The sequence below is a fragment of the Klebsiella sp. C360 genome, assembly GCF_048822415.1.
In the GTDB taxonomy this organism is placed as follows: Bacteria; Pseudomonadota; Gammaproteobacteria; order Enterobacterales; family Enterobacteriaceae; genus Klebsiella; species Klebsiella quasipneumoniae.
The window spans coordinates 1-55,939 of sequence record NZ_JBMEZZ010000002.1; the positions used below are offsets into that span (position 1 = coordinate 1).

The window sequence follows — 55,939 nt, forward strand, 5'->3', positions numbered from 1 at the left end:
ACGCCGTAGCGCCGATGGTAGTGTGGGGTCTCCCCATGTGAGAGTAGGGAACTGCCAGGCATCAAATAAAGCAGAAAGCTCAGTCGAAAGACTGAGCTTTTTGTTTTTGCGTTTAAAAAGAACCCCGTCCCGAAAGGTGCGGGGTTTTTTGCTTTGTGGGGTATATCTCCCCGCTGGCGCTGCGCTTACCGGGGCTACGGATCCGTAGCCCGGACAAGGTGCGCAGCACCGCCTCCGGGGAAAATCCCCCCATACCCGCACCATTATCTTCATTCAAAGCAACATAAAACCCCGTCATGGCAAACCCTTCGCCATAATCCACTTTTTCCTTACCTCTGCGCTGGCGTTGATCGCGAAAACCGTGCTTGCGAAAAAAAATGTGAATGCAATCACATATAAAGATATAACAATTATATAACATTTAGTTTACTAACTAATTTGTCTGCGTGACGTGGTACGCCCGACAAGACAGACTGCAGTCTTTGCTGGAGCAATATAACAATGACAGAGAGTAGCATTACCGAACGGGCCGCGCCGGAGCAGGCCGATACCCGTCGTCGTATTTGGGCAATTGTTGGCGCTTCCTCGGGAAATCTGGTTGAGTGGTTTGATTTTTACGTCTACTCATTCTGCTCGCTCTATTTTGCTCATATCTTCTTTCCATCCGGAAATACCACCACTCAACTTTTACAAACGGCAGGCGTATTCGCCGCCGGATTTCTGATGCGTCCTATCGGTGGGTGGCTGTTTGGTCGGATCGCCGACCGCCGCGGACGTAAAGCTTCCATGCTTATTTCGGTCTGTATGATGTGCTTTGGTTCACTGGTGATTGCCTGCCTGCCGGGCTACGCGGTCATCGGCACCTGGGCTCCGGCGCTGCTGCTGTTGGCCCGTCTGTTTCAGGGGCTGTCGGTCGGTGGAGAATATGGCACCAGCGCGACCTATATGAGTGAAGTGGCGATTGAAGGAAAGAAAGGCTTCTATGCCTCTTTCCAGTACGTCACGTTAATTGGCGGTCAACTGCTGGCGGTATTAGTGGTCGTGGCGCTCCAGCAGGTGCTGAGCGACGAAGATTTGCATGCCTGGGGATGGCGTATTCCTTTTGCTCTCGGGGCAGTACTGGCTATCGTCGCGCTGTGGCTGCGTCGCCAGCTGGACGAAACCTCGAAGCAGGAGACCCGGGCGCTGAAAGAGGCTGGCTCATTTAAAGGGTTGTGGCGTAATCGCCGGGCTTTCGTGATGGTGTTGGGCTTTACTGCCGCCGGATCGCTGACCTTCTATACCTTTACTACCTATATGCAAAAGTATCTGGTCAACACGGCGGGCATGACGGCCAGCACCGCCAGCGTGATCATGACCGCGGCGCTGTTCGTTTATATGCTGGTTCAACCGCTGTTCGGCGCCTTTTCGGATAAAGTTGGCCGCCGTACCTCCATGCTGTGCTTTGGCGTGCTGGCGACATTATTTACCGTGCCTATCCTGAGCGCCTTGCAAAAAGTGAGCTCACCCTATGCTGCCTTCGGCCTGGTGATCTGCGCCTTGCTGATTGTCAGTTTCTATACCTCGATCAGCGGCATCCTGAAGGCCGAGATGTTCCCGGCGCAGGTTCGCGCGCTTGGGGTAGGGCTGTCCTATGCCGTCGCGAATGCCCTGTTTGGCGGCTCGGCGGAATATGTCGCGCTGTCGCTGAAATCGGCGGGGATAGAGCACGCGTTCTACTGGTACGTGACGGTGATGGCGGCCATCGCCTTCCTGGTCTCCCTGATGCTGCATCGCAAAGGCAAAGGCCTGCGTCTTTAGCCGTTACTGGTGCGCCAGTTGCCAAACAGCGTAGCCGGTGGTCGCGCCGGCTACATCCCAGGCGAAATCCTTCCAGCTCCAGCCGCTGCCTGCCGGGCGGCTGTCCCAAAGCTCTTTTGAGGCGCCGAGGCTGACGGAAAACATCAGGCCGATAGCAGCGCTGCGGTCCCGGCTGTAACCCTGATGTTGCGCATATTCATTGCCGGCGGCAGATAGCATCGCCGAGGCCAGAAAATGCTGGGCTTTGTCCTGACCGGACCATGCATCATTTGCCATGTGGCTGCAGCCCGTTAACATCAGCGAAGCAATCACGATTATCGTACGCATAGCGCTTCCAGAAAAAAGCCCCGTCGAGGCGGGGCTGATTGTCAGAGAATACGGCTGATCAGCCGGTCAATGCGGATCCGCCGCAGTCGGCGGATCAGTTTACGCACTTTCACCGGATAGTCGGCAATACTTTGCAGATCCCGATAATGTTTCACCACCGTGGTGTGGGTGCGGATGAGCTTCAGCTCTTTCTCCCGCATGGCTCCCAGCTGCTGCTTTGGATCGTGGATCAGAATGGCATTTTCCAGATCGAGTCGCCAGGCGCGCGGGTTAAGGTTGTTGCCGGTGAGCAGCATCCACTCATCGTCAACCCACATGCCTTTCAGGTGGTAGCTGTTATCGTCATCCTTCCACAGGCGGACGATCAGCTGATCGGTATTCACATAATACTGCAGCCGGCTGAGGAAACGCCGCAGGTTGATCTCATACAGATAAGGAAGCGCGCCGATGATTTTAAACGGCTGATCTTCCGGAATATAGAAATCGTTAGCGGTTTTATCGCCGACAATAATCTCCACCTGTTTACCGTCGCGCAGCAGCTGGATGATATTTCTTACCAGCACGGCAGGAAGGTTGAAGTAGGGGGTGCAGATCGTTAACTTGTGCTCGGCACAGGGCATCAGGTGAAAGATAGTTTTGTTCAGCAGGCTGGATTTCCCCAGGCCTACCAGCGGGGTGACGGAGAGTTCTTCGTCACCGGCGGTGCCGACAAAATGGTAGCTGCGGTCGCGCAGCTCCTGACGGTACTGGCGAATATCGTTTTTGATTTCCGGACTTTTTGGCCGATCCGGTCTGTCGAGACGATTCACGCCGCGTCCCTGAACCAGATTATTGTCGACCCAGTCGAACATGACGTCCGCCATTTTGCCGTTACGGATGCACTGATAGCGGTCATAGCGGTACTTATCATGCTGATGCAGATAAACATCGTTCAGGCTGGCGCCGCTGTAGAGGACGCAGTCATCGATAATAAAGCCTTTGAAATGGAGAACGCCGAGCGCCTCCCGGGTGTTAATCGGCACGCCGTAAACGGGGATCTCTACGCCCGGATTTTCATTGGCCATCCGACAATACCAGTCAGCATTGGTGTTGGAGGCGGCGGCGCCGATACGGCCACGTTGAGCGCGGTGCCAGTCAACGAGGACGCGAACATCCAGTTGCGGACGCTGACGTTTGGCGTCATAAAGGGCCTGCAAAATTCCTTTTCCGCCATCATCTTGCTCCAGGTAGAGCGCAATAATGCATATACGCTGAGTGGCGTTGGCAATCCGGGTCAGTAACGCTTCCCTGAAATCCGCAGGGGCGTAAAAGAACTCTACATCATCAACTGACTGAGAAAGCTTAGGGAGTTGGGCAAGGTGTTGTTGATGTTTATTACGCTTAAATTTTGACAACATCACAGTGCGTTTCTTCTCTGTTTATTGAAGGGTCTTCTGTACCATGCAGACGACGTAAGCGGGCAATAATACCATTACTACCCGCTAATGTGGTCAACAATTGCGGTCAGCGTCGCGCGATTATCCCTGATTCAGGGGCAGCGACAGACTGACAATCCCATCTTCCAGCTGAATATCAACGGTGAATCCCAGCTTTCTGGCGAGGCCGATCATGCCTCGGTTATTCGGCATCGTAATCCCATTCAGCCGTTGCAGGCCATGGCTTTGCGTATAGGCGATCAGCTTTTCCAGCAGCCTTCGCCCCAGGCCTAACCCTTTCAAATCTGAACGGACCAGCACAGCAAACTCGGCATCAATATTGTCAGGGTCGGAGATCGCCCGCGTCACGCCGAGGATCTCGCTCTGTTCCGCGGTGGTCCTGACGGCGACGAACGCCATTTCTCGATCGTAGTCGATCTGGGTCATATTGGCTAAGTCGTCATGGGTAAATTCGTTGATCTCACTAAAATAGCGATAATAGAGATCTTCTTTGGTGACCTGAGCGATAAACGCGAGCAACTGCGGTTCATCTTCCGGAAGGATCGGCCGGAACAGACAGCGATCGCCATTTTTCATCACCACCCACTCCTCCAGCTGGTGCGGATAGGGACGAATAGCGAGACGGCTTTCACTGTCGCCGCTAAAGGGAGCAAGCCCCAGGGTAACGTCCAGCGCCGTAAACTCGTTGCCGGAGGCGAGCAGGGGATGAATATCCAACCGCTGGATCTCCGGGCAGTCGACGATCAGGTTCGAGACCTGAACCAGCAGCTGGCTTAAGCCTGCGATATCCAGCGGTCGCAATGCGCTGCGGCCGCGGATCTTCTTATTTTTGATCGCCTGGATCACCAGATAACGCGCCAGGTTCATATTCAGCGGCGGCAGCGCCACAGCGGCCTGGTCCTCGGCCCGCCACTCCACGCCGCCTTCGCCCAACATAATCAACGGGCCGAAGAGGGGATCGTGCTCAACCACCACTCTCAGCTCCTGGGCGCCGGCGCGATTGGCCATACTCTGCACCAGCAGGCCATGAATGCGCGCCTGGGGCCAGGCCAGCCTGACGCGATCGATCATCGCATCCGCTGCCTGCTGTACTTCTGCCGCGGTACGCAGATACAACATGACCCCCTGTACTTCTGATTTGTGCGGAATATCCGGGGAACGCAGCTTCAACGCAACCGGATAGCCTATCTGCTCAGCGATATGCACCGCTTCCGCGCTGTCAGCGGCGATCCAGGTTGGCAGTGTGTGGATACCGTAGGCCCGGAGCACCGGGCTGACCTCGTGGGTATCCAGCGTAGTGGCGCCGTCATCTATCGCTTGCTGGAGCAGAGCATGCGCTTCGCTGGTATTGGCGGTTAACGAGTCCGGCAGCACTGGAGTCTCGCGCAGCTGTTTCTGGTTACGGCGGTACTCGACCATATGCATAAAGGCGGTGATGGTGCCCTCCGGCGTACGGTAGGTGGGAAGGCCGGCATCGCTGAACAGCCGTCGCGCCTCCTGGGAAGAGAATTCGCCGCACCAGTTGGTCAGCACGGTGACATATTTGCCACGCGGATGGTGCTTCAGGGCGTCTATCAGCGCCAGGGCGCTCTCGGTGCCCGGCGCGGCGGCGCTGGGCGAGTGGATCACCAGCAGCGCGTCGTAGTCCTGACTGTTAAGCAGAATGTTCACCGCCCGCTGATAGTGTTCGCTGCTGGCGTCATCGCGTAGATCCAGTGGGTTGGCGATCTCAACGCCGCCCGGCAGCGCCTGGCGCAGGGCGTCGCGCGTCTCCTCACTGAGGGTCGCCAGCTTACCGTTACGCAACCAAAGCTCATCCAGCGCCAGCGCCGCCGGCGCCGCGCCGTTGCTGACGATCATCAGTTTTTCACCGCGCAGCGGGCGCATATGGCTCAGGGTTTCTACGGCGGAGAACAGCTCATGGGTATCCTGGACCCGCAGCAGACCAGCACGCTGGATGGCCGCATCCCATGCCGGATCCATCCCTGAATTGACGTGCAACAGTTTCTGCGCCGCGGGACTACGGCCGCTTTTGATCACCAGGATTGGCTTGTTTCGCGAGGCGCTGCGCGCGGCGGAGACAAACCGGCGCGCGTCGCTGAGATGCTCAAGGTAAAGCAAAATGGCGCTGGTTTTGCTGTCGCGGGCCAGAAAGTCCAACAGGTCATCGACATCTATATCCAGGCTATCGCCCAGCGCGATGAAGTAGGAAAACCCCATCTCGCGCTGTTGCGCCCAGTCAAGGATGGTGTTGGAGACGGCGGCCGACTGCGAGATAAAGGCCAGTTTACCGCGGTGGATCGCGACCGGCGAAAAGCTGGCGTTCAGGCCTTGCCACGGCGCCAGCAGCCCCAGACTGTTTGGGCCGAGCAGGCGCATCTGATAGCGCGCAGCGCATTCGAGCAGCGCCGGATACTGTTCCGGCTGCGAAGAGAGGATGATGCAGGTCTTGCAGCCTTTCTGCCCCAGGGCTTCGAGCAACTCGAGATTACGTCGCGCGTTGGTACAAAGCACCGCCAGATCCGGCGTAAACGGCAGCTTCTCGATGGTGGGCCACGCCAGCACCCCAAGCACCGCCTTCCAGGCGGGGGTCACTGGCAGTACCGGGCCATTGAAGCCGCCGGCTAGCAGGTTGCGCATCATGAGATAGCCAGCGCGCTGCGGCTTCATTGATGCGCCAATAACGGCGATGGATTTTGGTCGCAGCAGCGCTTCCAGGCCTCGTTGGCTCATACCGGTCTCCTTTCATCCCAGTGACCGAATGATTTTAAACGTTTTCCGCCTGGCCCGCTGTGATACTGCCCTTATGCTGGGTTTTTCCCGCCAGGTAGCGGGTCCGGAAGCGGGTGAAGTGTTCGCCAAGCGCTGCGGCGGCCGGCGCATCGCCCGCCAGATCCAGCAGGGCGATGGCCACTTCCGCGGTACAATATTGTCCGTCGGCGTGCGCCTCGCGCAGATGGTAGGCTGAGATGCGCGACAGATCGACGGAGATGATCGGCAGCGCGTCCAGATAAGGGCTCTTACGGAACATTTTACGCGCTTCGGTCCAGGTGCCATCGAGCATGATAAACAGCGGCGGTTTGCCGGACGGCGGCGCGCTCAGGACCTGGCGCTCCGGTGCGGCGTAGGAGGCGGGGAACACCACCATCGGCTGGTAATCGGGATGGGCGACCAGATCGAGCAGCCCCTGCGGCGGCTCGGTTCTCGACCATTGATAAGCCTCGGTATTCGGCAGAATATCGGCGATGAGCCGGCCGGTGTTGCTGGGCTTCATCGGCTCCGTATCAAACATCACCAGGCAGAAACGGCTGGTAGCCTGCGCCGGCGTTAACGTGGCGCACAGGCACTGCTTGAGCGGCAGCAGACAGCGCTGGCAGCGGCGGATGCGGTTGCCGCGAGCAAGGAAAGGGCGGGTGGCTCGCGCGAGACGTTCGGCGCGCAGGCGAAGGACAGCGTTATCAGTCATGGGAGTCGCTAGTGAAAAACGCTATTGTCGCAGAGGCGAAAACGGGGCACAAGCGGTGCCCCGGAGGGATTACTGCTGTCCGGCTTCGTTCAGCCAGCTATCAAATGGCGCTTTTGGCACCGCGCCATTGAGCATGTCGATCACTTCGCCATTTTTGAACATCATAATGGTCGGGATGCTGCGGATACGAAACCGTGCGCTAAGCTCACGTTCCGCTTCGGTGTTAACTTTCACAAAACGCATCTTCCCGCTACGCTCTTCCGCGACGTCTTCAAAGATCGGCGCGAAGCTGCGGCAGGGACCGCACCATGGCGCCCAGAAATCGACAACGACCGGCAGATCGTCCTTTAAGAGTTTATCCAGCGTTGCCCCGGTCGCGTTGATGACGTCGCCATCAAAAAGATCGTGACCGCAGCGTCCGCACTTTGCGCCATCCGCGCTACGATCGTCCGGGAGGCGGTTCAGAGCCTGACAACTGGCACAAACGGTATTCATAACTAACCTCTGGTTATGGGTTGCAACGTGGCACGTGGCCGATATGTTTCTGTGATGTTACATATTATCGATTAAGTGTTATTTAAGGACAATGCGTTTTGTTCGATGAGTGCAATAGAGGCCGTCTTTTAAACGAAATCATGGCGAAGCGATGACACATCGGGTAATCTGCGCGCTTCGCGCAGCGCAGGTGGAGAAAATTGATGAGCGACGAACTGAAAAATAAAAGCGGCAAGGTCAAAGTGATGTATGTCCGCAGTGATGATGATTCTGACAAACGCACCCATAACCCACGTACCGGGAAAGGGGGAGGTCGTCCAGGAAAATCTCGTGTTGACGGCCGCAGCCGCCCTGCGCGTGACGAACGAAACAGCCGCGGTGACGATCGTAAACGCGATGACCGCAAGCGTGATGAGCGCAAGCGCGATGATTTTAATCGTGACGATGCGTCCCCGTGGCGTACCGTTTCTCGCGCTCCTGGCGACGAGACGCCGGTAAAAGAGGATCACGGCGGGATCAGCGGGAAGAGCTTTATCGATCCGGAAGTACTGCGTCGCCAGCGTGCGGAAGAGACCCGCGTGTATGGTGAAAACGCCTGTCAGGCCCTGTTCCAGAGCCGACCGGAAGCCATTGTCCGCGCCTGGTTTATCCAGAGCGTGACGCCGCGCTTTAAAGAGGCGCTGCGCTGGATGGCGGCTAACCGTAAAGCCTATCATGTGGTTGATGAAGCCGAGCTGGCGAAAGCCTCCGGGACCGATCACCACGGCGGCGTCTGCTTCCTGATCAAAAAACGCCACGGTACCTCTGTTGCCCAGTGGGTCGCGAAGGCCGCAGAAGAAGATTGCGTTCTGGCGCTGGAGGAGGTGGGTAACCCGCACAACCTCGGGGCGATCATGCGCAGCTGCGCGCACTTCGGCGTGAAGGGTGTTGTGGTTCAGGATGCCGGCGTGCTGGAGTCCGGCGCGGCGATCCGTACGGCGGAAGGCGGTGCGGAACATGTTGAACCGATCACCGGCGACAGCTTCATCGATACTCTGGATCAGTTCCGTCAGGCGGGCTACGCGATTGTTTCGACCTCCAGCCATAATGGTACCCCGCTGTTTAAAGCCGAGCTGCCGAAGAAAATGGTGCTGGTGTTAGGCCAGGAGCGCGATGGCCTGTCGGATGCAGCGATCTCCAGCGCGGACCTCAGCGTCGCCATCGATGGTACCGGCAATGTCGAAAGCCTGAACGTCTCTGTGGCGACCGGCGTCCTGCTGGCGGAATGGTGGCGTCAGAACAAGGCGTAATACCTGTCCCTGAATACAAAAGCCAGCTGATGCTGGCTTTTTTTATGGCTGTCGATCACTCGCTTTCGGCGGGAAGGACCGGCATCCAGTCAATCGGCGCTTCGCCGCGATCGGCCAGCCACTGATTGGTTTGCACGAAATGGTTGCTGCCAAAGAAGCCGCGATGCGCGGAGAGCGGTGAAGGGTGCGGCGCCTTCAGTACGCAGTGGCGCTGGCGATCGATAATCGCGCCTTTCTTCTGCGCATGGGAGCCCCACAGCAGAAAGACCACCCCCTCGCAGTGCTCATTGATTAAGGCGATTACCTTATCGGTAAACGTCTCCCAGCCGAGGCTGGCGTGCGAGTGCGCCTGCCCGGCGCGGACGGTCAGGACAGTATTAAGCAGGAGCACCCCCTGGCGCGCCCAGCTTTCCAGGTAACCATGGGTAGGGCGGGTAAAGCCAGGGATAGTGGCCTCCAGCTCTTTGTACATATTCAGCAGCGAGGGCGGGACAGCGACGCCGGGGCGAACCGAGAACGCCAGACCGTGGGCTTGCCCCGGGCCGTGATAGGGGTCCTGACCGAGAATGACGACTTTGACATCGCCCAGTTCGGTAAAGCGAAACGCATTAAAGACATCTTTTTGCGGTGGATAGATGGTGATCCCGGACTGGCGCTCTTCGGCGACGGTCTTCAGAGTATTGAGAAAATAGGGTTGTTGCTTTTCATCCGCCAGCACGTCATGCCAGGTTAAAGGGGTGGTCATCTTGCTCTCCTGCAAAGGGTCATTGCTATAGCTTAACGGCTTCTTTCTACAGAACAAAATCGGCACGGCTTGACGCGGGCCTTTATGCAAAAAAAATTGAAAATTTACAAAATTATTTATAGCGGCTAATGGCGTAACTTGATGTAAAACAATAAAATCCTTGCATACCCACTTAGAGTGAGTGGTTTTTGTTGATTTACATCAAAGAATGCCGAGGGTGCGGCTGATATATATACACTCATACAACAATGGTTTTACCAATTGGCCGCGAAGAGGCCAAAATCGAATAAACACTGCCTGGGAGGCATCAAATGATTACTGGTATCCAAATTACTAAAGCGGCAAACGACGACCTGCTGAACTCTTTCTGGCTGCTGGATAGCGAAAAAGGCGAAGCGCGTTGTCTGTGCGCCAAAGGTGGTTTTGCGGAAGATGACGTGGTGGCGGTCAGCAAACTGGGTGAAATCGAATACCGTGAAATCCCGGTAGACGTGAAACCAGAAGTTCGCGTGGAAGGCGGTCAGCACCTGAACGTTAACGTGCTGCGTCGCGAAACCCTGCTGGACGCGGTTGAGCATCCGGAAAAATACCCGCAGCTGACCATTCGTGTTTCCGGCTACGCGGTACGCTTCAACTCCCTGACTCCGGAACAGCAGCGCGACGTTATCGCTCGTACCTTTACTGAAAGCCTGTAAGGCTAACGCCAGATGTGAAAACGCCGGGATATCCCGGCGTTTTTTTTACTCTTCGCTCGACGCTGATGGCGTCCCGGTCGCGCTTGGCTTCCGGCGCTTACCGATATTTTTCGTATCGCGGTGGCGCTTCTTCACCCGCGGCTTCTCTTTTTCTTTCTCTTTTTTCTCGGCGCGTTTCGCCAGCACTTTCTTCGATGGTTTACCAGTCAACTTCTCGCTTGGCGCGCGGGTTTTGGGTCGCAATTCATCAATCACGCGAGCTTTCAGCGGTTCTTCAACGTAGCGGCCGATCTTGCCCAGCAGCAGGTGATCGTGCGCTTCAACCAGCGAAATCGCGGTGCCTTTCTTACCTGCACGGCCGGTACGACCGATACGGTGCAGATAGATGTCGGCGGTGCGCGGCATATCGAAGTTAAAGACGTGGCTGACGTCCGGAATATCGATACCGCGGGCGGCGACGTCGGTGGCGATCAGCACGTTTACGCGGCCGTCGGTCAGACGCTTAATGGCTTCGTTACGCTTGGCCTGCACCATCTCGCCTTCCAGCCAGCAGGTGTTAATCCCCGCTTCACGCAGCCAGTTGGCCAACTCATGCACGCGCTCGCGCTTGCGCACAAAGACGATAGCGCGGGTAGCTTCCGGCTGTTGCAGCAGATTCACCAGCAGCCTGGTCTTATGTTCGATATCGTCCGCGCGATAGTACCATTGATGGATTTTCTTACGCTCGCGAGTCGACGGGGTAGCGGAAACTTCAACCGGCTCTTCCAGCAGGCGCTCAGCGAAGTCTTTGATCGCATCGCCTTCCAGCGTCGCGGAGAACAGCATGGTCTGCTTGCGCCAGCGGGTTTCACCAGCGATGGTTTCGATATCCTGCGCAAAGCCCATGTCCAGCATGCGGTCGGCTTCATCGAGGATCAGGGTCTCGACGGCGCGGCAGTCGAAGTTCTCTTCTTTTATATACTGCAGCAGGCGACCAGTGGTGGCGACCACGATGTCCTGGTTTTCGCTGAACACTTCCGCGTGGTTCATGTAGGCTACGCCGCCGGTAATGGTGGCGATATCCAGATGGGTATGCTTCGCCAGCTCGCGGGCGTGGTCAGCCACCTGCATCGCCAGCTCACGGGTCGGCGTCAGGATAAGAATACGCGGCGGGCCGGATTTCTTACGCGGGAAATCGAGCAGGTGCTGCAACGCTGGCAGCAGATACGCCGCCGTTTTACCGGTGCCGGTCGGCGCTGAACCGAGAATGTCACGGCCATCGAGCGCAGGCGGAATAGCGGCGGCCTGAATGGCTGTCGGGCGAGTGAAACCTTTATCCTGGAGGGCTTCCAGCAGGTTTTCGTCGAGTTCAAGTTCGGAAAAAGTCGTTACAGTCATGTTCTACCTCTGAGTGGGCCGCCGATTATAGACGTTACTGACGTAATGTTCATCTGTTTGTAAGGCTATCTGTTCTCCGGTATTGTGCATAGCCTTACGTTCAGGAGTTTTTTGTCGGCAAGGTTATTGAGGATGTCTCAGTCGAAGTTTGCGCTGCCGCGCAATGGTTTTACCTTCAAACAGTTTTTTGTCGCCCACGATCGTTGCGCGATGAAGGTGGGTACCGACGGCATTTTGCTCGGCGCCTGGGCGCCGATTGCCGGGGTGAAACATGTGCTGGATATTGGCGCCGGCAGCGGCCTGCTGGCGCTAATGCTCGCGCAGCGTACCGGCGATGATGTGCGTGTCGATGCGGTCGAACTGGATGAGGAGGCCGCCGCCCAGGCGCAGGAAAATGCCCTTGCGTCGCCATGGGCTTCGCGGGTTGAGGTCTGTCAGGCCGATATCCATCAGTGGCAGCCGCCGCAGACCCGACGCTATCAACTGATAATCAGTAACCCGCCCTTTTTTGCGGAAGGGGTGCCTTGCGCCACCTCGCAGCGGGAGCAGGCGCGGTATACCACGACGCTCGATCACGCTTCTCTGCTGACCTGTGCCGCTGAGCATATCACCGAAGAAGGATTTTTTTGCGTGGTGCTGCCGGTCGATATCGGTAATGCGTTTATCGAACGGGCAACCGCGATGGGCTGGCACCTGCGACTGCGCACTGACGTGGCGGAGACCGAGATGCGGCCGCCGCATCGGGTACTGCTGGCTTTCTCCCCGACGGCGGGGGAGTGTTTCAGCGACAGGCTGGCGATCCGCGGGCCAGAGCAGCAGTATTCAGAAGGCTTTACCGCTCTGACCGAGGATTTTTATCTCTTTATGTGAGCCAGGGGCGACAATATCGACGGACCGCTGTTCGGCAGCGGCTGCGGATAGTCGAGGGTGTAATGCAGTCCCCGGCTCTCTTTGCGCAACATCGCGCAGCGTACGATAAGTTCCGCCACCTGCACCAGATTGCGCAGCTCCAGCAGATTATTCGAGACGCGGAAGCGGGCGTAATACTCATCCAGCTCCTGCTGCAGCATGGTAATGCGCCGCAGGGCGCGCTCCAGCCTGCGGGTGGTGCGCACAATCCCCACGTAATCCCACATCAGCAGGCGCAGCTCGTGCCAGTTATGCTGGATAACCACCAGTTCATCCGGGATCTCCACCTGACTTTCATCCCACGCCGGCAGGGTGCTGACCTTCTGGGCCAGCGGCAGGCGACGGGCAATATCTTCTGCGGCGGACCAGCCGTAAACCAGACACTCCAGCAGCGAGTTCGAGGCCATACGGTTCGCGCCGTGCAGCCCGGTATAGCTGACTTCGCCGATGGCGTATAACCCATCGACGTCGGTGCGGCCATTATCATCCACCATCACGCCGCCGCAGGTGTAATGCGCGGCAGGGACGACCGGCACCGGATCTTTGGTTAAATCAATTCCCAGACCGAGCAGCTTTTCGTAAATCATCGGGAAGTGCTGGCGAACAAACGCCTCGGGTTTATGGCTGATATCAAGGAACATACAGTCAACGCCAAGGCGCTTCATCTCATGATCGATGGCGCGGGCGACGATATCGCGTGGGGCCAACTCGCCGCGTTCGTCAAAGTCCGGCATAAAGCGGGTGCCGTCCGGGCGTTTAAGGTGGGCGCCTTCGCCGCGCAGCGCTTCGGTCAGCAGGAAATTGCGCGCCTGCGGATGATACAGCGCGGTGGGGTGAAATTGGTTGAATTCCAGATTCGCCACCCGGCAGCCCGCCCGCCAGGCCATCGCGATACCGTCTCCGGAAGAGACGTCGGGGTTAGTGGTGTATTGATAAACCTTGGCGGCTCCGCCGGTGGCGAGCACCACCGCCTTCGCGCTGCAGGTTTCCACGCGCTCTTTATTGCGGTTCCAGATCCATGCCCCGACCACCCGGCGCGTGCCCGGCAGGCCAATCTTATCCGATACGATCAAGTCGACGGCATTGCTGCGCTCAAGGATGCGGATATTGGGATGGGCGAGGGCTTTATCGACCAGCGTCGTCTCCACCGCTTTGCCGGTAGCGTCGGCGGCGTGAAGAATGCGCCGATGGCTGTGGCCCCCTTCGCGCGTGAGATGATAGCTCTCTTCGCCATTGGCCTGGACCTGGGTATCAAACAATACGCCCTGATCGATAAGCCACTGGACGCATGGCCTGGCGTTGCTGGCGACGAAGGTGACCGCATGGCGATCGCATAACCCTGCGCCGGCGATCAGGGTATCTTCGACATGGGATTCAATACTGTCGGTCTCGTCGAAGACGGCGGCAATCCCGCCCTGCGCATAGAACGTCGAACCTTCGCTAATTGGCCCTTTGCTCAACACCGTCACCGAACTGTGCTCTGCCAGGCGCAGCGCAAGAGAGAGGCCGGCAGCGCCGCTGCCGATAATCAACACATCACAAGAGAAGTCAGGAGTGGTATTCATCGTCTTTGTTTAATTTACTAAACACATTTAGCTCACAATAGCACCAGCTCGTGAGGAATCGTACAATTTTTTTTAACTGGCGTTGTGACGGCTAAACAGCAGACGAGCGGAAACGGTCTGGAGCACGGCGAAAATGAGACGCGTGGCAGGTTGATAGCATTGGATTTTATAGTGAAATAAACGCCGTGTTACGATACCCTTCAGACGGGCCTGCGCTTTTTCTTATTGACTAACCTATCGTTTAGCAACCTGGGCATATAATGATTGATAACGATCTGCCGCCGTTGCCAGACAAAAAACAAAAGCGTAACGGAACTTTATTGTTTTCATACACTCCAAGAGTCAGCTTGCTCATAATGCAGATTTTGGGTGGTGTTTTGAAGACGCATGGGAATTGGGTTTGGGGAGACATTACCTCGGATGAGCGAGCAGTTAACGGATCAGGTCCTTGTTGAACGGGTCCAGAAAGGAGATCAGAAAGCGTTTAATTTGCTGGTAGTGCGCTATCAGCATAAGGTCGCGAGCCTGGTTTCCCGCTATGTACCGCCGGGCGATATCGCTGACGTCGTTCAGGAATCGTTCGTTAAAGCATGGCGTGCGCTGGACTCTTTCCGGGGAGATAGCGCTTTTTACACCTGGTTATACCGTATCGCCGTCAATACGGCGAAGAATTATCTGGTTGCTCAGGGACGCCGTCCGCCGTCCAGCGATGTTGACGCTAACGAGGCGGAAAACTTCGAAAGCGGCGGGGCGTTGAAAGAAATTTCGAACCCTGAGAACTTAATGTTGTCAGAAGAACTGAGACAAATAGTTTTTCGTACCATTGAATCGCTTCCGGAAGATTTACGCATGGCAATTACGTTACGGGAGCTGGATGGCCTAAGCTATGAAGAGATAGCCGCTATCATGGATTGTCCGGTTGGGACGGTGCGTTCGCGTATCTTCCGGGCGCGAGAAGCTATTGATAATAAAGTTCAACCGCTTATCAGGCGTTGACGATAGCGGAATACTGGAAAAGGGTATCAGGCATGCAGAAAGAAAAACTTTCGGCTTTAATGGATGGTGAAACGCTGGATAACGAACTGCTCAACGAGCTGAGTCGTTCTTCTGAGATGCAAAAAACCTGGGAGAGTTATCACCTTATCCGCGATACGCTGCGTGGCGATACCGCAGAGGTGCTGCAATTTGATATCTCCGCCCGGGTGATGGCCGCCATTGAAAATGAGCCCGTTCGTCAGACGGCGCCGCTTATTCCTGAATCTCAGCCCGCACCGCACCAGTGGCGGCAGATGCCGTTCTGGAACAAAGTGCGTCCGTGGGCCAGCTCACTGACCCAGATGGGCGTTGCCGCCTGCGTATCGCTTGCGGTTATCGTCGGCGTCCAGCACTATAATGGGCAGTCTGATGCCGCTCAGCAGCCAGAGGCGCCGGTGTTCAATACGCTGCCGATGATGGGTAAAGCGAGCCCGGTAAGCCTTGGCGTACCGGCTGACGTATCAGCAGGTAGCGGCCAGCAGGCTCAGGTCCAGGAACAGCGTCGGCGGATTAACGCCATGCTGCAGGACTACGAACTGCAGCGCCGCCTGCACGCTGAGCAGCTTCAGTTTGGCCAGGCCCAGACTCAGCAGGCCGCAGTCCAGGTGCCGGGTTATCAAACTTTAGGAACGCAATCGCAGTAATGAAGCAACTTTGGTGTGCCATGTCGCTCATGGCAGGCAGTCTGTTGTTCTCTGTCAACGCCTCGGCTGATACATCGTCCGGGGCGTTGTTGCAGCAGATGAACCTGGCCAGCCAGTCCCTCAATTATGAGCTGTCTTTCGTCAGCATCAGCAAACAAGGCGTTGAGTCGCTGCGCTATCGTCACGCGCGACTGAACAATCAACCGCTGGCGCAGCTTCTGCAGCTGGACGGTCCGCGCCGGGAAGTGGTCCTGCGCGGTACGGAAATCAGCTATTTTGAACCCGGCCTCGATCCGTTCACCCTGAACGGCGACTATATCGTCGATTCGCTGCCGTCGTTGGTTTACAGCGATTTCAAACGTCTCAGCGCAGCCTATGATTTTATCTCCGTGGGCCGTACCCGTATCGCCGACCGCCTCTGCGACGTGATCCGCGTCGTGGCTCGCGACGGCACGCGCTATAGCTTTATCGCCTGGCTGGACGCTGAGACCAAGCTGCCGCTGCGCGTCGATTTGCTCGACCGCGACGGTGAAACGCTGGAGCAGTTCCGGGTCGTCTCTTTCAACGTTGGCGATAACGTCAGCGCCAGCATGGAGACGCTGGCGAAAGCGAATTTGCCGCCGCAGCTGTCGGTGCCTGAAGGGGGCGACAAAGCCAACTTCAACTGGGCGCCAACGTGGCTCCCGCAGGGCATGACTGAGGTCTCCAGCAGCCAGCGTCGTCTGCCCACCTTTGATGGTCCGGTAGAATCACGTCTCTATTCCGACGGCTTGTTCAGCTTCTCGATCAATATCAACCGCGCCACCGCGGCCAGCAGCGACCAGCTGTTGCGCACCGGCCGACGCACCGTCAGCACGACGGTACGCGATAACGCGGAGATCACCGTGGTGGGCGAACTGCCGCCGCAGACGGCGAAGCGTATCTCAGACAGCATTAAATTCAAGGCAGTACAATGATCAAAGAGTGGGCCACCGTGGTTTCCTGGCATAACGGCGTGGCGCAGGTGCACTGCGACGTTAAAGCCTCCTGCAGCAGTTGCGCCTCCCGCGCCGGCTGCGGCAGCCGGGTATTAAACAAGCTGGGGCCGCAGACCAGCCATACCATCAGCGTGCCCTGCGAGCAGCCGTTGACGGCGGGGCAAAAAGTGGAGCTGGGGATTGCCGAGAGCAGTCTGCTGGGTTCGGCGCTGTTGGTCTACATGGCGCCGCTGGTGGGTCTGTTTGTGATGGCGTCGATTTTCCAGGTGCTGTTTGCCAGCGATATCGCTTCGCTGTGCGGCGCGCTGCTGGGCGGCGTCGGCGGGTTTCTGGTGGCGCGCGGTCTGTCGCCGCAGCTGGCAGCGCGCCAGTCGTGGCAGCCGGTGATTCTGAGCGTCGCGTTGCCGCCGGATCTGGTGCGTATCGAAACGCCTTCCTCCGACATGGGTCAGTGATTTCACTGGCCCTTATCTTTATTTACCCTTCCTGTTACAACGCCACAATTTCTGCGGTTATGCTGGATCTAACAGCATTTCCTGGTTTCAAGGATGTAGTGTAGAATGCGGCGTTTTCGGATTAAAAAACGTCAGGCACAGTACAGCGGCCTCATGATACTCGTAAGGCATAATTAACTCTAAATATGAAGAATATACGTAACTTTTCGATCATCGCTCACATCGACCACGGTAAGTCGACGCTGTCTGACCGTATCATCCAGATTTGCGGTGGCCTTTCTGATCGTGAAATGGAAGCCCAGGTTCTGGACTCCATGGATCTTGAGCGCGAACGCGGGATCACCATCAAGGCGCAGAGCGTCACCCTTGACTATAAGGCCAACGACGGTGAGACCTATCAGCTGAACTTTATCGACACCCCGGGCCACGTGGACTTCTCTTATGAAGTTTCCCGTTCCCTCGCCGCGTGCGAAGGCGCGCTGCTGGTGGTTGACGCCGGGCAGGGCGTAGAAGCCCAGACCCTGGCCAACTGCTACACCGCGATGGAGATGGACCTGGAGGTCGTTCCGGTACTCAACAAGATCGACCTGCCTGCGGCCGACCCTGAGCGCGTAGCGGACGAGATTGAAGATATCGTCGGGATCGACGCCCACGACGCGGTGCGCTGCTCGGCGAAAACCGGCGTCGGCGTGACCGAGGTGCTGGAGCGTCTGGTGCGCGATATTCCGCCGCCGGAAGGCGATCCGGACGCGCCGCTGCAGGCGCTGATTATCGACTCCTGGTTCGATAACTACCTCGGCGTGGTGTCGCTGGTACGAATTAAAAACGGCACCATGCGCAAGGGCGACAAGATCAAGGTCATGAGCACCGGCCAGGTCTATAACGCCGACCGTCTGGGCATCTTCACCCCGAAACAGGTTGACCGTACCGAGCTGAAATGCGGCGAGGTAGGCTGGCTGGTCTGTGCGATCAAAGACATCCTTGGCGCGCCGGTGGGCGATACCCTGACCGCCGCCCGCAACCCGGCAGACAAAGCGCTGCCTGGCTTTAAGAAGGTGAAACCGCAGGTGTATGCCGGCCTGTTCCCGGTAAGCTCCGATGATTATGAAGCTTTCCGCGACGCGCTGGGCAAACTGAGCCTCAACGACGCCTCTCTGTTCTACGAGCCGGAAAGTTCTACCGCGCTGGGCTTCGGCTTCCGCTGCGGCTTCCTCGGCCTGCTGCACATGGAGATCATTCAGGAGCGTCTGGAGCGTGAATACGATCTTGACCTGATCACCACCGCGCCGACGGTAGTTTACGAAGTGGAGACCACCTCCAAAGAAGTTATCTACGTCGACAGCCCGTCCAAGCTGCCGCCGCTGAATAATATTCAGGAGCTGCGTGAGCCGATCGCCGAGTGTCACATGCTGCTGCCGCAGGAGTTCCTCGGCAACGTGATCACCCTGTGTGTGGAGAAGCGCGGCGTGCAGACCAACATGGTTTACCACGGTAAACAGGTGGCGCTGACCTACGAAATCCCGATGGCGGAAGTGGTGCTCGACTTCTTCGACCGTCTGAAGTCTACCTCCCGCGGCTATGCGTCGCTGGACTACAACTTCAAACGCTTCCAGGCGTCGAACATGGTACGCGTCGATGTGCTGATCAACGGCGAGCGCGTCGATGCGCTGGCGCTGATCACCCACAACGATAACGCGCCGTATCGCGGCCGCGAGCTGGTGGAAAAGATGAAAGATCTTATTCCGCGTCAGCAGTTCGACATCGCGATTCAGGCGGCCATCGGCAACCACATCATCGCGCGCTCTACCGTGAAACAGCTGCGTAAAAACGTGCTGGCGAAATGCTACGGCGGTGACGTCAGCCGTAAGAAAAAGCTGCTGCAGAAGCAGAAAGAAGGTAAGAAGCGTATGAAGCAGGTCGGTAACGTTGAACTGCCGCAGGAAGCGTTCCTCGCCATTCTGCACGTTGGTAAAGACGGCAAATAACCCTAAGGAGTTGGCATGGCGAACATGTTTGCCCTGATCCTGGTGATTGCAACCCTGGTGACGGGCGTTTTATGGTGCCTGGACAAGTTCATTTTTGCACCGAAACGTCGTGAGCGTCAGGCCGCTGCTCAGGCAGCGACCGGCGAGCAGCTGGACAAAAAGACGTTGAAGAAAGTCGGCCCGAAACCGGGCTGGCTGGAAACCGGCGCATCGGTTTTCCCGGTGCTGGCGATCGTTCTGGTGGTACGTTCATTCATTTATGAGCCGTTCCAGATCCCGTCAGGTTCGATGATGCCGACTCTGCTGATTGGCGATTTCATCCTGGTGGAGAAATTTGCCTACGGCATTAAAGATCCTATCTACCAGAAAACGCTGATCGAGACGGGTCATCCGAAGCGCGGCGACATCGTGGTGTTTAAATATCCGGAAGACCCGCGCCTGGACTACATCAAGCGCGCGGTGGGGCTCCCGGGGGATAAAGTCACCTACGATCCGATTGCCAAGCAGGTCACTATTCAGCCGGGCTGCAGCTCCGGACAGGCCTGCGGCAACGCGCTGCCGGTGACTTACTCCAACGTGGAGCCGAGCGATTTCGTTCAGACCTTCTCCCGCAGCAACGGCGGCGAAGCGAGCAGCGGTTTCTGGCAGCTGCCGAAGGGCGAAACCAAAGCCGACGGCATTCGCCTCACCGAGCGTCAGGAGACGCTGGGCGACGTCACGCATCGTATTCTGATGGTGCCGATTGCTCAGGATCAGGCTGGCATGTATTACCATCAGAGCGGTCTGCCGCTGGCCACCTGGATTGTGCCGCCGGGTCAGTACTTCATGATGGGCGACAACCGGGATAACAGCGCCGACAGCCGTTACTGGGGCTTTGTGCCGGAAGCAAACCTGGTCGGGAAGGCCACCGCTATCTGGATGAGTTTTGAAAAGCAGGAAGGTGAATGGCCGACCGGCGTGCGGTTATCGCGCATTGGTGGAATTCATTAATTTCATCTGCTGAATTCACGCCGCTGCTGTTATCGCAGCGGCGCGAATTATTTAGTATTTAAATCCATTCAAACTAACGACATCCCGTGTCGTTGCGTATAGAATATCCCCCCGAAGTTTTTGGTTGTCGCTCTGCCGGGTGACACTGCACACGAAAGCGTATTGGTCTGTTTCAACTTACTGTTTGAAGCGTATGCTCAGGTCGGTTTCGTGTGCTGCATCTTTGACGCATTCATTTATTGGTAACGCATGAACCCCATCGTAATTAATCGGCTTCAACGAAAGCTGGGCTACACTTTTCATCATCAGGAGCTGTTGCAACAGGCATTAACTCACCGCAGTGCCAGCAGCAAACATAATGAGCGCCTGGAATTTTTAGGCGACTCCATTTTAAGTTTCGTGATCGCTAATGCGCTGTATCATCGCTTTCCTCGCGTGGATGAAGGCGACATGAGCCGTATGCGCGCGACGCTGGTGCGCGGCAACACGCTGGCGGAAATCGCCCGCGAGTTTGAACTGGGCGAATGCTTGCGCCTCGGGCCGGGCGAACTGAAAAGCGGCGGTTTCCGTCGTGAATCGATTCTCGCGGACACCGTTGAAGCGTTAATTGGCGGGGTTTTCCTCGACAGTGATATTCAGAACGTTGAACGCTTAATCCTCTCCTGGTACCAGACTCGTCTGGACGAAATCAGCCCGGGCGATAAGCAAAAGGATCCGAAGACGCGTCTGCAGGAGTATCTGCAGGGTCGTCATCTGCCGCTGCCGTCCTACCTGGTAGTCCAGGTGCGCGGCGAAGCGCACGATCAGGAATTTACTATCCACTGCCAGGTCAGTGGCCTGAGTGAACCGGTGGTTGGCACAGGTTCCAGCCGTCGTAAGGCGGAGCAGGCTGCCGCCGAACAGGCGCTGAAAAAGCTGGAGCTGGAATGAGCGAAGAAAAAAGTTATTGTGGGTTTGTCGCTATCGTGGGTCGTCCAAACGTTGGCAAATCCACGCTGTTGAATAAGCTGCTTGGGCAGAAGATCTCGATCACCTCCCGTAAAGCGCAGACTACCCGTCACCGCATCGTCGGCATCCATACCGAAGGGCCGTATCAGGCGATTTACGTCGATACTCCGGGCCTGCATATGGAAGAAAAGCGCGCCATTAACCGCTTAATGAACAAAGCGGCCAGCAGCTCTATTGGCGATGTTGAGCTGGTCATCTTCGTGGTGGAAGGCACCCGCTGGACGCAGGACGACGAGATGGTGCTCAACAAGCTGCGCGACGCGAAAGCGCCGGTGATCCTCGCGGTCAACAAAGTGGATAACGTGCAGGAAAAAGCGGATCTGTTACCGCATCTGCAGTTCCTCGCCAGCCAGATGAACTTCCTCGATATCGTGCCGATGTCGGCGGAAACGGGGACCAACGTCGACACCATCGCGTCGATCGTGCGTAAGCATCTGCCGGAAGCGATCCACCACTTCCCGGAAGATTATATTACCGATCGTTCTCAGCGCTTTATGGCTTCCGAAATCATCCGTGAAAAACTGATGCGTTTCCTCGGCGCTGAGCTACCGTACTCCGTCACCGTGGAAATCGAACGTTTCGTGACCAACGAGCGTGGCGGTTACGACATCAACGGCCTGATCCTTGTCGAGCGTGAAGGGCAGAAGAAGATGGTGATTGGCAACAAAGGCGCCAAAATCAAAACCATCGGCATCGAAGCGCGTAAGGACATGCAGGAGATGTTTGAAGCGCCGGTCCACCTCGAGCTGTGGGTCAAAGTGAAATCCGGCTGGGCCGATGACGAGCGCGCCCTGCGCAGTCTCGGTTATGTTGACGACCTCTGAGTTAACGCAACGTGGATGGATGGCAGCGCGCCTTTGTCCTGCATAGCCGACCGTGGAGCGAAACCAGCCTGATGCTGGACGTCTTCACGGAAGAATCCGGTCGCGTGCGCCTGGTTGCCAAGGGCGCACGCTCCAAACGCTCGAATCTTAAAGGCGCTTTACAGCCCTTTACCCCCTTGCTGGTTCGCTTCGGCGGCCGCGGCGAAGTCAAAACCCTGCGCAGCGCGGAAGCTGTCTCGCTGGCGCTGCCGCTCAGCGGCATCACCCTCTACAGCGGTCTTTACGTTAACGAGCTTATCTCCCGTGTGCTTGAGCACGAAACGCGCTTCTCCGAACTCTTTTTTGACTATCTGCACTGCATTCAGGCGCTCGCCGGGGCCAGCGGCTCGCCGGAGCCTGCGCTGCGGCGCTTTGAGCTGGCGCTGCTCGGACACCTGGGCTATGGCGTGGATTTTCTCCACTGTGCCGGGAGCGGCGAGCCGGTGGACGACACCATGACCTACCGCTATCGCGAAGAAAAAGGCTTTATTGCCAGCCTGGTGATTGATAACAACACGTTTACCGGGCACCATTTGAAAGCGTTGGCGAGTCGCGAGTTTCCTGATGTTGATACGTTGCGCGCCGCGAAGCGCTTTACCCGTATCGCCCTGAAGCCCTATCTCGGCGGCAAACCGCTCAAGAGCCGGGAATTGTTTCGCCAGTTTATGCCCGCGCGAAAGGCGCGAGCGGATAATACGAATAATGATTAACGAGGATTGTCATGGCTGAATTACTGTTAGGGGTCAATATTGACCATATCGCGACCTTGCGTAACGCCCGCGGCACCGCTTACCCGGATCCGGTTCAGGCGGCTTTCATTGCCGAACAGGCCGGCGCCGACGGCATAACCGTGCATCTGCGCGAAGACCGCCGCCATATCACCGATCGCGATGTGCGTATCCTGCGCCAGACGCTGCACACCCGCATGAACCTTGAAATGGCGGTCACCGAAGAGATGCTGACGATCGCCTGCGAAACCAAACCGCATTTCTGCTGCCTGGTGCCGGAGAAGCGTCAGGAAGTGACCACCGAAGGCGGACTGGACGTGGCCGGCCAGCGCGACAAGATGCGTGATGCCTGTCAACGCCTGGCGGATGCTGGCATCCAGGTCTCCCTGTTTATCGATGCGGATGAAGCGCAGATCAAAGCGGCAGCTGACGTTGGCGCGCCCTATATCGAAATCCACACCGGCTGCTATGCCGATGCTAAAACCGACGCCGAGCAGGCGAAGGAGCTGGAACGTATTGCCAAAGCGGCCACTTACGCCGCCAGCCTCGGCCTGAAGGTCAATGCGGGTCACGGTCTGACCTATCACAACGTGAAAGCGATTGCTGCGCTGCCGGAAATGCATGAGCTGAATATCGGCCACGCGATTATTGGTCGGGCGGTAATGAGCGGCCTGAAAGAGGCGGTGGCGGAAATGAAACGTCTGATGCTGGAAGCGCGCGGCTAATGGCCATCCTCGGGCTGGGTACCGACATCGTCGAGATCGCCCGCATCGAGGCGGTGATCGCCCGCAGCGGCGATCGCCTTGCCCGCCGGGTGCTGAGCGACCATGAATGGAGCATCTGGGAGCAGCACCAGCAGCCGGTGCGTTTCCTGGCGAAACGCTTTGCGGTCAAGGAAGCGGCGGCGAAAGCGCTGGGGACCGGGATCCGCAACGGGTTGGCCTTTAATCAGTTCGAAGTTTACAACGATGAGCTGGGCAAGCCGAAGCTGCGGCTATGGGGTGAGGCGCAACGGCTGGCGGAACGACTGGGGGTGAGCCATATTCATGTCACGCTCGCCGATGAGCGCCATTACGCCTGCGCCACGGTGATTGTCGAAAGCTAAGCCGGGAAGCGGTTAAATTTTATCCGTGTGGTGCATCAGGACGAATTTATCCCACAGCTGTTCTTCATTCTCGACGTGTGCCGGATCTTTCAGAATGGTATTTGGGATCGGGCACACCTTCTGGCAGGTGGGCGTGTCGTAATGGCCCACGCATTCGGTGCAGCGGTCGCTGTTAATTTCATAAATGCTGTCACCCATCGAAATGGCCTCATTGGGGCACTCCGGCTCGCACATATCGCAGTTGATGCATTTTTTGGTAATTAACAGCGCCATCAGGAAAATCTCAGAAACAACACAAACAGGGCGGGCATTATACGCCCATTTTCTGCTCAGACCAGCTTTTTCACCAGCGCTTCGCTATGGCGAATGCGCTCCGGCGCCCGCTCCAGATCCTGCTGCACCAGCCCCATAAACAGCAGGTCGGTGAGCATCATTTGCGCGCTGGTGGAAGAGATGGCCGCGCTGCGCGTCGCCTGCTCTTCGGCGATGGTGTACAGGCAGTGGGTCGCCTGCTGCTGCAGGGCGTTAGGGCTAAAGCCGGTGATCGCCAGGATCCTGGAGCCCACGCGCAGCGCTTCACCGGCCGCCATATTGATCTCCCGACGCTCGCCGGAGTAAGAGATCGCCAGCAGCAGATCGTCGCTGGACATGGCCTGCACCGTCGCCAGCAGGGCGTGCATATCCTGCTCCGAAACAGCATTAACGCCGATCTTCATCAGCTTCCAGCTAAAGTTACGCGCTACCAGGCCGGACGCGCCAATCCCGGTGACGATCACCCGCCGGGCGTTGCGCAGCAGCGTGACGGCTTCCCGCAGCGTCTCTTCAGTGTTGACGTCCAGCGAGGCATGCATGGCGGCGACATTGTCTTTAATGAGTTTCTCGCCCACCAGACGCAGCGGGTCGTCACCGCGAATGTGGTTATGTACCGGAACGGAGTGCGGATCCGGGCTGCTGGCCAGCGCTTCACTCAGCGCCAGCTTCAGCGCCGGAAAGCCTTTGAACCCCAGTTTCTGGGCAAATTTAACCACGCTGGACTGACTCACACCGGCTTCCACCGCCAGCTGTTGCGAGCTGAGGTGCCGGGTGTCATCGGGTTGGCTCAGAATAAAATCGGCCAACTTTTTGTCGCTCGCCGCCAGGGTGGGATAGCGCTGACGAATACGCGTTAAACAGTTCATTGGAGCTCCGCTGGAGCCGTCCGGCTCGTGACTGACAGAATTTTTATTCGATTATAAGGGGTATACCACGAATTAAAAATTCATAAGCCACAATTTTTCCTTCGCCTGCTAATTTAATTCTTCCTTAACGGCAGGGATGTTTTCCCTCTTCATGGCATAAGACTGTTAAGCTTACCCTAACGAGAAGCGAATCCTGAGAGAAGGAGGCAGTTTGCAGCACAGTGAACGGAGAGTGGTGTTTTTCGATCTGGACGGAACCTTGCATCAACAGGATATGTTCGGCAGTTTTCTGCGCTACCTGCTGCGCCATCTGCCGCTGAACCTGCTGCTGGTGGTGGCGATGGGGCCGGCGATCCTTGCCGGGCTGGCGGTGTGCGGGCGGGCGGCGCGCTGGCCGATGAGCCTGCTGCTGTGGGCGTCAACCTTTGGCCGTCGCGAGGCGGTACTGAAGCGGCTGGAAGCGGAGTTTGTCGGCTGGTTTCGTCATCATGTGACGGCGTTTCCGGTGGTTCATGCGCGGCTGACGGCCTACCTGACCAGTACCGATGCCGACGTCTGGTTGATCACCGGCTCGCCGCAGTCGCTGGTGGAACAGGTCTATCGCGATACCCTCTGGCTGCCGCGGGTGAATCTGATAGCCAGCCGCACCGCGCGCCGCTGGGGCGGCTGGGTATTGACCCTGCGCTGCCTGGGCCATGAAAAGGTGGTGCAGCTGGAGAAAAAGATTGGCGCTCCGCTGCAGCTGTATAGCGGCTATAGCGATAGCGAGCAGGATAACCCATTGCTCGGCTTTTGCCAGCATCGCTGGCGGGTCACCCCGCAGGGAGAGCTGCAGCAACTGGAGTAATAGTGTGTAATTGATAGCTCCCATGTATAATGCGCCCCGCTTTTTCTGCTGGAGTGGCCGCTGTGTCTGACCTCGAACTCAATGATGAATACTGGATGCGTCATGCCCTGACGCTGGCGAAGCGCGCCTGGGAAGAGGGCGAGGTGCCGGTGGGCGCGGTGCTGGTGCATAACAATCAGGTCATTGGCGAGGGCTGGAACCGGCCGATAGGCCGTCACGACCCCACCGCCCATGCGGAAATTATGGCCTTACGCCAGGGCGGGCTGGTGCTGCAAAACTATCGCCTGATCGACGCCACGCTGTACGTGACCCTCGAGCCCTGCGTGATGTGCGCGGGCGCGATGGTGCACAGCCGTATCGCCCGCCTGGTGTTTGGCGCCAGGGATGCCAAGACCGGCGCCGCCGGCTCGCTGATGGATGTTCTGCACCACCCGGGAATGAACCATCGGGTCGAGATTAGCGAAGGCGTGCTGGCGGGATCCTGCTCTGCCATGCTGAGCGACTTCTTCCGCTGGCGGCGGGAAGAGAAAAAAGCGCTGAAGAAAGCCCGGGAGCAGAACGGGGAAAGTTAATACAGGTGGCCGGGGAGTTTCATCCGGGCATTATCCATCTGTTTATCGGCGCGAAACTTGAAAAAGGGCAGGGTGGTCTCCTGCGGCTGTTCGAGCTCATTGGGGAGCACCGCCGGGTAATCCTCCGCCAGGGCCAGCGTTTGCTGCTGCTGGCGCTCCTTTTCTGACAAATAGCCGACAAGGCTTATCTGATATTTGCGGATGTTTTCCACATAGGCGTAGGCCTCATGGCCGCGGGCATAGCCGTATTTAAGTTTGCTGTAATAGGGTTTCTGGCTCAGCAGGGGTAAACGCAGCTTAACGTCTGCCCAGCTGTTGGGATTGCCTTTCTGTTTGCGGGTGAGCGCCATGGCGTCCAGCATATGGGCATAGCCCATATTGTAAGCGGCCAGCGCAAACCAGATGCGTTCATCTTTCGGGATCGAATCCGGCACTTTATCCATCATATCCTGGAGATAGCGCATACCGCCGTCGATACTCTGCGCCGCATCGGTCCGGTCAGTCAGCCCCAGACTCTGCGCCGTATTACGCGTAAGCATCATCATGCCGCGCACGCCGGTAGGCGAGGTGGCCTGCGGATCCCAGTGGGATTCCTGCCAGGCGATGGCGGCCAGCAGGCGCCAGTCGATCTCGCGGGCGTACTTTTCAAACAGCGGCTGCACCTCCGGAAGAATGTTTTCCACCGCGCGCAGGAAGGTGCGGGTATCGACATAATCGAAATCGTTGCCGTGGCCGAGGTACTTCTCTTCCAGGCGCGCCAGGGTGCCGTCTTCATTAATATTGTTGAAGAAATCAAGCATCGCCGCCGACAGCGAATTATCGTCGTCCCGGGCGCTGAACCAGGTGACCGGCTGTTCGTCGGTGATATCGAGGGCTACCGCCAGCTCCGGATGGACGCGCTGGAACAGGCTGACGGCCACCGAGTCGGCGATGGTGTAATCGAGTTTGCCGTCAATCACCGCCTGCATCAGCGCGGTGGTGCCGCGCTTTTCGTCCACGCGCCAGGCAAGATCCGGGTATTTCTCCGCTTTCAGTACCTGCAGGTCGTTGATCGCCACGTGACCCGGGGCGATGGCGAGCTGCTCGGCGGTCAGCGCCGCGAGGCTGCGCGGCCGGGTATTGCCGACGCGATAGACCAGCTGTTGGGAAACGGAGTAGTAGCCAGGGCCGGCCTGGTAGTTTTTCACCCGCTCCTGGTTATAGACCAGCCCGGCGGCCAGCATATCGGCCTGACCGTCGTCGAGGTCGTCAAACAGCTGGCTGATGTTCTGGCGGACGGTTATCTTAAGCGTCACGCCGAGGTAATCGGCAAACTGCTTCGCCAGTTCGTAGTCCAGGCCGAAGGTTTTATTGTTCATGGTGGCGAAGGTCATCGGCGAGTTGATGGTGCTGATGCGTAGCTCGCCGCGAGCGATAATGCCCGCCACCCGGTTCTCCGGTTTACCGGACCAGGGGATCGACGGCCACAGGGCAGCCGCCAGCAAAAGGGTGACAATGCCGATGAGCAGATAATTAATCTTTAATTTTTTCAGCGCGTTAATCTTCTGCAGCTTCAGGTTCCTCAGCAGGCGATGTCCGGAAAAAACGCAAGGTTGTCGTCGAATGAGCGGCATTCTGCTTAAGAATGCGCCAGTTGGCAACTTATTCGCGATGGACGTCACATTTATTGATAAACAGCATCAATGATTTTATTTCTACGCAAACGGTTTCGTCGGGGCGCAGGATTCACTATAATGACGCCCGTTTCCCCCCCTGGCTCACCCTGAAAGCTTCGAAGACGAGAGACTTATGATGGAAATTTTGCGTGGTTCACCTGCACTGTCGGCATTCCGTATTAATAAACTGCTGGCACGATTTCAGGCGGCCAACCTTCCGGTAAGCGCCATATATGCCGAGTATATTCATTTTGCCGATCTGAACGCCCCGCTAAGCGCTGACGATCGCGAGCGCCTGGCGCGACTGCTTAAGTATGGCCCGAGCTTAAACAGCCATACCCCGACCGGTAAATTACTGCTCGTGACCCCTCGCCCTGGCACCATCTCTCCCTGGTCTTCTAAAGCTACCGATATCGCCCATAACTGCGGCCTGGCTCAGGTTGTGCGTCTGGAGCGCGGCGTGGCGTATTATGTTGAAGCCTCGACCCTGACCGAAGCGCAGTGGGCCGCGGTGGCGGCGGAACTGCACGACCGCATGATGGAGAGCGTCTTCGACGCGCTGGAAGCGGGCGAAAAGCTGTTCGCACACCATCAGCCGACGCCGGTGACCAGCGTTGACCTGTTGGGCGAAGGGCGTCAGGCGCTGATTGACGCCAACCTCCGTTTGGGGCTAGCGCTGGCAGATGACGAAATTGACTACCTGCAGGACGCCTTTACCCGTCTGGGACGCAATCCGAACGATATCGAGCTGTATATGTTCGCCCAGGCGAACTCAGAGCACTGTCGTCACAAAATTTTCAACGCCGACTGGATCATCGACGGCGAACAGCAGCCGAAGTCGCTGTTCAAAATGATCAAAAACACCTTCGAAAAAACGCCGGACTACGTCCTGTCGGCCTATAAAGACAACGCCGCGGTGATGGAAGGGTCTGAAGTGGGGCGCTATTTTGCCGACCACCAGACCGGACGCTATGACTTCCATCAGGAGCCGGCGCACATTCTGATGAAGGTGGAAACCCATAACCACCCGACGGCCATCTCCCCATGGCCGGGCGCGGCAACCGGCTCCGGCGGCGAAATCCGCGATGAAGGCGCCACCGGCCGCGGCGCGAAGCCGAAAGCGGGCCTGGTGGGCTTCTCGGTTTCCAACCTGCGCATCCCGGGCTTCGAACAGCCGTGGGAAGAAGATTTCGGCAAGCCGGATCGCATCGTCACCGCCCTGGACATCATGACCGAAGGCCCGCTGGGCGGCGCGGCGTTTAACAACGAATTTGGTCGACCGGCGCTGAACGGCTACTTCCGCACCTATGAAGAGAAAGTCACCAGCCATAACGGTGAAGAGCTGCGCGGCTACCACAAACCAATCATGCTGGCCGGCGGTATCGGCAACATCCGCGGCGAGCACGTGCAGAAGGGCGAGATTACCGTCGGCGCGAAGCTGATCGTGCTGGGCGGTCCGGCGATGAACATCGGCCTCGGCGGCGGCGCGGCGTCTTCCATGGCCTCCGGCCAGTCCGATGCTGACCTCGATTTCGCCTCCGTCCAGCGTGACAACCCGGAAATGGAGCGTCGCTGTCAGGAAGTGATCGACCGCTGCTGGCAGCTGGGCGACGCCAACCCGATCCTGTTTATCCACGACGTCGGCGCCGGCGGTCTCTCCAATGCCATGCCGGAGCTGGTCAGCGACGGCGGCCGCGGCGGTAAATTCCAGCTGCGCGATATCCTGAGCGATGAGCCAGGCATGAGCCCGCTGGAGATCTGGTGTAACGAATCGCAGGAACGTTATGTCCTGGCGGTCGCCCCGGAGCAACTGCCGCTGTTCGACGAGCTGTGCCGCCGCGAGCGCGCGCCTTATGCGGTTATCGGCGAAGCCACCGCCGAGCAGCACCTGAGCCTGAGCGACAGCCACTTTAACGATCAGCCGATCGATCTGCCGCTGGACGTCCTGCTTGGCAAAACGCCAAAAATGACCCGCGACGTGCAGACCCTGAAAGCCCAGGGCAGCGCGCTGGATCGCCAACCGATTACCATCGCCGATGCGGTTAATCGCGTTCTGCACCTGCCGACGGTGGCCGAGAAAACCTTCCTCGTGACCATCGGCGACCGCACCGTGACCGGCATGGTCGCCCGCGACCAGATGGTCGGCCCGTGGCAGATCCCGGTGGCCAACTGCGCGGTCACCACCGCCAGCCTCGACAGCTACTACGGCGAAGCGATGGCGATGGGCGAGCGCGCCCCGGTTGCTCTGCTGGACTTCGCCGCCTCCGGCCGTTTGGCGGTTGGCGAAGCGCTGACCAATATCGCCGCCACGCAGATTGGCGAGCTGAACCGCGTGAAGCTGTCGGCTAACTGGATGGCCGCCGCCGGCCACCCGGGCGAAGACGCGGGTCTGTATGAGGCGGTGAAAGCGGTGGGCGAAGAGCTGTGCCCGGCGCTGGGCCTGACCATTCCGGTCGGCAAAGACTCAATGTCGATGAAAACCCGCTGGCAGGAAGGCAGCGAGCAGCGTGAGATGACCTCTCCGCTGTCGCTGGTGATCTCCGCCTTCGCCCGTGTCGAAGATGTTCGTCATACCGTCACGCCGCAGCTCTCGACGGAAGATAACGCCCTGCTGCTGATCGACCTCGGTAAAGGGCACAACGCGCTGGGCGCGACGGCGCTGGCGCAGGTCTATCGCCAGCTCGGCGACAAGCCGGCTGACGTGCGCGATGTCGCGCAACTGAAAGGCTTCTGGGATGCGATGCAGGCCCTGGTGGCGCAGCGTAAATTGCTGGCCTACCACGACCGCTCCGACGGCGGCCTGCTGGTTACCCTGGCGGAAATGGCCTTTACCGGCCACTGTGGACTGGAAGCGGATATCGCCGCGCTGGGCGACGACCGTCTGGCGGCGCTGTTCAACGAAGAGCTGGGGGCGGTGATTCAGGTCCGCGCCGCAGACCGTGAGGCAGTGGAAGCCATTCTGGCGGTTAACGGCCTGGCGGACTGCGTGCATTACCTCGGTAAAGCGGTCGAGGGCGATCGCTTCGTGCTGACCGCCAGCGGTCAGACGGTGTTTAGCGAAAGCCGCACCACCCTGCGCATGTGGTGGGCGGAAACCACCTGGCAGATGCAGCGTCTGCGCGACAACCCGGCCTGCGCCGATCAGGAGCATGAGGCGAAAGCCAACGACGCCGATCCGGGCCTTAATGTGAAGCTCTCGTTTGATATTAATGACGACGTCGCCGCGCCGTACATTGCCACCGGCGCGCGTCCGAAAGTGGCCGTCCTGCGCGAGCAGGGGGTGAACTCTCACGTTGAAATGGCGGCAGCCTTCCATCGCGCCGGCTTTGACGCCATCGACGTGCATATGAGCGACCTGCTGGCGGGCCGCACCGGTCTGGGCGATTTCCATGCCCTGGTGGCCTGCGGCGGCTTCTCCTACGGCGACGTGCTGGGGGCAGGCGAAGGCTGGGCGAAGTCGATTCTGTTCAACGAGCGCGTGCGCGATGAGTTCGCGACCTTCTTCCATCGTCCGCAGACCCTGGCGCTCGGCGTGTGCAACGGCTGTCAGATGATGTCCAACCTGCGCGAGCTGATCCCGGGCAGCGACCTGTGGCCGCGCTTTGTGCGCAACCAGTCTGACCGCTTTGAAGCGCGCTTCAGCCTGGTGGAAGTGACGCAAAGCCCGTCTCTGCTGCTGGAAGGCATGGTTGGCTCGCGGATGCCGATTGCCGTCTCCCACGGCGAAGGTCAGGTGGAAGTGCGCGACAGCGCGCATCTGGCCCAGCTGGAGAGCAAAGGTCTGGTGGCGCTGCGCTTCGTGGATAACTTCGGCAAAGTGACCGAAACCTATCCGGCGAACCCGAACGGTTCCCCGAACGGTATCACCGCGGTGACCAGCGAAAGCGGGCGCGCGACCATCATGATGCCGCACCCGGAACGCGTCTTCCGCACCGTAAGCAACTCCTGGCACCCGGAAAACTGGGGCGAAGACAGCCCGTGGATGCGTATCTTCCGCAACGCGCGTAAACAGCTGGGTTAATCTTCCCGAAGCGTGCCACGCGAACGTATCAGCCCCCTGCTCAGGCAGGGGGCTTTTTTTATCTGTGACGGTCGGCACGCCAGGGTGTCGGGAATCACCGACAACTGGCATATTGCGGTGTCGTCAAAAGGCGACACTTAAGTTATTGATTTAAATGATGAGTAACCTGGGGCATATTTAGTGTCGCTAATCGGCGACATCATGGATAAAAAGTATACAGCGCTGGAATGGTTGGATTTTATGGTGAAAGTCATATATATCAACGTGTTAATAAAATGTTTTGAAAGATGGCATAGTTCATGCATAATATTAACCAGTGGCTCATTCACCTTCTTATGTCAGCCCCTTCGGGACGCGCTACATAAACTTCGAATGACGCACAAACAGGTGCCTGCCGTCCAACTCCTGATAACAGCCTGGCTTTATCAGACATCGGGCGAAACGTCGAGTAAGGCACCGCCTCATTTCTCAACAAAGCCAGGCCTTGCGCCTGGCTTTGTTGTTTCTGCGGCGCCGTGGCGACGGGTATCGCTTTTCTCCGCCGCGCTCCTCAGTTAGCATCGACCAGAGCTAATGATTGAGACCACACCCTTGAAGCGACTCTCTCTTTTTCCCCGTTCGCTGCGTCAGCTGGTGACGCTCTCCTTTGTGCTGATCCTGCTGCCGTTGCTGGTGCTGGCCTGGCAGGCCTGGCAGAGCCTCAATGCCCTCAGCGCCCAGGCGGCGCATATCAACCGCACTACGCTGGTCGATGCCCGCCGCAGCGAGGCGATGATCAATGCCGCGCTGGAGATGGAGCGCAGCTATCGCCAGTACTGCGTGCTGGACGATCCGACGCTGGCGCGCGTCTATCAAAACCAGCGGCAGCGCTACAGCCAGATGCTGGACGCGCACGCCGGCGTGCTGCCGGACGAGAAGCTCTGGCAGGCGCTGCGCCAGGATGTCAGCGATCTGGCGCAGCTGCAGTGTAACAACAGCGGCCCCGACGCCCAGGCAGCCGCCAGACTGGAAGTGTTCGCCAGTAATAACAGCGACATGGTCCAGGCGACCCGGGCGGTGGTCTATTCCCGCGGCCAGCAGCTGCAGCAGGAGATTGCCGAGCGCGGCCAGTTTTTCGGCTGGCAGGCGCTGGTGCTGTTTCTGCTGAGCCTGGCGCTGGTGCTGCTTTTTACCCGCATGATCATCGGCCCGGTGAAAGGCATCGAAAGAATGATCAACCAGCTGGGGGCTGGGAAATCGCTGGACGACGCGGCATTGTTTACCGGCCCGCGCGAGCTGCGCTCGGTGGGCAAGCGCATTATCTGGCTCAGCGAGCGCCTGGCATGGCTGGAGTCGCAGCGGCATCAGTTTCTTCGCCATCTGTCGCATGAGCTGAAAACCCCGCTGGCCAGTATGCGTGAAGGCACCGAGCTGTTGGCCGACCGTGTCGCCGGGCCGCTGACGCCGGAGCAGCAGGAGATCGTCGAGATCCTCGACAGCAGCAGCCGCAACCTGCAAAAGCTGATTGAACAGCTGCTGGACTACAACCGCAAACAGGCCGACGGCCCGGTAGCCCGGGAAGAAGTGGACCTGGTGGAGCTGGTGGAAAACGTCGTGGCGGCGCACAGTTTGCCCGCGCGGGCTAAACTGATGCATACCGAGCTGGCGCTGCGGGCGCGGCATTGTCTGGCAGAGCCTGCGCTATTGATAAGCGTAATGGATAATCTCTACTCCAATGCGGTGCACTATGGCGCTGAATCCGGTAACATTCGTATCCATAGCTACCGGCACGGAGAGCAGGTGCGTATTGATGTCGCCAACAGCGGCGAACCGATCCCGGCCGCGGAAAAGAATATGATTTTTGAGCCCTTTTACCAGGGGAGTCACCAGCGTAAAGGGGCCGTGAAAGGCAGTGGGCTGGGGTTAAGCATCGCCCGCGACTGCGTCCGTCAGATGCAAGGGGAGCTCAGTCTGGTTGACGCCCCCGCCGGGCAGGTCTGTTTTCGCATTACGCTTCCCTCAGCGCCGGAATAATCCAACTAATGAATCGATATCGGGGAACTATGTCCCAATTCCTGGCCTGGCGCCGTTCCCTTAGCGGATGGCTGCTCTCAGGCATTGCTTGTCTGACGCTGGCGGGGTGTTCCGCCGGCTTCTCGCCGCATAGTGCGGAAGGTGCCGCCGCCCCCGGGCAGGCGCAGCATCAGGTGGCCGATTTTGTCGCGGTGGACTGCGCCGATATCTGGGCGCACAGCAGCGATGCCAGCGACAAAAACCCCCTCTACTGGCTGCGGGGCATTGACTGCGCCGATCGTCTCGCGCCGGCGCAGGCGCGAGCGGAGGCGAAACGCCATACCGACGACAGCTGGCAGGACGCGTTCCGCCGCGGCATTCTGCTTGCCGATGCCAAAATTACCCCTGACGAGCGCCGCGAGCTGGTGGCGCGTCTCGACACCTTCAGCCCGCAAATCGCCGTTCAGGTCCGCCCGCTGTATCAGCTCTGGCGCGACGGGCAGACCCGTCAGCTGCAGCTGGTGGAGGAGCGAGCCCGCTACGCGAAGCTTCAGCAGTCCAGCGATAGCGAGCTGGAGACGTTGCGCCAGCAGGAGCAGTCGCTGCGCGAACAGCTGGAGCTGACCACCCGTAAGCTGGAGAATCTGACCGATATTGAACGCCAGCTCTCCAGCCGCAAGCCGGGCGGCAATTTCGGCAGCGAAAAAGTGCCGGAGGTGATCCATGACGATCCGTAAACCGGCGCGTTTGCTGCTGGTGGATGACGATCCGGGGCTGCTGAAGCTGCTGGGCATGCGCTTGGTCAGCGAAGGCTATAGCGTGGTCACCGCCGAGAGCGGCCCGGAAGCGCTGCGCGTGCTGGGGCGTGAGAAGATGGATCTGGTGATTAGCGATCTGCGGATGGATGAAATGGACGGTCTGCAGCTGTTCAGTGAGATCCAGAAGGGGCAGCCCGGCATGCCGGTGATCATTCTCACCGCCCATGGCTCGATCCCCGACGCGGTGGCGGCCACCCAGCAGGGCGTCTTCAGCTTCCTGACTAAGCCGGTTGATAAAGACGCCTTGTATCAAGCCATTGATGAGGCGCTGGAGCAGCGCTCGCCAGCCACCGACGAAGCCTGGCGTCAGGCCATTGTCACCCGCAGCCCGCTGATGCTGCGCCTGCTCGAGCAGGCCGGGATGGTGGCGCAATCCGACGTTAGCGTGCTGATTAACGGCCAGAGCGGGACCGGGAAGGAGATAGTCGCCCAGGCGATCCACAACGCCAGCCCGCGTCATGACAAGCCGTTCGTGGCGATTAACTGCGGCGCGCTGCCGGAACAGCTGCTCGAGTCCGAACTGTTCGGCCATGCGCGGGGCGCCTTTACCGGCGCGGTCAGCAACCGCGAAGGGTTATTCCAGGCCGCCGAAGGCGGTACGCTGTTTCTCGATGAGATTGGCGATATGCCGGTCGCCCTGCAGGTGAAGCTGCTGCGCGTCCTGCAGGAGCGTAAGGTACGCCCGCTCGGCAGCAACCGCGATATCGAGATCAACGTGCGGATCATCTCCGCCACCCACCGCGACCTGCCGAAGGCGATGGCCCGCGGCGAGTTTCGCGAAGATCTGTTCTATCGCCTCAATGTGGTTAACCTGAAGATCCCGCCGCTCTCCGAACGCACGGAAGATATTCCGCTGTTGGCCAACCATCTGCTGCGTCAGTCCGCCGATCGCCATAAGCCGTTCGTACGGGCGTTTTCCAGCGATGCGATGAAGCGGCTGATGGCCGCCAACTGGCCGGGCAATGTGCGCCAGCTGGTGAACGTGATAGAGCAGTGCGTGGCCCTGACCTCGTCGCCGGTGATCGGCGATGCGCTGGTGGAGCAGGCGCTGGAGGGCGAGAACACCGCCCTGCCGACCTTCGTGGAGGCGCGCAATCAGTTTGAGCTGAACTACCTGCGCAAGCTGCTGCAGATTACTAGGGGCAACGTCACCCATGCCGCGCGGATGGCTGGACGCAACCGCACTGAATTCTATAAGCTGCTGTCGCGCCATGAGCTCGACGCCAACGACTTTAAAGAGTAGCTCCGCAACATAGCGCAAGTTATGATACGGTAAGCAACCGGTTACGCGACTAAGACAGGAACACCATGAAAAAGATTGATGCGATTATTAAACCTTTCAAACTGGATGACGTGCGTGAAGCGCTGGCCGAAGTCGGCATCACCGGGATGACGGTAACGGAAGTGAAAGGCTTTGGCCGCCAGAAAGGGCACACCGAACTCTACCGCGGCGCGGAGTATATGGTGGATTTTCTGCCGAAAGTGAAAATTGAAATCGTGGTGACCGACGATATCGTCGATACCTGTGTGGATACCATCATCCGTACCGCGCAGACCGGCAAAATCGGTGACGGTAAAATCTTTGTCTTTGATGTCGCGCGCGTGATTCGTATCCGTACCGGCGAAGAAGACGACGCGGCGATTTAACGCTCGCCGCTCGCTGCAGTATTGCCGGGTGGCGCTGCGCTTACCCGGCCTACAAATCCCCGCGTCGTCGGGGCTTACAGCACCTTATGCGGCCCGAAGCATTCGTAATGAATGTTGTCTTTATTCACCCCCTGCGCCACCAGCTGCTGCGCCGCATACTGCATAAACGCCACCGGGCCGCAGAGATAGAACTGCATCTGCGGGTCGCGAAGGGTTTCCGCCACCGCCGCTAAATCCATCAAACCTTCGCTATCAAAACGTCCTGCCTGACGGTCGGCCTCGCTCGGGTTGCGATACCAGACGTGAGCGGTAAACGCCGGCAGCGCCGCGCCGAGCGCCTGCACTTCATCCGCGAAGGCGTGCACGTCGCCATTTTCCGCCGCATGGAACCAGTTCACCTGACCCTGATGGCGGCTCTTCGCCAGCGCATCCAGCATCGCCAGCATCGGCGTTTGCCCGACGCCGCCGGAGAGCAGAGTGACCGGCGTCTGCGGCTCAACGTTAAGGAAGAAGTCCCCGGCCGGCGCCGCCAGATAGACCACATCGCCTTCGCTGGCATGGTTATGCAGCCAGCTGGAAACCTGGCCGCCTTCTTCGCGTTTAACCGCGATGCGGTAGCCCTTGCCGTCCGCTTTGCGGGTCAGGGAGTACTGGCGAATTTCCTGATATTCGAAATCTTCCGGCTTCAGCCAGATGGCCAGATACTGGCCAGGCTGGTAATCGGCGACCGGCTGGCCGTCGACAGGCTCGAGCTCAAAGCTGGTGATAAGCTGGCTGCGCGGGGTTTTCTTCACGATGCGGAACGCGCGGGTCCCTTCCCAGCCGCCGGTTTTACTGGCGTTTTGCTGATAGATCTCGGCTTCGCGGCCGATAAAGACGTTCGCCAGCACGCCGTAAGCTTTCCCCCAGGCATCAAGGACTTCCTGACCCGGGCTGAACATTTCATCGAGGGTCGCCAGCAGATGGCTGCCCACGATGTTGTACTGCTCCGGTTTGATCTGGAAACTGGTGTGTTTCTGGGCGATTTTTTCCACCGCCGGCAGCAGGGCGGGCAGGTTATCGATATTGCTGGCGTAGGCGGCAATGGCGTTGAACAACGCTTCTCGCTGGTCGCCGTTGCGCTGGTTGCTCATATTGAAGATCTCTTTGAGCTCCGGGTTATGCGCAAACATACGATCGTAGAAATGGGCGGTTAATTTTGGTCCAGTCTCTACCAGCAGGGGGATGGTGGCTTTGACCGTAGCGATGGTTTGAGCGTCGAGCATAGCGTGCTTCCTTGTGTGTTACCTTAATGATGTATTTTAAATGCATCTTAAGGAAATAACCCTGCGTTGTAAATGGTTCTTTAACACTTTCCGCCGTTGCAGTTACAACATGAAGAATTTGCATCACAATCCTGAAAAGAAATCCGTTGATACTGAGAGAGGCGTTATTGCTCAAAGCCTTGTGTCATGCGGAGCCAAACGTTTGCGTAAAATCCTTTGTCAAGACCTGTTATCACAGAATGATTCGGTTATACTGTGGGCCGTTGTCCAATCGGACCGCCTTTTTAGGCCGAAATTTTATTGTTAGCTGAGTCAGGAGATGCGGATGTTAAAGCGTGAAATGAACATTGCCGATTATGATGCCGAACTGTGGCAGGCTATGGAGCAGGAAAAAGTACGTCAGGAAGAGCACATAGAACTGATCGCCTCCGAAAACTACACCAGTCCGCGCGTGATGCAGGCGCAGGGCTCTCAGCTGACCAACAAATATGCTGAAGGATATCCGGGCAAGCGTTACTACGGCGGCTGCGAATATGTCGACGTGGTTGAGCAGCTGGCTATCGACCGCGCGAAAGAGCTGTTCGGCGCTGACTATGCTAACGTCCAGCCGCACTCCGGCTCCCAGGCTAACTTTGCCGTCTACACCGCGCTGCTGCAGCCGGGCGATACCGTGCTGGGGATGAACCTGGCGCAGGGCGGCCACCTGACTCACGGCTCTCCGGTTAACTTCTCCGGCAAACTGTACAACATCATCCCTTACGGTATTGATGAGTCCGGCAAAATTGACTATGACGACATGGCGAAGCAGGCACAGGAACATAAACCGAAGATGATCATCGGTGGTTTCTCCGCTTACTCCGGTATCGTTGACTGGGCAAAAATGCGTGAAATCGCTGACAGCATCGGCGCATACCTGTTTGTCGACATGGCGCACGTGGCAGGCCTGATTGCCGCTGGCGTGTATCCGAACCCGGTTCCGCATGCTCACGTCGTGACCACCACCACCCACAAAACCCTGGCGGGTCCGCGCGGCGGCCTGATCCTGGCGAAAGGCGGTAGCGAAGAGCTGTACAAGAAACTGAACTCTGCGGTATTCCCAAGCGCGCAGGGCGGCCCGCTGATGCACGTTATCGCAGCGAAAGCGGTGGCGCTGAAAGAAGCGATGGAGCCAGAGTTTAAAGTTTACCAGCAGCAGGTTGCGAAAAACGCCAAAGCAATGGTGGAAGTGTTCCTGAACCGCGGCTACAAAGTGGTGTCTGGCGGTACTGAGAACCATCTGTTCCTGCTGGACCTGGTGGATAAAAACCTGACCGGTAAAGAAGCTGACGCTGCCCTGGGCCGCGCCAACATCACCGTCAACAAAAACAGCGTGCCGAACGATCCGAAGAGCCCGTTCGTAACCTCCGGTATCCGTATCGGTTCTCCGGCGGTGACTCGCCGCGGCTTTAAAGAAGCGGAAGTCAAAGAGCTGGCTGGCTGGATGTGTGACGTGCTGGACAATATCAATGACGACGCGGTCATTGAGCGCGTGAAAGGCAAAGTCCTGGATATCTGCGCCCGCTTCCCGGTTTATGCGTAAGCGATAGCGTTGACATCAAAAAGGCCGCGTTTGCGGCCTTTTTTGCGTCTGGGGATTAGCGGCGGTCGAGCGAAATCGCTCCGGGCCCGGTTACCGCCAGCAGCAGGAAAGCGCCGGCGATGCTGACGTTTTTCCAGAAGTTAATCATGTTCGGCAATACCGCATCGCCAGTCATATCCCAGTAGTGATGGCCAATCACCGCGGTGCCCAGGGTGTAGAAGATAAAGATGACCGCCAGCGGGCGGGTGAAAAAGCCCAGCACAATTAAAATGGCGGCAGGCACTTCCATAATGACGGCGATAATCGCCGCCAGGGTCGGCATCGGCGCGCCGGAGGCGGCCATGTACTGCACCGTACCGTCAAAGCCCAGCAGTTTGGGGTAGCCAAAAAGAATAAACAGAACTACCACGGCGATGCGGGCGATAAGCAGTAGCAGAGAACGGGATGCGCCAAAATCAAAATAGCGGAGTGTGTTCATAATCAGCTCGTTATGAGAGAAGTGTCCTTTAAACGTAATACACGTTTTTGCTTCCCGCCACGTTAGTTCTGGCAACATCCCCGGTCCGCTGAACAACGAAATTACCGCGTTTTTAACGGGACGCTTTCATCGCATAGCGTTTCGGCGTTCACCGCTTGACCACTCTGGATGAGCTTGCGCAGCGTGCGGATCTCGCGACCGTGATTGAGGGTGACCGCGCCGGTTAACACGCCGTCGCGCAGCTGGAACCAGATCGCTTTGCGATCGGCGGGCGCTCCCCGACACCACCACTTTTCGCCCTGCATATCGCCAATAAACTGCAGGTTATCTTCGTACTGATCGGTCCAGAACCAGCCTGGCGCCCTGGCGGGGCGTGGTTTGCCAAGCATGGCCGCAGCGGCAATCTGCGCCTGGATATTGGCATTTTCCCAGCTCTCGACGCGCGACAGCGAACCATCTGATTGCCGCGTCAGCGTGACGTCGCCGGCGGCAAAAATAGCCGGGTCCGAGGTCCTGCCGTCGGCATCCACGACGATGCCATTGTCGGTCTCCAGCCCGGCGCGGCGCGCGAGAGCATCGTTAGCCACGATGCCAATGCCATATACGACCGTCCCGGCGCGCAGGGTTTCGCCACTCTGTAAAGTGAGGGTGAGGTGGGTTCCCTGTTCCGCCTGTTCGATGGCGCGGTTCAACAGCACCCGTACCCCGGCCTGGCGATGGCGGGCCAGCAGGTAATCGCGGACCGGCGGCGGGGCGTTGCGACCCATCACCGTCGACGCCTGCTCCACCACCGTGACGCGACAGCCGCGCTGAATAGCGCTGGCGGCCAACTCCAGGCCGATGGTGCCTGCGCCGACGATAACCACCTCGCTCCCTGGCTGCAGCGCCGCGCGCAGACGCGCAGCATCGCCGGCGTGTCGCAGGGTCAGGCAACGTTCCCCCAGCGCGTCGAGCAGCGGCAGCGGCCTGGCGGCGGCTCCGGTCGCCAGCAGCAGTTGTCGCCAGTGAAAGACGCGATTGTCTGCCAGCGTCAGGCTCTGCGCCTGACGATCGATGTCGCGCAGCGTCACACCGAGATGCAGCTGGACGTTGTTGTCCTGCCACCAGCTGGCGGGGTGCACCGGCTGTCGCTGCGGATCTGCATCCAGCAGCATCGCTTTCGACAGCGGCGGGCGCTCATAGGGTAAATGGGGTTCATCAGAAAACAGGTGCAGGGGACCCTGGTAACCCTGCTGGCGGAGGGCCGCGGCGGCCATCGCCCCGGCCTGTCCACCGCCGATAATGGCAATCATCGGTTCGCTCATCATCACTCCTTAAAGGTTTAGTCCGGCGGCGACATGGCGGATCCCGCGGATCCCCAGCCCGCCATCGGCATTGATCATCACCCCGCTCAGCGTCCGATTATTACGTCGGGAAGCCAGCATGACGTACGGGCCGGTGAAATCGACCGGTTCGGGGAAAAACTGCAGTGGCAGGATGGCGGCGATCTTCTCCGCCGTCAGGGAGTGCATTATCGTGGTGTCGCTTTGCCCCAGCGCCTGCGGGCCGCGCAGATCGGTCGCCATCCCGCAGGGGCCAACGCCGTTGACCCGCACCTTCGGCGCCAGCTCGTAGGCCAGCTGGCGAATTAAGCCGGTCGCCGCATGTTTGCTGGCGGTGTAGAGCGGGCCGCCGCCGCCCGGATACCAGGCCGCGTTGGAGAGGGTCAGAATAATGCTGCCTTCGCTGGCGATTAATGCCGGGGCGCAGGCCTTGGCGCCGAGCAGATAGCCCAGCACGTTGACGTTGAACAGCTCATGGAAGCCATTCTCCAGCGCCTCCGCCGGGGTGTCCATCAGGGAGGCGTTATGATCCCAGATGCCGGCGTTACCGATAAAACAGTCCAGACGGCCAAAGGTGGTGAGGATCTGATCCACTGCGCGCTGATAATCACCGTAGCGGGTTACGCTGCCTTCCACCGCCAGCACCCGATCGCCAAAGCGCTGGCGCAGGCTGGCGACTTTCGCGCCGGACAGTTCGAGGGTCGCGACCTTCGCCCCCTCGTCAATAAAGCGCTCAACCAGCGCCAGACCCAGGCCGGAACCGCCGCCGGTAATCAACACCACGTTATCGCGTAAATCGCTCATCAGGCCTCCTCAGGAAGATCAATAAACACCTCACCGCCTTCCACGTGCACGGTATAGGTGGTCAGCGGCTCGGTGGCGGGCAGACACAGCGCTTTGCCGGTTTTCAGGCAGAAACTGGCGGCGTGTAGTGGACATTCCACCGTCGCGTCGTCTTCCAGGTAGCCTTCGGACATCGACGCGTTGCCATGGCTGCAGCGATCGTTAACGGCATAAAACGCTCCGCCAATATGGAACAGGGCAATAACGGGAGAGGTCTCCAGGCGGAGGGCTTCCCCCTCCGGCAGCTCCACGGTGGAGCAGGCGAATATTCGATTCATCAGAAGAGTACGCTCAGGTTGTGGGACGCGATCACTGCCTGATCGAGCACGATCTCTCGTGCCGTCAGGCGCCACTCGCCGCCAGGCAGACGGCGGACGGTGTCCCTCCGCGTGCCGACGTAGCAGGTCTCGTCACGCTCCTTTTGCGCGCGATATAGCAGATAGTTAAGGCGCACGGCGAAGCGATCCGGTTGTCCGGTTTTGCTGATCTGCAGGTTGCTAATCAGATGGCGGGTGCGGGATGGCGGCTCCTCTGCCCATGCCATGCCGGTCTCCAGGCGAGCAATCCGGCGCTCAAGCTGGTCTTTGTTGTCATTAAAGATCCAGGTGGTCGGCGGCTGGACCCCTTTGCGACGGTCGCGGGTCTGGGCGTTGACGGTCGTGCGCATGGTGTAGCGGATCTCGTCGTCCAGCTGCGTCAGCCAGTCGCGAAACTGCCAGTCGTCCAGCAGACGCGCCTCCTCGTAGAGGAACTGGCTGATGCGGTAGTGCAGTTCAGCAGAGACTAAGGCGCTCATTTCATCACCTCCTGCTGGTAAGCGGCGGTTTTTTCCTGCACTTCCTGCCACGTTTCGCTGCTTAACAGATCGGCCCAGCGCTGGTACATACCGCGGGCGGCAGTTTCGGAAAAGATATAGTTGGTTATCCCCGGAATGCCATCTGTGCGGCGTTTTTCCTCGCCTAATCCCATCTCCAGACACAGGCTGGTGTGACGCGCCCGGTGTCCTTTCAGCAGTTTTTGAATTTCACACCAGTTTTCCGAGTCATCCTGCTCGAGGAAACCAGCCGGACCAAAGGCGCGCGTGGCGCTGTTTTCGAACGCCGCTTTGACCTCATCGGAGGCGGCTTTATCGGTGAGACAGAATGCCCAGACCTCAACCCGATCCGGTCCTCGCGGGTGCCAGACGCGCAGCGTGGCGGTACCGTTTAGCCACGAGAGGGTCGGGAAGATGTTATTGTGACCTGCGAGGCGCAGGGCGCGGACGGTGCCCAGCCGCTGCTCGGCTTCGGCAAAGGTATCGCGGTAATAGCGGGAGACCTCGCCGTCGACCCAGACGTTAGCGTCCGGCTGTTCGGTGAAGAAAAAGCCGCTGCCGTGCCCCTCCTGACCAAACTGCAGCGCGTCTTTGGCAGTCTCCCACACCGGGCGGGCGGTCTGTCCTTCGCCCAGGCGCTTTTCACTGCCATCATCTTTCGCGCCCAGCACCTGCACCGCCGAGGCGTGGCTGAACAGCGCGTGATACTGGTCGCTGGCGAACTGCTCGGCGGGGAATTTCCAGTTGCAGTCGATGGTCCACTTCTGTACGCCGCCAACGATCTCGGTCCCGCCTTCACGACGGTCGAGGACGCCGTCAAGATACCAGGCCATATCGCCCAGATAGTCACGCAGCGTGGGGGCTGTAGGATCCCAGTTGGCGAAAATAAGGCCTTTGTAACTTTCCACACACGGGACTTCATTAAGCCCCCAGTGGGACTTGCACAGCCCCTGCGGGTAGGCGCGCGGCTCGAGCGGGACGTCGATCAGCTCGCCGTCGATGCCATAAGACCAGCCGTGATAGGGGCAGGTGAAGGCCCGGGTATTGCCGCAGTCGGCGTAGCTCACGCGCATCGCGCGGTGACGACATTGATTTAAAAAAGCTTTAATGCTGCCGTCCTTTTGGCGGACCACCACCACGGCATCTTCACCCATGTACGTGTTAAAGAAATCCCCTGCCCGCGGGATCTGGCTTTCATGGGCCAGAAACAGCCAGCAGCGGCCAAAGATCCGCTCCAGCTCAAGCTGATAGATCTCAGGGTCGGTATAGATCCGTGGGGTGACGCGACCGTTTTGCGGGTCGACCAGTTGGTAGACATCGGTTTTCATTTTGATGGTCATTTTTTTCATCCTGTGGGGTAAGAGGTATTGACCTTCTCTTTTTTGTGTCATCCTTATGTTGCTTGTGGGTTATCAATGTGTGAAATAGTTAATTTCTACCAGCTGAGATGTTTTATCGATAACAAGGAGGGGTTGATGGAATTGAGGCACCTGCGCTATTTCGTCGCGGTGGCGCAGGAACTAAACTTCACCCGCGCGGCAGAAAAACTGCATACCTCGCAGCCTTCGCTGAGCAGTCAAATTCGCGATCTGGAACAGTGCGTCGGCGTGTCGTTGCTTGAGCGCGACAAACGCAAGGTGACGCTGACGGCGGCGGGGGAGTGTTTTCTGCAGGATGCGAAGGCGATACTTGACCAGGCAGAGAGTGCCAAAATGCGCGCGCGAAAAATCGTCCAGCACGATAACCACCTGGCGATTGGTTTTGTGCCGTCGGCCGAAGTCAATTTGCTGCCCGGCGTTCTGCCCTTGTTTCGCCGCAAACAACCGAATACCCGGGTTGAGCTGGTCAGTCTTATCACCACCGAGCAGGAAGATAAAATTCGCAGCGGTGAACTGGATATCGGACTGATGCGCCACCCGATCTACAGTCCGGAAATTGACTATCTTGAGTTGCTCCATGAACCGCTGGTGGTGGTGCTGCCGGTAGATCATCCGCTGGCGAAAGCAGAGAAGGTGAGCGCCAGCCAGCTGGACGGCGTTGATTTTGTCAGCACTGATCCGGCGTACTCTGGTGCGCTGGCGCCGATCGTCCAGGCGTGGTTCGAACAGCAAAAAAGCCAGCCGCGTATTGTCCAGGTGGCGACCAATATTCTGGTGACCATGAATCTGGTGGGGATGGGGCTCGGGGTGACTTTGATACCCGGTTATATGAATCATTTTAATACTGGCCGGGTGGTTTTTCGTCCTATCGCCGGCAATGCCCCGACCATTGCGCTGCTGATGGCATGGAAAAAAGGCACCATCAAGCCGGCGCTGGCCGATTTTATCGCCACGGCCAGAGAGCATGCGGCTGCGGGATAATCTCCTGTCTGTAGCGGACCGCTGACGGGCGGCGGCGCCTGAACGTCGGTCGTAAGCTGTGATGAACTTCACGATTTTAACGCAAACTTTCAGGGTTATGTCTGTCAGCCTGTCTGGTCTGTCATCCTACGCCATGGCTACCTCCAACGCCTCGGGCACTGCGTTTCAGCCGCGGTATCGCCGGAATGCCATTTTTTCCGCCAGGGGCGTCGCCCGGAGAACGAGGCACCATGGTGAATAAACCGCCTTTTTCCGCTTTCTGCCTGACTTGCGTCCGCCGGGGTTTATCGCCAGACTGTCGCCACCATTCGGGAGGGAATCATGGTCTTGCACTCCACGCGCTGGCTGGCGCTCAGTTACTTCACCTACTTTTTTAGCTACGGTATTTTTCTGCCCTTCTGGAGCGTCTGGCTGGTCGGTAACGGACTGACCCCGGAAACCATCGGCATCTTGCTCGGCGCCGGTCTGGTAGCCCGTTTTCTCGGCAGCCTGCTGATCGCCCCGCGGGTGAGCGACCCCTCCCGGCTGATCGCCGCGCTGCGCGTGCTGGCGCTGTTAACCTTGCTCTTCGCGCTGGCCTTCTGGGCCGGCAGCCACGTCGCATGGCTGCTGGCGATCATTGTGGGCTTCAACCTGTTCTTTTCGCCGCTGGTGCCGCTGACGGATGCCCTGGCCAATACCTGGCAAAAGCAAATCACCATGGACTATGGCCGGGTGCGGCTATGGGGCTCCATCGCCTTTGTGATTGGTTCGGCGCTGACCGGCAAGCTGGTGAGCCTGTTTGATTACCGGGCGATCCTGCTGATGCTCAGCCTGGGCGTCGCCTCGATGCTGCTCGGCATGCTGCTGAAACCGTCGGTGATGCCCGAGGGGGCGTCGCGCCAGCAGCAGGGGGCCGGGCTGGCGGCCTGGCTGACGCTGGTGCGCCAGAGCTGGCGCTTTCTCGCCTGCGTTTGCCTGCTGCAGGGGGCGCACGCCGCCTACTACGGCTTTAGCGCCATTTACTGGCAGCAGGCAGGCTATTCGGCCTCGGCGGTGGGCTATTTGTGGTCGCTAGGCGTGGTGGCGGAAGTGGTGATCTTCGCGCTGAGTAAAAAGGTGTTCCGCCGCTTCAGCGCGCGGGATCTGCTGCTGCTCTCTGCCCTGTGCGGGCTGGTCCGCTGGACGCTGATGGGCTGGACCACGGCGCTGCCGGGGCTTATCCTCGCGCAGATCCTTCACTGCGGCACCTTTACGGTGTGTCATCTGGCGGCGATGCGCTATATCGCCGCCCGCCAGGGCAGCGAAGTGATCCGCCTGCAGGCCGTCTACTCCGCGGTGGCGATGGGCGGCAGTATTGCCATCATGACCGTCTTCGCCGGCTTCCTCTACCAGCACCTGCACCAGGGCGTGTTCTGGGTGATGGCGCTGCTGACCATCCCGGCGCTGGCTATCCGGCCAAAAACGGTGGCGGCCTAGTCTTCGAGCATCGCGCAGATATGCTGCTGCTGGCGTTCAGTGAAGCAGTTCTCCGCGTGGATCAGCGGCGGTGAAAACAGCGGCAGCGGCGCCGTCGCATAGGGGGTGACGATAAGCGTCACCCCTTTGGGCGCCCCCTCTTTCTGAAAGCGCTCTACGCTCTGGTATTTGATGTTCAGCGGCAGCAGCGTCAGTTCGCGCAACTGCTGCTCCAGGGCCGCCTCCATATCCGGATTATCATCGGTCAGCAGCAGGACCTGCTTCTCATGCAGGTCGCTTTTCTGCATCAGCCAGGCGCCAAAGATCACCGCGATTAAGCCGGTCTCTTCCTCATTAAAACGGACGTGCCAGGCATCCTCAAATTCGCTCAATGCCGCCTGGGTGGTGCGCAGTAAGCGAGGATAGAGCCGGCTCACTTCCTCTGTGAGCGTGTTATCGATGCCGATAGCAAACACGCTGCGGATCAACGCCTGCGACAAGTGAATATAAAGCTGATCGCTCAGCCCCTGCTCGTCACTGAACGACCTGCCGGCGAGCATCTGGAAGCGGTGGATCAGGCCGGAAATAGCCAGCCGCAGGCGTCGATCCTGCGGGTGACCATCGCGAAGCGGATCGGGGGTTTTGAGCATCATAAACAGCAGCGAGAGGAAAAAAGGCTCTCCGACATGCGGCGTCGCGCCGACCCGACGCTGCCAGTGGCGGACAATCTCCTGCGCCAGGGTGAACTCGGCGGCGGTCTGCGCCCAGCGTTGCTGTTCATCATTGAAGTCGGGTGAATATCCCCGGTGATGCTCAAGCAGACAGTACTGCAGGTACAGGCGCAGAAACTGAACGTCCCGGCAGTCGAACTGGCGATTGAGCGCTCGCGCGCAGCGGTTCACCAGCGCCTGCAGGTTAGTATCATCGTACAGGGTACGGGCGATGCCTTCCTGTTTAAGCTGCGTTTTCAGCGCCGGGGTAAAATGATGGTTAACGAACTGCGGGCACAGGCGCAGGCCCCGCCGCAGCGCATGCAGCAGGCATAAACGTTGGTCGAGCGCGGCGCCTTCAATCCGATAGCTGCCGTCCACCTGTGACCGAAGGGTCAGGCGGTGGTAACGCTGAATTTCGCGTCCGGTCTCCTCAATATCCTGCCGGGCCGTGGTCTCATCAACGAGGTTGATTCTGCCAAGCCGTTCAGTCGTTACCGACTGTCCGGGCAGATAAAACATCAGGAGCACCTGGCTACGGCGCTGTGGACTGGAAAGCGCAGATGGTGGTTCAATGACGGTCATCATCTGGTAAGTTCCAGTTAGGGTTTCCGCTAAGAATAGACAATGACAGCGGCGGGGGCAGGGAAGTGCGCCCGCTTTAGCTCAGGATTGCTGGCGAAGTTCACAGAATTTTTCACGTGAGGAACAGATGAACAGAGTGAAACAATGCACCGGCGCGGCGTTTTTCATGGTTTTATCATGGACAGCCGCCGCGCATCCGCATAGCTTCATCAGTTTGCAGAGCGAGCCGGTGGTCAAAGACGGCTTGCTGAGCGGGTTTAAAATGCGCTGGACGATGGATGAAATTACCTCATCGGATCTGCTCTACGACGCCGGAAACGCTAAACCAGGCAGCGAAGTATGGAAAAAACTGGCGGCGGAGGTGATGGCCAACGTGCTCGGCCAGCACTATTTCAGCGAGCTGTGGCACAACGGCCAGCGGGTGAAATTTGAAAATCGCCCCGACGGCTACGGTCTTGAGCGCGACGGCCTGCAGGCGGTACTGACCTTCACCCTGCCGCTGGCGACGCCGCAACCCGTTGCCGGACAGACATTTACCTTTTCCACTTTCGACCCGACCTACTATGTCGACATGTTTTATGACAAAGATAGCGATTTTTCCCTGCCCGCAGCGCTGCAGGCCGACTGTAAGGCAACGGTAATGACGCCAAAACCGAATGACAAAATGCTCTCATACGCCCAGTCGCTGGATAAAGCGGATGCGCCGCCGGAGGATATGGCGCTGGGCAGCTATTTTGCCCAGAAGGTGACCCTGACATGTCAGTAATTTTTACCCCGCGCACGCGCGCGTCGCGCTGGAAAGCGCTGTGGCCGTTGGCGCTACTGCTGGCCGTGAGCGTCACGGGCGGCTTCTGGCTGTGGCAGGCCTGGCCGCAGGTGCTGATGCAGAGCGCGGTCTGGCAGCGCGCGCTCAATCTGGAGCTCAGCCGCCTGCTGCAGGCGGTGGCGGAGAACCCGGCGGCAGCGGGGCTGTCGCTGCTTGGGTTCAGCTTCGTTTACGGGGTGCTCCATGCCTTAGGGCCCGGCCACGGCAAAATTGTCATTACCACCTGGCTTGCCACCCATCCTTCGAAGTTGAAATCGAGTATTAACCTGACGCTGGCCGCCTCTTTATTGCAGGGGCTGGTGGCTATCGCGCTGGTGGTAGTGGTGCTGGCGCTGCTGCAGCTGCCGGCGCGCCAGCTGCATCTCAGTAGTTTCTGGCTGGAGAAGGGGAGCTATTTGCTGGTGGGCGCGTTAGGTCTGCTGCTCTGCTGGCGGGCGCTGAAAAAGCTGCGTCTGCTGCTGAGCCGGCCAACGTTTACCGCGTTTACCTCGCATCATGTTCATAACGAACATTGCGGCTGCGGGCATCAGCATCTCCCGGCCCCGGAGCAGCTGCAGGCCGGCGACGACTGGCGGGCTCGCACCGTGATTGTCCTGTCGATGGGCATGCGTCCCTGCTCGGGGGCGATCATGGTCCTGCTGTTTAGCAAGGTGATCGGGGTGTTCAACTGGGGGATGGCGGCGGCGCTGGCGATGGCGGCAGGGACCTCATTGACTATCACGGCGCTGGCGCTGCTGGTGCACAGTTTTCGCCAGCTGGCGGTGAAGCTGGGTCGGCATCAGGCGCCGCCGCTGTGGCGACAGGTGGGCTGGCTGACGCTGGCGCTGGCCGGCGGCGTGGCGCTGCTGGTGGCCGCTGTCGTGATGTGGAGTAGCGCGATCGCGCCAGGCGGCGGTTTGCGACCGTTTTAGAACATAAAAAAAGGAAGCCGCGGCTTCCTTTTTACATCTGCAAGAGATTAACGCTTCAGCGCGTCGCTCAGCTGCTCGCGCATATTCGCCAGCATCGCTTTCACCACACGCGGGTTACCGGCAACGATGTTGCCCGTCAGCATATAGTTATGACCGCCGGTGAAGTCGCAAACGATAGCGCCTGCTTCACGGGCGATCAGCTCGCCTGCGGCGAAATCCCATGGTTTCAGGGCAATTTCAAAGTAACCGTCAACGCGGCCGGCGGCAACGTAGGCCAGATCCAGCGCGGCGGAACCGGTGCGGCGGAAATCGGCGCATTCGGTGAACATGTTGCCGAGAATATTCATGTAAGTGGTGGCGTGCTGCTTCGCCTTGAACGGGAAACCGGTCGCGATGATGGTGCCGTCGAGGTCGCGAGCGTTGCTGCCGCGCAGACGGTAGCCGTTCAGCTGCGCGCCCTGGCCGCGGGTCGCGGTGAACAGTTCGTTACGCATCGGATCGTAAACCACCGCGACTTCAGTACGGCCTTTGATGCGTACGGCGATGGAAACAGAGAAGTGCGGCAGACGTTTAACGAAGTTGGTGGTGCCATCCAGTGGATCGATAACCCATTGAACATCCTGCTCTTCACCAGCGTGTTCACCGCTTTCTTCGGTGATAATGGTGTGCTGCGGGTAAGATTTGCGAATGGTTTCGATAATAATCGCTTCGGCGGCTTTATCGACGTTGGTCACAAAATCATTGCTGCCTTTCTGGCTGGTTTCTACGGTGTCTGGCGTTTCGTAGTGTTTGGCAATTAAATTACCCGCCTTGCGCGCGGCGCGCACGGCGATGTTCAGCATCGGATGCATCGGTCTCTCTCACTGGATGTTAAAGAACGGGAAAAAACGGCGCATATAATAACAGCGAATTCTGCTTATGTCTCCGTTTTATGGTAGCATGCCCGAATAATCTTTAGCCGAAGAACCATAATGCTGCAAAATATTCGAATCGTACTGGTAGAAACCTCCCACACCGGCAATATGGGCTCCGTTGCCCGCGCGATGAAAACCATGGGCTTAACCAACCTGTGGCTGGTCAATCCGCTGGTGAAACCTGATTCCCAGGCCATTGCGCTGGCCGCGGGCGCCAGCGACGTCATTGGCAACGCGCAGATCGTCGATACCCTTGATGAAGCGCTGGCTGGCTGTAGCCTGGTGGTTGGCACCAGCGCGCGCTCCCGCACGCTGCCGTGGCCGATGCTCGATCCCCGCGAATGCGGCCTGAAAAGCATCGCCGAAGGCCAGCATGCGCCGGTGGCGTTGGTGTTTGGCCGCGAGCGCGTTGGCCTGACCAACGACGAACTGCAGAAGTGTCACTACCATGTGGCCATCGCCGCCAACCCGGAGTACAGCTCGCTGAACCTGGCGATGGCGGTGCAGGTTATCGCCTACGAAGTGCGGATGGCCTGGCTGGCGGCGCAGGAGCAAGCGCAGCCGGCGGTTGAGCACGAAGAAGCGCCGTACCCGCTGGTGGATGACCTGGAGCGTTTCTACGGTCATCTTGAGCAGACGCTGCTGGCGACGGGCTTTATTCGCCCGAATCATCCGGGGCAGGTGATGAACAAACTGCGTCGTCTGTTCACTCGTGCGCGCCCGGAAAGCCAGGAGCTGAACATCCTGCGCGGCATGCTGGCCTCGATTGACCAGCAGAATAAAGGCAAGTAACCGCGTTGATGCCGGATGGCGCTGCGCTTATCCGGCATGCAAATCACGCGGCCCTTGCTATCTCCAGGTGGGAGAGGGCCGGGGTGAAGGCGCCCGGCAACGCGGAAGGAAAACGGCACGGAAAGCCAAATACCTGACTAAAACAGTCAAGTAAATAGTTGACCAAATTACTCGGGAATGTCAGACTTGGCCCTGCTATGCAATACCCATATTAATAAAAAGCCCGGCCAGGGGCGAGTTTGAGGTTAAGTAAGACATGAGACTGACATCTAAAGGGCGTTATGCCGTGACCGCGATGCTTGACGTTGCGCTCAACTCTGAAACGGGCCCGGTGCCGTTGGCAGATATTTCAGAGCGTCAGGGAATTTCGCTTTCCTATCTGGAACAGCTGTTCTCTCGCCTGCGTAAAAATGGCCTGGTTTCCAGCGTTCGTGGCCCAGGCGGCGGTTATCTGTTAGGTAAAGATGCCGGCAGTATCGCCGTCGGCGAAGTCATTAGCGCCGTGGACGAATCCGTTGACGCTACCCGTTGCCAGGGCAAGGGCGGCTGTCAGGGCGGCGATAAATGCCTGACTCACGCGCTGTGGCGCGATCTGAGCGAACGCCTGACCGGCTTCCTGAACAATATCACCCTCGGGGAACTGGTGAATAACCAGGAGATCCTCGATGTTTCCGGTCGTCAGCATCAGCACGAAACCCAGCGCAATGCGCGCACCCAGGACGCGATCGACGTTAAACTGCGCGCCTGAGTGACCCGTCCCGTTTCGGGCTGCGGCTGACAGGGCGAGGCAGCGCGAAACGGCGGGACAACGATTATAAAGAGCTTTCAGAATCAGGCCGGGATGCTCCGACATTCCGTGTACTCGGTCGTACATCAAGCCGGTTGCCTGATTCCTTGCATTGAGTGATGTACGGAGTTTAAGAGCAATGAAATTACCGATTTACCTCGATTACTCCGCAACCACGCCGGTGGACCCGCGTGTTGCCGAGAAAATGATGCAGTTCCTGACCATGGACGGGACCTTTGGTAACCCGGCCTCCCGTTCCCACCGTTTTGGCTGGCAGGCTGAAGAGGCGGTTGATATCGCCCGCAATCAGATTGCCGAGCTGGTCGGTGCCGACCCGCGCGAAATCGTCTTTACCTCTGGTGCGACTGAATCCGACAACCTGGCGATCAAGGGTGCAGCCAACTTTTATCAGAAAAAAGGCAAGCACATCATCACCAGCAAAACCGAGCATAAAGCGGTTCTGGATACCTGCCGTCAGCTGGAGCGCGAAGGTTTCGAAGTGACCTACCTGGCGCCGCAGAGCAACGGGATTATCGATCTGAAAGAGCTGGAAGCGGCGATGCGTGACGACACCATCCTGGTTTCCATCATGCATGTGAATAACGAAATCGGCGTGGTGCAGGATATCGCTACCATCGGCGAGATGTGTCGCGCCCGCGGTATCATTTACCACGTAGACGCCACCCAGAGCGTGGGCAAGCTGCCTATCGATCTGAGCCAGCTGAAAGTTGATCTGATGTCCTTCTCCGGTCACAAAATCTACGGTCCGAAAGGCATCGGCGCGCTGTACGTGCGTCGTAAGCCGCGTATTCGTATCGAAGCGCAAATCCACGGCGGCGGCCACGAGCGCGGTATGCGTTCCGGTACTCTGCCTGTTCACCAGATCGTCGGCATGGGTGAAGCTTACCGTATCGCCAAAGAAGAGATGGAAAGCGAGATGGCGCGTCTGCGCACGCTGCGCAACCGTCTGTGGAACGGCGTGAAGGATATGGAAGAAGTGTATCTCAACGGCGACCTCGAGCAGGGCGCGCCGAACATTCTTAACGTCAGCTTCAACTATGTTGAAGGCGAGTCGCTGATTATGGCGCTGAAAGACCTGGCGGTTTCCTCCGGTTCAGCCTGTACTTCCGCGAGCCTTGAGCCATCCTACGTGCTGCGCGCGTTAGGCATGACTGATGAACTGGCGCACAGTTCTATTCGTTTCTCTTTAGGTCGTTTCACTACCGAAGAAGAGATTGACTACGCCATCAACCTGATTCGTAAATCCATTGGCCGTCTGCGCGAGCTTTCTCCACTGTGGGAAATGTTCAAACAGGGCGTGGATCTGAACAGTATTGAATGGTCACATCACTAATTCGGCACCAATAAGGAGAATTCATCATGGCTTACAGCGAAAAAGTTATCGATCATTACGAGAACCCGCGCAACGTCGGCTCTTTTGACAACAGCGACGAGAACGTCGGCAGCGGCATGGTCGGCGCGCCGGCCTGCGGCGACGTGATGAAGTTGCAGATTAAAGTCAACAATGAAGGTATCATTGAAGACGCGCGCTTCAAGACCTACGGCTGCGGTTCCGCTATCGCTTCCAGCTCTCTGGTCACCGAGTGGGTGAAGGGTAAATCCCTGGACGAAGCGCAGGCGATCAAAAACACCGATATCGCCGATGAACTGGAGCTGCCGCCGGTGAAAATTCACTGCTCTATTCTGGCGGAAGACGCGATTAAAGCCGCGATTGCGGATTACAAAAGCAAACGTGAAGCAAAATAATTAGTTGAGGTTTTGTTATGTCGATTACTCTTAGCGACAGTGCAGCAGCGCGAGTCAATGCCTTCCTGGCAAACCGCGGAAAAGGGTTTGGCCTGCGCCTGGGCGTGAGAACCTCCGGCTGCTCAGGTATGGCCTATGTACTGGAGTTTGTTGACGAGCCGGCGGCTGAAGACACCGTGTTTGAAGACAAAGGCGTGAAGGTCGTGATCGACGGCAAAAGTCTGCAATTCCTCGACGGCACGCAGCTGGACTTCGTCAAAGAAGGCCTTAACGAAGGGTTCAAGTTCACTAACCCTAACGTCAAAGATGAGTGCGGCTGCGGCGAAAGCTTTAACGTATAATCGGTACTCCCCAACCCCACCGCGGTCACGCCGCGCGTGGGGTTTTCGTTTAGATGCATGACCCTGAGGTTACTATGGACTACTTCACCCTCTTCGGGTTACCAGCCAGCTATACCCTCTCGCTTGAACAACTGGCTGTCCGGTATCAGGATCTGCAGCGCCAGTACCATCCGGATAAATTTGCCAGCGCGCCCGCTGCGGAACAGCTTGCGGCGGTTCAGTATTCCGCCACCATTAACCAGGCCTGGCAGACGCTGCGCCATCCCCTGACCCGCGCAGAATACCTCCTCTCGCTGCATGGCTTCGATCTGGCCAGCGAGCAGCATACCGTTCGCGATACCGCGTTCCTGATGGAACAGCTGGAACTGCGCGAAGAGCTGGATGAGATCGGCCAGGCGAAAGAAGAAGCGCGGCTGGAAGGCTTTATCAAACGAGTGAAAGCGCTGTTTGATACCCGCCATCAGCTGATGGTTGACCAATTGCATAATGAGAGCTGGGAAGCGGCGGCGGACACGGTTCGTAAGCTCCGTTTCCTCGATAAACTGCGCAGCAGTGCTGAAGAACTCGAAGAAAAACTGCTCGATTTTTAATTTTCGGAAGCAATTATGGCCTTATTACAAATTAGTGAGCCCGGCCTGAGCGCCGCGCCGCACCAGCGTCGTCTGGCGGCCGGTATCGACCTGGGCACCACCAATTCTCTGGTGGCTACCGTGCGTAGCGGCCAGGCCGAGACTCTGCCCGATCATCAAGGCCGCTATCTGCTGCCGTCGGTGGTGAATTACCACGCATCGGGGCTGACCGTCGGCTATGACGCCCGGCTGAACGCCGCCCAGGACCCCGCCAATACCATCAGCTCCGTGAAACGGATGATGGGGCGCTCCCTCGCCGATATCCAACACCGCTATCCGCATCTGCCGTATCAGCTGCAGGCCAGTGAAAACGGCCTGCCGATGATCCAGACCGCCGGCGGCCTGCTGAACCCGATTCGCGTCTCCGCCGATATCCTGAAAGCGCTGGCCGCCCGGGCCACTGAAGCGCTGGCCGGCGAGCTCGACGGCGTGGTCATCACCGTCCCCGCTTACTTTGATGACGCCCAGCGTCAGGGGACCAAAGACGCGGCGCGTCTGGCGGGTCTGCACGTGCTGCGCCTGCTTAATGAACCGACCGCGGCGGCTATCGCCTATGGCCTTGATTCCGGCCAGGAAGGGGTGATTGCGGTCTACGATCTCGGCGGCGGCACCTTTGATATTTCTATTCTGCGCTTAAGCCGCGGGGTGTTTGAAGTGCTGGCCACCGGCGGCGACTCGGCCCTCGGCGGCGATGATTTCGATCATCTGCTGGCGGACTATCTGCGCGAGCAGGCGGGCTTCAGCGACCGTAGCGACAACCGCCTGCAGCGTGAGCTGCTGGATGCCGCCATCGCGGCGAAAATCGCCCTTAGCGATGCCGAGGTGGCGCACGTTGAGGTCGGCGGCTGGCAGGGCGATATCACTCGCAGCCAGTTTAACGATCTCATCGCCCCGCTGGTAAAACGCACGTTAATGGCCTGCCGCCGGGCGCTGAAAGACGCTGGCGTTGAGGCGC

56 protein-coding genes (1 of these 56 cut by a window edge) are annotated in these 55,939 nt (G+C 58.5%); 35 read left to right on the forward strand and 21 right to left on the reverse strand.

The window, feature by feature from the left end; genetic code table 11:
* Positions 1-112: 112 nt before the first annotated feature.
* A complete protein-coding gene (locus tag ACOI7D_RS05915; RefSeq protein WP_203283455.1) occupies positions 113-322 on the reverse strand; it encodes a hypothetical protein in 210 nt (69 codons plus the stop codon).
* A gap of 179 nt (positions 323-501) precedes the next feature.
* Here ACOI7D_RS05915 and ACOI7D_RS05920 point away from each other — a divergent pair, with 179 nt between their 5' ends.
* Positions 502-1,800 (forward strand): MFS transporter, encoded by a 1,299-nt coding sequence (locus ACOI7D_RS05920; protein WP_023290679.1) that lies wholly within the window; start codon positions 502-504, stop codon positions 1,798-1,800.
* Between the two features lie 3 nt (positions 1,801-1,803).
* Here the strand turns inward: ACOI7D_RS05920 and ACOI7D_RS05925 are convergent, their stop codons facing one another.
* The 5 genes from ACOI7D_RS05925 to trxC form a co-directional block, all read right to left on the reverse strand.
* Positions 1,804-2,127 (reverse strand): YfiM family lipoprotein, encoded by a 324-nt coding sequence (locus tag ACOI7D_RS05925; RefSeq protein WP_004201811.1) that lies wholly within the window; start codon positions 2,125-2,127, stop codon positions 1,804-1,806.
* Positions 2,128-2,168: 41 nt separating this feature from the next.
* Positions 2,169-3,524 carry a CDP-diacylglycerol--serine O-phosphatidyltransferase gene (pssA, locus tag ACOI7D_RS05930; protein WP_023290677.1) on the reverse strand — a complete coding sequence of 452 codons (1,356 nt, stop codon included), beginning with the start codon at positions 3,522-3,524 and terminating at the stop codon, positions 2,169-2,171.
* A 120-nt stretch (positions 3,525-3,644) separates the two neighbouring features.
* Positions 3,645-6,296, reverse strand: coding sequence for a bifunctional acetate--CoA ligase family protein/GNAT family N-acetyltransferase (locus tag ACOI7D_RS05935; protein ID WP_049013875.1), 2,652 nt, complete (start codon positions 6,294-6,296; stop codon positions 3,645-3,647).
* 34 nt (positions 6,297-6,330) lie between these two features.
* Positions 6,331-7,029 carry a tRNA-uridine aminocarboxypropyltransferase gene (gene tapT / locus ACOI7D_RS05940; protein ID WP_044524370.1) on the reverse strand — a complete coding sequence of 233 codons (699 nt, stop codon included), beginning with the start codon at positions 7,027-7,029 and terminating at the stop codon, positions 6,331-6,333.
* 69 nt (positions 7,030-7,098) lie between these two features.
* On the reverse strand, positions 7,099-7,524 hold the full coding sequence (gene trxC, locus ACOI7D_RS05945; RefSeq protein WP_002914091.1) for a thioredoxin TrxC: 426 nt from the start codon (positions 7,522-7,524) through the stop codon (positions 7,099-7,101).
* A gap of 203 nt (positions 7,525-7,727) precedes the next feature.
* On the opposite strand from trxC, the gene ACOI7D_RS05950 reads away from it, so the two are divergent.
* Positions 7,728-8,813, forward strand: a complete 1,086-nt coding sequence (locus tag ACOI7D_RS05950) for a tRNA/rRNA methyltransferase (RefSeq protein ID WP_109547046.1) — start codon at positions 7,728-7,730, stop codon at positions 8,811-8,813.
* 55 nt (positions 8,814-8,868) lie between these two features.
* Here the strand turns inward: ACOI7D_RS05950 and ung are convergent, their stop codons facing one another.
* Positions 8,869-9,558, reverse strand: coding sequence for a uracil-DNA glycosylase (ung, locus tag ACOI7D_RS05955; RefSeq protein ID WP_109547047.1), 690 nt, complete (start codon positions 9,556-9,558; stop codon positions 8,869-8,871).
* 311 nt (positions 9,559-9,869) lie between these two features.
* Here ung and grcA point away from each other — a divergent pair, with 311 nt between their 5' ends.
* Positions 9,870-10,253 carry an autonomous glycyl radical cofactor GrcA gene (gene grcA / locus ACOI7D_RS05960; protein ID WP_002914084.1) on the forward strand — a complete coding sequence of 128 codons (384 nt, stop codon included), beginning with the start codon at positions 9,870-9,872 and terminating at the stop codon, positions 10,251-10,253.
* A gap of 45 nt (positions 10,254-10,298) precedes the next feature.
* On the opposite strand, the gene srmB is transcribed toward grcA, so the two are convergent.
* Positions 10,299-11,630: an ATP-dependent RNA helicase SrmB gene (gene srmB, locus ACOI7D_RS05965; RefSeq protein ID WP_032453738.1), complete on the reverse strand. Its 1,332-nt coding sequence runs from the start codon at positions 11,628-11,630 to the stop codon at positions 10,299-10,301.
* Between the two features lie 132 nt (positions 11,631-11,762).
* On the opposite strand from srmB, the gene trmN reads away from it, so the two are divergent.
* Positions 11,763-12,500, forward strand: a complete 738-nt coding sequence (gene trmN, locus ACOI7D_RS05970; RefSeq protein ID WP_048298029.1) for a tRNA(1)(Val) (adenine(37)-N(6))-methyltransferase TrmN — start codon at positions 11,763-11,765, stop codon at positions 12,498-12,500.
* Here the strand turns inward: trmN and nadB are convergent.
* Positions 12,485-14,104, reverse strand: a complete 1,620-nt coding sequence (gene nadB, locus ACOI7D_RS05975) for an L-aspartate oxidase (RefSeq protein WP_023290670.1) — start codon at positions 14,102-14,104, stop codon at positions 12,485-12,487. The two genes, trmN and nadB, sit on opposite strands and share 16 nt — an antisense overlap.
* A gap of 328 nt (positions 14,105-14,432) precedes the next feature.
* On the opposite strand from nadB, the gene rseD reads away from it, so the two are divergent.
* The 12 genes from rseD to acpS all read left to right on the forward strand — a co-directional run bounded on the left by rseD (position 14,433) and on the right by acpS (position 23,894).
* Positions 14,433-14,528, forward strand: a complete 96-nt coding sequence (gene rseD, locus ACOI7D_RS05980) for a rpoE leader peptide RseD (protein ID WP_223822583.1) — start codon at positions 14,433-14,435, stop codon at positions 14,526-14,528.
* Positions 14,525-15,100, forward strand: a complete 576-nt coding sequence (gene rpoE / locus ACOI7D_RS05985; protein ID WP_002914074.1) for an RNA polymerase sigma factor RpoE — start codon at positions 14,525-14,527, stop codon at positions 15,098-15,100. Before rseD ends, rpoE begins: the two co-directional genes overlap by 4 nt.
* Positions 15,101-15,132: 32 nt before the next feature.
* Complete coding sequence (gene rseA, locus ACOI7D_RS05990) at positions 15,133-15,783, forward strand: anti-sigma-E factor RseA (protein WP_032453736.1); 651 nt, start codon at positions 15,133-15,135, stop codon at positions 15,781-15,783.
* Positions 15,783-16,739, forward strand: coding sequence for a sigma-E factor regulatory protein RseB (gene rseB / locus ACOI7D_RS05995; protein WP_004201821.1), 957 nt, complete (start codon positions 15,783-15,785; stop codon positions 16,737-16,739). Before rseA ends, rseB begins: the two co-directional genes overlap by 1 nt.
* On the forward strand, positions 16,736-17,215 hold the full coding sequence (gene rseC / locus ACOI7D_RS06000; protein WP_004201822.1) for a SoxR-reducing system protein RseC: 480 nt from the start codon (positions 16,736-16,738) through the stop codon (positions 17,213-17,215). Before rseB ends, rseC begins: the two co-directional genes overlap by 4 nt.
* 185 nt (positions 17,216-17,400) lie before the next feature.
* The gene (gene lepA, locus ACOI7D_RS06005) at positions 17,401-19,200 is read left to right on the forward strand and encodes a translation elongation factor 4 (protein ID WP_023290668.1); all 1,800 of its coding nucleotides are present in this window, start codon (positions 17,401-17,403) and stop codon (positions 19,198-19,200) included.
* Between the two features lie 15 nt (positions 19,201-19,215).
* Positions 19,216-20,190, forward strand: coding sequence for a signal peptidase I (lepB, locus tag ACOI7D_RS06010; RefSeq protein WP_004201827.1), 975 nt, complete (start codon positions 19,216-19,218; stop codon positions 20,188-20,190).
* A gap of 249 nt (positions 20,191-20,439) precedes the next feature.
* Positions 20,440-21,120 (forward strand): ribonuclease III, encoded by a 681-nt coding sequence (gene rnc, locus ACOI7D_RS06015; protein ID WP_002914065.1) that lies wholly within the window; start codon positions 20,440-20,442, stop codon positions 21,118-21,120.
* Complete coding sequence (era, locus tag ACOI7D_RS06020; protein WP_023290667.1) at positions 21,117-22,022, forward strand: GTPase Era; 906 nt, start codon at positions 21,117-21,119, stop codon at positions 22,020-22,022. The genes rnc and era overlap by 4 nt, the downstream gene beginning before the upstream one ends.
* 11 nt (positions 22,023-22,033) lie before the next feature.
* Positions 22,034-22,771, forward strand: coding sequence for a DNA repair protein RecO (gene recO / locus ACOI7D_RS06025; protein ID WP_002914062.1), 738 nt, complete (start codon positions 22,034-22,036; stop codon positions 22,769-22,771).
* An 11-nt stretch (positions 22,772-22,782) separates the two neighbouring features.
* Complete coding sequence (gene pdxJ, locus ACOI7D_RS06030) at positions 22,783-23,514, forward strand: pyridoxine 5'-phosphate synthase (protein WP_023290666.1); 732 nt, start codon at positions 22,783-22,785, stop codon at positions 23,512-23,514.
* A complete protein-coding gene (gene acpS / locus ACOI7D_RS06035) occupies positions 23,514-23,894 on the forward strand; it encodes a holo-ACP synthase (RefSeq protein ID WP_004201835.1) in 381 nt (126 codons plus the stop codon). The genes pdxJ and acpS overlap by 1 nt, the downstream gene beginning before the upstream one ends.
* A 12-nt stretch (positions 23,895-23,906) precedes the next feature.
* Here the strand turns inward: acpS and ACOI7D_RS06040 are convergent, their stop codons facing one another.
* Both ACOI7D_RS06040 and ACOI7D_RS06045 read right to left on the reverse strand, forming a co-directional pair.
* Positions 23,907-24,167: a YfhL family 4Fe-4S dicluster ferredoxin gene (locus ACOI7D_RS06040; RefSeq protein ID WP_109547048.1), complete on the reverse strand. Its 261-nt coding sequence runs from the start codon at positions 24,165-24,167 to the stop codon at positions 23,907-23,909.
* Between the two features lie 56 nt (positions 24,168-24,223).
* Positions 24,224-25,072: a MurR/RpiR family transcriptional regulator gene (locus tag ACOI7D_RS06045; RefSeq protein WP_023290664.1), complete on the reverse strand. Its 849-nt coding sequence runs from the start codon at positions 25,070-25,072 to the stop codon at positions 24,224-24,226.
* A 211-nt stretch (positions 25,073-25,283) separates the two neighbouring features.
* Here ACOI7D_RS06045 and yfhb point away from each other — a divergent pair, with 211 nt between their 5' ends.
* Together yfhb and tadA are read left to right on the forward strand one after the other, a co-directional pair.
* Entirely contained in the window at positions 25,284-25,919 is a 636-nt protein-coding gene (yfhb, locus tag ACOI7D_RS06050) for a phosphatidylglycerophosphatase C (protein WP_017900418.1), read from the forward strand.
* 62 nt (positions 25,920-25,981) lie between these two features.
* Positions 25,982-26,491, forward strand: coding sequence for a tRNA adenosine(34) deaminase TadA (gene tadA, locus ACOI7D_RS06055; RefSeq protein ID WP_023290663.1), 510 nt, complete (start codon positions 25,982-25,984; stop codon positions 26,489-26,491).
* On the opposite strand, the gene mltF is transcribed toward tadA, so the two are convergent.
* Positions 26,488-28,104 carry a membrane-bound lytic murein transglycosylase MltF gene (mltF, locus tag ACOI7D_RS06060; RefSeq protein ID WP_032453733.1) on the reverse strand — a complete coding sequence of 539 codons (1,617 nt, stop codon included), beginning with the start codon at positions 28,102-28,104 and terminating at the stop codon, positions 26,488-26,490. The genes tadA and mltF overlap by 4 nt on opposite strands.
* A 175-nt stretch (positions 28,105-28,279) precedes the next feature.
* On the opposite strand from mltF, the gene purL reads away from it, so the two are divergent.
* The 5 genes from purL (at position 28,280) to glnB (ending at position 36,624) form a co-directional block, all read left to right on the forward strand.
* Positions 28,280-32,167, forward strand: coding sequence for a phosphoribosylformylglycinamidine synthase (gene purL, locus ACOI7D_RS06065; protein ID WP_023290661.1), 3,888 nt, complete (start codon positions 28,280-28,282; stop codon positions 32,165-32,167).
* Between the two features lie 591 nt (positions 32,168-32,758).
* Entirely contained in the window at positions 32,759-34,180 is a 1,422-nt protein-coding gene (locus tag ACOI7D_RS06070; RefSeq protein ID WP_086075121.1) for a sensor histidine kinase, read from the forward strand.
* Between the two features lie 29 nt (positions 34,181-34,209).
* The gene (gene qseG / locus ACOI7D_RS06075; RefSeq protein WP_049013880.1) at positions 34,210-34,896 is read left to right on the forward strand and encodes a two-component system QseEF-associated lipoprotein QseG; all 687 of its coding nucleotides are present in this window, start codon (positions 34,210-34,212) and stop codon (positions 34,894-34,896) included.
* Positions 34,883-36,220 (forward strand): two-component system response regulator GlrR, encoded by a 1,338-nt coding sequence (gene glrR, locus ACOI7D_RS06080; RefSeq protein ID WP_048298025.1) that lies wholly within the window; start codon positions 34,883-34,885, stop codon positions 36,218-36,220. Before qseG ends, glrR begins: the two co-directional genes overlap by 14 nt.
* Positions 36,221-36,285: 65 nt before the next feature.
* Positions 36,286-36,624: a nitrogen regulatory protein P-II gene (glnB, locus tag ACOI7D_RS06085; protein ID WP_002914032.1), complete on the forward strand. Its 339-nt coding sequence runs from the start codon at positions 36,286-36,288 to the stop codon at positions 36,622-36,624.
* A 74-nt stretch (positions 36,625-36,698) separates the two neighbouring features.
* Here glnB and hmpA read toward each other — a convergent pair whose 3' ends face one another.
* Positions 36,699-37,889 (reverse strand): NO-inducible flavohemoprotein, encoded by a 1,191-nt coding sequence (gene hmpA, locus ACOI7D_RS06090; protein WP_109547049.1) that lies wholly within the window; start codon positions 37,887-37,889, stop codon positions 36,699-36,701.
* A 325-nt stretch (positions 37,890-38,214) separates the two neighbouring features.
* Here hmpA and glyA point away from each other — a divergent pair, with 325 nt between their 5' ends.
* Positions 38,215-39,468, forward strand: a complete 1,254-nt coding sequence (glyA, locus tag ACOI7D_RS06095; RefSeq protein ID WP_002914027.1) for a serine hydroxymethyltransferase — start codon at positions 38,215-38,217, stop codon at positions 39,466-39,468.
* A gap of 55 nt (positions 39,469-39,523) precedes the next feature.
* Here glyA and ACOI7D_RS06100 read toward each other — a convergent pair whose 3' ends face one another.
* From ACOI7D_RS06100 to hcaE, 6 genes are all read right to left on the reverse strand, one after another.
* Entirely contained in the window at positions 39,524-39,946 is a 423-nt protein-coding gene (locus ACOI7D_RS06100; protein WP_023290656.1) for a DoxX family protein, read from the reverse strand.
* A gap of 101 nt (positions 39,947-40,047) precedes the next feature.
* Complete coding sequence (gene hcaD, locus ACOI7D_RS06105) at positions 40,048-41,250, reverse strand: phenylpropionate dioxygenase ferredoxin reductase subunit (protein WP_109547050.1); 1,203 nt, start codon at positions 41,248-41,250, stop codon at positions 40,048-40,050.
* Between the two features lie 9 nt (positions 41,251-41,259).
* A complete protein-coding gene (hcaB, locus tag ACOI7D_RS06110; protein WP_050533266.1) occupies positions 41,260-42,072 on the reverse strand; it encodes a 3-phenylpropionate-dihydrodiol/cinnamic acid-dihydrodiol dehydrogenase in 813 nt (270 codons plus the stop codon).
* Positions 42,072-42,389 carry a 3-phenylpropionate/cinnamic acid dioxygenase ferredoxin subunit gene (gene hcaC / locus ACOI7D_RS06115; protein ID WP_050533265.1) on the reverse strand — a complete coding sequence of 106 codons (318 nt, stop codon included), beginning with the start codon at positions 42,387-42,389 and terminating at the stop codon, positions 42,072-42,074. The genes hcaB and hcaC overlap by 1 nt, the downstream gene beginning before the upstream one ends.
* Positions 42,389-42,907: a 3-phenylpropionate/cinnamic acid dioxygenase subunit beta gene (gene hcaF, locus ACOI7D_RS06120; protein WP_109547051.1), complete on the reverse strand. Its 519-nt coding sequence runs from the start codon at positions 42,905-42,907 to the stop codon at positions 42,389-42,391. The genes hcaC and hcaF overlap by 1 nt, the downstream gene beginning before the upstream one ends.
* Positions 42,904-44,265: a 3-phenylpropionate/cinnamic acid dioxygenase subunit alpha gene (gene hcaE, locus ACOI7D_RS06125; RefSeq protein WP_048336305.1), complete on the reverse strand. Its 1,362-nt coding sequence runs from the start codon at positions 44,263-44,265 to the stop codon at positions 42,904-42,906. The genes hcaF and hcaE overlap by 4 nt, the downstream gene beginning before the upstream one ends.
* 135 nt (positions 44,266-44,400) lie before the next feature.
* Between hcaE and hcaR the strand changes: the two genes are divergently transcribed.
* Both hcaR and ACOI7D_RS06135 read left to right on the forward strand, forming a co-directional pair.
* Positions 44,401-45,285: a DNA-binding transcriptional regulator HcaR gene (gene hcaR / locus ACOI7D_RS06130; RefSeq protein WP_044524353.1), complete on the forward strand. Its 885-nt coding sequence runs from the start codon at positions 44,401-44,403 to the stop codon at positions 45,283-45,285.
* A 321-nt stretch (positions 45,286-45,606) separates the two neighbouring features.
* The gene (locus ACOI7D_RS06135) at positions 45,607-46,743 is read left to right on the forward strand and encodes a 3-phenylpropionate MFS transporter (protein ID WP_109547052.1); all 1,137 of its coding nucleotides are present in this window, start codon (positions 45,607-45,609) and stop codon (positions 46,741-46,743) included.
* On the opposite strand, the gene csiE is transcribed toward ACOI7D_RS06135, so the two are convergent.
* On the reverse strand, positions 46,740-48,020 hold the full coding sequence (csiE, locus tag ACOI7D_RS06140) for a stationary phase inducible protein CsiE (protein ID WP_109547053.1): 1,281 nt from the start codon (positions 48,018-48,020) through the stop codon (positions 46,740-46,742). The two genes, ACOI7D_RS06135 and csiE, sit on opposite strands and share 4 nt — an antisense overlap.
* Positions 48,021-48,144: 124 nt before the next feature.
* Between csiE and ACOI7D_RS06145 the strand changes: the two genes are divergently transcribed.
* Complete coding sequence (locus ACOI7D_RS06145) at positions 48,145-48,783, forward strand: DUF1007 family protein (protein WP_109547054.1); 639 nt, start codon at positions 48,145-48,147, stop codon at positions 48,781-48,783.
* Positions 48,774-49,754 (forward strand): nickel/cobalt transporter, encoded by a 981-nt coding sequence (locus ACOI7D_RS06150; RefSeq protein ID WP_050533262.1) that lies wholly within the window; start codon positions 48,774-48,776, stop codon positions 49,752-49,754. Before ACOI7D_RS06145 ends, ACOI7D_RS06150 begins: the two co-directional genes overlap by 10 nt.
* Positions 49,755-49,801: 47 nt before the next feature.
* Here ACOI7D_RS06150 and suhB read toward each other — a convergent pair whose 3' ends face one another.
* A complete protein-coding gene (suhB, locus tag ACOI7D_RS06155; RefSeq protein ID WP_002913995.1) occupies positions 49,802-50,605 on the reverse strand; it encodes an inositol-1-monophosphatase in 804 nt (267 codons plus the stop codon).
* A gap of 120 nt (positions 50,606-50,725) precedes the next feature.
* Between suhB and trmJ the strand changes: the two genes are divergently transcribed.
* The 7 genes from trmJ to hscA form a co-directional block, all read left to right on the forward strand.
* A complete protein-coding gene (gene trmJ, locus ACOI7D_RS06160) occupies positions 50,726-51,460 on the forward strand; it encodes a tRNA (cytosine(32)/uridine(32)-2'-O)-methyltransferase TrmJ (RefSeq protein WP_023290645.1) in 735 nt (244 codons plus the stop codon).
* 256 nt (positions 51,461-51,716) lie between these two features.
* Positions 51,717-52,208, forward strand: a complete 492-nt coding sequence (gene iscR / locus ACOI7D_RS06165; RefSeq protein ID WP_002913993.1) for a Fe-S cluster assembly transcriptional regulator IscR — start codon at positions 51,717-51,719, stop codon at positions 52,206-52,208.
* Between the two features lie 178 nt (positions 52,209-52,386).
* Positions 52,387-53,601: a cysteine desulfurase gene (gene iscS / locus ACOI7D_RS06170; protein WP_017900428.1), complete on the forward strand. Its 1,215-nt coding sequence runs from the start codon at positions 52,387-52,389 to the stop codon at positions 53,599-53,601.
* 26 nt (positions 53,602-53,627) lie between these two features.
* Entirely contained in the window at positions 53,628-54,014 is a 387-nt protein-coding gene (gene iscU, locus ACOI7D_RS06175) for a Fe-S cluster assembly scaffold IscU (protein WP_002913991.1), read from the forward strand.
* 17 nt (positions 54,015-54,031) lie between these two features.
* Positions 54,032-54,355: an iron-sulfur cluster assembly protein IscA gene (iscA, locus tag ACOI7D_RS06180; RefSeq protein WP_002913979.1), complete on the forward strand. Its 324-nt coding sequence runs from the start codon at positions 54,032-54,034 to the stop codon at positions 54,353-54,355.
* Between the two features lie 74 nt (positions 54,356-54,429).
* Entirely contained in the window at positions 54,430-54,945 is a 516-nt protein-coding gene (gene hscB, locus ACOI7D_RS06185; protein ID WP_109547055.1) for a co-chaperone HscB, read from the forward strand.
* Positions 54,946-54,960: 15 nt separating this feature from the next.
* Positions 54,961-55,939, forward strand: the 5' portion of a protein-coding gene (hscA, locus tag ACOI7D_RS06190; RefSeq protein WP_023318876.1) for a Fe-S protein assembly chaperone HscA. Its footprint extends 872 nt past the window's final position; the window shows 979 of its 1,851 coding nt (coding positions 1-979); the start codon lies at positions 54,961-54,963; the stop codon falls past the right edge of the window.

Excerpts from the sequence above, each read along its gene's own strand:
- nadB (WP_023290670.1), bottom strand. The coding sequence starts at position 14,104 with ATGAATACCACTCCTGACTTCTCTTGTGATGTGTTGATTATCGGCAGC.
- glrR (WP_048298025.1), top strand. The coding sequence starts at position 34,883 with ATGACGATCCGTAAACCGGCGCGTTTGCTGCTGGTGGATGACGATCCG.
- ACOI7D_RS05950 (WP_109547046.1), top strand. The coding sequence starts at position 7,728 with ATGAGCGACGAACTGAAAAATAAAAGCGGCAAGGTCAAAGTGATGTAT.
- ACOI7D_RS06135 (WP_109547052.1), top strand. The coding sequence starts at position 45,607 with ATGGTCTTGCACTCCACGCGCTGGCTGGCGCTCAGTTACTTCACCTAC.
- ACOI7D_RS06045 (WP_023290664.1), bottom strand. The coding sequence starts at position 25,072 with ATGAACTGTTTAACGCGTATTCGTCAGCGCTATCCCACCCTGGCGGCG.
- glnB (WP_002914032.1), top strand. The coding sequence starts at position 36,286 with ATGAAAAAGATTGATGCGATTATTAAACCTTTCAAACTGGATGACGTG.
- tapT (WP_044524370.1), bottom strand. The coding sequence starts at position 7,029 with ATGACTGATAACGCTGTCCTTCGCCTGCGCGCCGAACGTCTCGCGCGA.
- hscB (WP_109547055.1), top strand. The coding sequence starts at position 54,430 with ATGGACTACTTCACCCTCTTCGGGTTACCAGCCAGCTATACCCTCTCG.
- iscR (WP_002913993.1), top strand. The coding sequence starts at position 51,717 with ATGAGACTGACATCTAAAGGGCGTTATGCCGTGACCGCGATGCTTGAC.
- srmB (WP_032453738.1), bottom strand. The coding sequence starts at position 11,630 with ATGACTGTAACGACTTTTTCCGAACTTGAACTCGACGAAAACCTGCTG.
- hcaE (WP_048336305.1), bottom strand. The coding sequence starts at position 44,265 with ATGACCATCAAAATGAAAACCGATGTCTACCAACTGGTCGACCCGCAA.
- ACOI7D_RS06150 (WP_050533262.1), top strand. The coding sequence starts at position 48,774 with ATGTCAGTAATTTTTACCCCGCGCACGCGCGCGTCGCGCTGGAAAGCG.
- acpS (WP_004201835.1), top strand. The coding sequence starts at position 23,514 with ATGGCCATCCTCGGGCTGGGTACCGACATCGTCGAGATCGCCCGCATC.
- trxC (WP_002914091.1), bottom strand. The coding sequence starts at position 7,524 with ATGAATACCGTTTGTGCCAGTTGTCAGGCTCTGAACCGCCTCCCGGAC.
- hmpA (WP_109547049.1), bottom strand. The coding sequence starts at position 37,889 with ATGCTCGACGCTCAAACCATCGCTACGGTCAAAGCCACCATCCCCCTG.
- rnc (WP_002914065.1), top strand. The coding sequence starts at position 20,440 with ATGAACCCCATCGTAATTAATCGGCTTCAACGAAAGCTGGGCTACACT.
- pssA (WP_023290677.1), bottom strand. The coding sequence starts at position 3,524 with ATGTTGTCAAAATTTAAGCGTAATAAACATCAACAACACCTTGCCCAA.
- grcA (WP_002914084.1), top strand. The coding sequence starts at position 9,870 with ATGATTACTGGTATCCAAATTACTAAAGCGGCAAACGACGACCTGCTG.
- mltF (WP_032453733.1), bottom strand. The coding sequence starts at position 28,104 with ATGCCGCTCATTCGACGACAACCTTGCGTTTTTTCCGGACATCGCCTG.
- hcaR (WP_044524353.1), top strand. The coding sequence starts at position 44,401 with ATGGAATTGAGGCACCTGCGCTATTTCGTCGCGGTGGCGCAGGAACTA.
- ACOI7D_RS06100 (WP_023290656.1), bottom strand. The coding sequence starts at position 39,946 with ATGAACACACTCCGCTATTTTGATTTTGGCGCATCCCGTTCTCTGCTA.
- purL (WP_023290661.1), top strand. The coding sequence starts at position 28,280 with ATGATGGAAATTTTGCGTGGTTCACCTGCACTGTCGGCATTCCGTATT.
- lepA (WP_023290668.1), top strand. The coding sequence starts at position 17,401 with ATGAAGAATATACGTAACTTTTCGATCATCGCTCACATCGACCACGGT.
- ACOI7D_RS05925 (WP_004201811.1), bottom strand. The coding sequence starts at position 2,127 with ATGCGTACGATAATCGTGATTGCTTCGCTGATGTTAACGGGCTGCAGC.
- era (WP_023290667.1), top strand. The coding sequence starts at position 21,117 with ATGAGCGAAGAAAAAAGTTATTGTGGGTTTGTCGCTATCGTGGGTCGT.
- ung (WP_109547047.1), bottom strand. The coding sequence starts at position 9,558 with ATGACCACCCCTTTAACCTGGCATGACGTGCTGGCGGATGAAAAGCAA.
- ACOI7D_RS06145 (WP_109547054.1), top strand. The coding sequence starts at position 48,145 with ATGAACAGAGTGAAACAATGCACCGGCGCGGCGTTTTTCATGGTTTTA.
- rseC (WP_004201822.1), top strand. The coding sequence starts at position 16,736 with ATGATCAAAGAGTGGGCCACCGTGGTTTCCTGGCATAACGGCGTGGCG.
- hcaD (WP_109547050.1), bottom strand. The coding sequence starts at position 41,250 with ATGAGCGAACCGATGATTGCCATTATCGGCGGTGGACAGGCCGGGGCG.
- hcaC (WP_050533265.1), bottom strand. The coding sequence starts at position 42,389 with ATGAATCGAATATTCGCCTGCTCCACCGTGGAGCTGCCGGAGGGGGAA.
- suhB (WP_002913995.1), bottom strand. The coding sequence starts at position 50,605 with ATGCATCCGATGCTGAACATCGCCGTGCGCGCCGCGCGCAAGGCGGGT.
- ACOI7D_RS06040 (WP_109547048.1), bottom strand. The coding sequence starts at position 24,167 with ATGGCGCTGTTAATTACCAAAAAATGCATCAACTGCGATATGTGCGAG.
- csiE (WP_109547053.1), bottom strand. The coding sequence starts at position 48,020 with ATGATGACCGTCATTGAACCACCATCTGCGCTTTCCAGTCCACAGCGC.
- hcaF (WP_109547051.1), bottom strand. The coding sequence starts at position 42,907 with ATGAGCGCCTTAGTCTCTGCTGAACTGCACTACCGCATCAGCCAGTTC.
- iscU (WP_002913991.1), top strand. The coding sequence starts at position 53,628 with ATGGCTTACAGCGAAAAAGTTATCGATCATTACGAGAACCCGCGCAAC.
- iscA (WP_002913979.1), top strand. The coding sequence starts at position 54,032 with ATGTCGATTACTCTTAGCGACAGTGCAGCAGCGCGAGTCAATGCCTTC.
- rseB (WP_004201821.1), top strand. The coding sequence starts at position 15,783 with ATGAAGCAACTTTGGTGTGCCATGTCGCTCATGGCAGGCAGTCTGTTG.
- iscS (WP_017900428.1), top strand. The coding sequence starts at position 52,387 with ATGAAATTACCGATTTACCTCGATTACTCCGCAACCACGCCGGTGGAC.
- qseG (WP_049013880.1), top strand. The coding sequence starts at position 34,210 with ATGTCCCAATTCCTGGCCTGGCGCCGTTCCCTTAGCGGATGGCTGCTC.
- hcaB (WP_050533266.1), bottom strand. The coding sequence starts at position 42,072 with ATGAGCGATTTACGCGATAACGTGGTGTTGATTACCGGCGGCGGTTCC.
- pdxJ (WP_023290666.1), top strand. The coding sequence starts at position 22,783 with ATGGCTGAATTACTGTTAGGGGTCAATATTGACCATATCGCGACCTTG.
- rseA (WP_032453736.1), top strand. The coding sequence starts at position 15,133 with ATGCAGAAAGAAAAACTTTCGGCTTTAATGGATGGTGAAACGCTGGAT.
- ACOI7D_RS05920 (WP_023290679.1), top strand. The coding sequence starts at position 502 with ATGACAGAGAGTAGCATTACCGAACGGGCCGCGCCGGAGCAGGCCGAT.
- trmN (WP_048298029.1), top strand. The coding sequence starts at position 11,763 with ATGTCTCAGTCGAAGTTTGCGCTGCCGCGCAATGGTTTTACCTTCAAA.
- trmJ (WP_023290645.1), top strand. The coding sequence starts at position 50,726 with ATGCTGCAAAATATTCGAATCGTACTGGTAGAAACCTCCCACACCGGC.
- ACOI7D_RS05935 (WP_049013875.1), bottom strand. The coding sequence starts at position 6,296 with ATGAGCCAACGAGGCCTGGAAGCGCTGCTGCGACCAAAATCCATCGCC.
- glyA (WP_002914027.1), top strand. The coding sequence starts at position 38,215 with ATGTTAAAGCGTGAAATGAACATTGCCGATTATGATGCCGAACTGTGG.
- lepB (WP_004201827.1), top strand. The coding sequence starts at position 19,216 with ATGGCGAACATGTTTGCCCTGATCCTGGTGATTGCAACCCTGGTGACG.
- rpoE (WP_002914074.1), top strand. The coding sequence starts at position 14,525 with ATGAGCGAGCAGTTAACGGATCAGGTCCTTGTTGAACGGGTCCAGAAA.